The sequence below is a fragment of the Leptolyngbya sp. AN10 genome (genome assembly GCF_050565645.1).
Lineage (GTDB): Bacteria > Cyanobacteriota > Cyanobacteriia > Leptolyngbyales > Leptolyngbyaceae > Leptolyngbya.
In genome coordinates this window covers 1-57,671 of sequence record NZ_JBNXVP010000034.1, presented here as the reverse complement: position 1 = coordinate 57,671, position 57,671 = coordinate 1, and the positions used below count along the sequence as shown (strand labels likewise).

Annotated in this window: 48 protein-coding genes, 1 tRNA gene and 2 pseudogenes; 30 read left to right on the top strand and 21 right to left on the bottom strand. The window is 46.6% G+C overall.

Annotated features, from left to right (window positions below; genetic code table 11):
- The first annotated feature begins 243 nt into the window (after positions 1-243).
- From ACQ4M5_RS31920 to ACQ4M5_RS31855, 14 genes are all read left to right on the top strand, one after another.
- Entirely contained in the window at positions 244-990 is a 747-nt protein-coding gene (locus ACQ4M5_RS31920) for a hypothetical protein (RefSeq protein ID WP_430679844.1), read from the top strand.
- A gap of 104 nt (positions 991-1,094) precedes the next feature.
- Complete coding sequence (locus ACQ4M5_RS31915; protein ID WP_430679843.1) at positions 1,095-1,472, top strand: hypothetical protein; 378 nt, start codon at positions 1,095-1,097, stop codon at positions 1,470-1,472.
- Positions 1,469-4,273 carry a hypothetical protein gene (locus ACQ4M5_RS31910; protein WP_430679842.1) on the top strand — a complete coding sequence of 935 codons (2,805 nt, stop codon included), beginning with the start codon at positions 1,469-1,471 and terminating at the stop codon, positions 4,271-4,273. Before ACQ4M5_RS31915 ends, ACQ4M5_RS31910 begins: the two co-directional genes overlap by 4 nt.
- A complete protein-coding gene (locus ACQ4M5_RS31905) occupies positions 4,263-5,297 on the top strand; it encodes a hypothetical protein (protein WP_430679841.1) in 1,035 nt (344 codons plus the stop codon). The genes ACQ4M5_RS31910 and ACQ4M5_RS31905 overlap by 11 nt, the downstream gene beginning before the upstream one ends.
- On the top strand, positions 5,200-6,501 hold the full coding sequence (locus ACQ4M5_RS31900; RefSeq protein WP_430679840.1) for a hypothetical protein: 1,302 nt from the start codon (positions 5,200-5,202) through the stop codon (positions 6,499-6,501). The genes ACQ4M5_RS31905 and ACQ4M5_RS31900 overlap by 98 nt, the downstream gene beginning before the upstream one ends.
- 41 nt (positions 6,502-6,542) lie before the next feature.
- Positions 6,543-7,295 carry a hypothetical protein gene (locus tag ACQ4M5_RS31895; RefSeq protein ID WP_430679839.1) on the top strand — a complete coding sequence of 251 codons (753 nt, stop codon included), beginning with the start codon at positions 6,543-6,545 and terminating at the stop codon, positions 7,293-7,295.
- Positions 7,296-7,299: 4 nt separating this feature from the next.
- A complete protein-coding gene (locus ACQ4M5_RS31890) occupies positions 7,300-8,892 on the top strand; it encodes a TrbI/VirB10 family protein (RefSeq protein WP_430679838.1) in 1,593 nt (530 codons plus the stop codon).
- On the top strand, positions 8,889-9,611 hold the full coding sequence (locus ACQ4M5_RS31885) for a hypothetical protein (RefSeq protein WP_430679837.1): 723 nt from the start codon (positions 8,889-8,891) through the stop codon (positions 9,609-9,611). Before ACQ4M5_RS31890 ends, ACQ4M5_RS31885 begins: the two co-directional genes overlap by 4 nt.
- Before the next feature lie 2 nt (positions 9,612-9,613).
- Positions 9,614-10,876, top strand: coding sequence for a hypothetical protein (locus tag ACQ4M5_RS31880; RefSeq protein ID WP_430679836.1), 1,263 nt, complete (start codon positions 9,614-9,616; stop codon positions 10,874-10,876).
- Between the two features lie 2 nt (positions 10,877-10,878).
- Positions 10,879-12,615 (top strand): type IV secretory system conjugative DNA transfer family protein, encoded by a 1,737-nt coding sequence (locus ACQ4M5_RS31875; protein ID WP_430679835.1) that lies wholly within the window; start codon positions 10,879-10,881, stop codon positions 12,613-12,615.
- 2 nt (positions 12,616-12,617) lie between these two features.
- Positions 12,618-13,709 carry a hypothetical protein gene (locus tag ACQ4M5_RS31870; RefSeq protein ID WP_430679834.1) on the top strand — a complete coding sequence of 364 codons (1,092 nt, stop codon included), beginning with the start codon at positions 12,618-12,620 and terminating at the stop codon, positions 13,707-13,709.
- 12 nt (positions 13,710-13,721) lie between these two features.
- The gene (locus tag ACQ4M5_RS31865) at positions 13,722-14,198 is read left to right on the top strand and encodes a hypothetical protein (RefSeq protein WP_430679833.1); all 477 of its coding nucleotides are present in this window, start codon (positions 13,722-13,724) and stop codon (positions 14,196-14,198) included.
- Position 14,199: 1 nt separating this feature from the next.
- Entirely contained in the window at positions 14,200-15,870 is a 1,671-nt protein-coding gene (locus ACQ4M5_RS31860) for a hypothetical protein (RefSeq protein WP_430679832.1), read from the top strand.
- A gap of 13 nt (positions 15,871-15,883) precedes the next feature.
- Positions 15,884-21,274 carry a strawberry notch C-terminal domain-containing protein gene (locus ACQ4M5_RS31855; protein ID WP_430679831.1) on the top strand — a complete coding sequence of 1,797 codons (5,391 nt, stop codon included), beginning with the start codon at positions 15,884-15,886 and terminating at the stop codon, positions 21,272-21,274.
- Here the strand turns inward: ACQ4M5_RS31855 and ACQ4M5_RS31850 are convergent.
- Positions 21,225-22,051, bottom strand: a protein-coding gene (locus ACQ4M5_RS31850) for an IS5 family transposase (RefSeq protein WP_430674732.1) whose coding sequence is annotated in 2 segments (ribosomal slippage) — positions 21,225-21,664 and positions 21,664-22,051 — 828 coding nt in all. Because the reading frame shifts where the segments join, the coding sequence is not laid out codon by codon here. The genes ACQ4M5_RS31855 and ACQ4M5_RS31850 overlap by 50 nt on opposite strands.
- An 89-nt stretch (positions 22,052-22,140) precedes the next feature.
- Between ACQ4M5_RS31850 and ACQ4M5_RS31845 the strand changes: the two genes are divergently transcribed.
- The 10 genes from ACQ4M5_RS31845 (at position 22,141) to ACQ4M5_RS31800 (ending at position 37,020) form a co-directional block, all read left to right on the top strand.
- Entirely contained in the window at positions 22,141-24,474 is a 2,334-nt protein-coding gene (locus tag ACQ4M5_RS31845) for a toprim domain-containing protein (protein WP_430679830.1), read from the top strand.
- 88 nt (positions 24,475-24,562) lie between these two features.
- Complete coding sequence (locus ACQ4M5_RS31840; RefSeq protein ID WP_430679829.1) at positions 24,563-26,887, top strand: M23 family metallopeptidase; 2,325 nt, start codon at positions 24,563-24,565, stop codon at positions 26,885-26,887.
- 16 nt (positions 26,888-26,903) lie between these two features.
- On the top strand, positions 26,904-27,419 hold the full coding sequence (locus tag ACQ4M5_RS31835; RefSeq protein WP_430679828.1) for a hypothetical protein: 516 nt from the start codon (positions 26,904-26,906) through the stop codon (positions 27,417-27,419).
- A gap of 4 nt (positions 27,420-27,423) precedes the next feature.
- Entirely contained in the window at positions 27,424-27,972 is a 549-nt protein-coding gene (locus tag ACQ4M5_RS31830; protein WP_430679827.1) for a hypothetical protein, read from the top strand.
- Between the two features lie 73 nt (positions 27,973-28,045).
- Positions 28,046-28,309, top strand: coding sequence for a hypothetical protein (locus ACQ4M5_RS31825; protein ID WP_430679826.1), 264 nt, complete (start codon positions 28,046-28,048; stop codon positions 28,307-28,309).
- Between the two features lie 54 nt (positions 28,310-28,363).
- Positions 28,364-28,960: a hypothetical protein gene (locus ACQ4M5_RS31820; RefSeq protein WP_430679825.1), complete on the top strand. Its 597-nt coding sequence runs from the start codon at positions 28,364-28,366 to the stop codon at positions 28,958-28,960.
- A gap of 196 nt (positions 28,961-29,156) precedes the next feature.
- Positions 29,157-29,942: a hypothetical protein gene (locus ACQ4M5_RS31815; RefSeq protein WP_430679824.1), complete on the top strand. Its 786-nt coding sequence runs from the start codon at positions 29,157-29,159 to the stop codon at positions 29,940-29,942.
- A gap of 295 nt (positions 29,943-30,237) precedes the next feature.
- Positions 30,238-32,883, top strand: coding sequence for a filamentous hemagglutinin N-terminal domain-containing protein (locus ACQ4M5_RS31810; protein ID WP_430679823.1), 2,646 nt, complete (start codon positions 30,238-30,240; stop codon positions 32,881-32,883).
- A gap of 40 nt (positions 32,884-32,923) precedes the next feature.
- On the top strand, positions 32,924-34,570 hold the full coding sequence (locus ACQ4M5_RS31805) for a ShlB/FhaC/HecB family hemolysin secretion/activation protein (RefSeq protein ID WP_430679822.1): 1,647 nt from the start codon (positions 32,924-32,926) through the stop codon (positions 34,568-34,570).
- A 74-nt stretch (positions 34,571-34,644) separates the two neighbouring features.
- Positions 34,645-37,020 carry a CHAT domain-containing protein gene (locus ACQ4M5_RS31800; protein ID WP_430679821.1) on the top strand — a complete coding sequence of 792 codons (2,376 nt, stop codon included), beginning with the start codon at positions 34,645-34,647 and terminating at the stop codon, positions 37,018-37,020.
- An 87-nt stretch (positions 37,021-37,107) separates the two neighbouring features.
- Here the strand turns inward: ACQ4M5_RS31800 and ACQ4M5_RS31795 are convergent, their stop codons facing one another.
- The 6 genes from ACQ4M5_RS31795 to ACQ4M5_RS31770 all read right to left on the bottom strand — a co-directional run bounded on the left by ACQ4M5_RS31795 (position 37,108) and on the right by ACQ4M5_RS31770 (position 43,322).
- Positions 37,108-37,794, bottom strand: coding sequence for a DUF928 domain-containing protein (locus ACQ4M5_RS31795; RefSeq protein WP_430679820.1), 687 nt, complete (start codon positions 37,792-37,794; stop codon positions 37,108-37,110).
- Positions 37,794-40,085: a CHASE2 domain-containing protein gene (locus ACQ4M5_RS31790; RefSeq protein ID WP_430679819.1), complete on the bottom strand. Its 2,292-nt coding sequence runs from the start codon at positions 40,083-40,085 to the stop codon at positions 37,794-37,796. Before ACQ4M5_RS31790 ends, ACQ4M5_RS31795 begins: the two co-directional genes overlap by 1 nt.
- Before the next feature lie 2 nt (positions 40,086-40,087).
- Complete coding sequence (locus ACQ4M5_RS31785) at positions 40,088-41,014, bottom strand: DUF1822 family protein (protein ID WP_430679818.1); 927 nt, start codon at positions 41,012-41,014, stop codon at positions 40,088-40,090.
- Entirely contained in the window at positions 41,011-41,703 is a 693-nt protein-coding gene (locus ACQ4M5_RS31780; RefSeq protein ID WP_430679817.1) for a hypothetical protein, read from the bottom strand. Before ACQ4M5_RS31780 ends, ACQ4M5_RS31785 begins: the two co-directional genes overlap by 4 nt.
- 110 nt (positions 41,704-41,813) lie before the next feature.
- Positions 41,814-42,410, bottom strand: a complete 597-nt coding sequence (locus ACQ4M5_RS31775; RefSeq protein WP_430679816.1) for a hypothetical protein — start codon at positions 42,408-42,410, stop codon at positions 41,814-41,816.
- Between the two features lie 63 nt (positions 42,411-42,473).
- Positions 42,474-43,322: a CHAP domain-containing protein gene (locus ACQ4M5_RS31770; RefSeq protein WP_430679815.1), complete on the bottom strand. Its 849-nt coding sequence runs from the start codon at positions 43,320-43,322 to the stop codon at positions 42,474-42,476.
- A 40-nt stretch (positions 43,323-43,362) separates the two neighbouring features.
- Between ACQ4M5_RS31770 and ACQ4M5_RS31765 the strand changes: the two genes are divergently transcribed.
- Together ACQ4M5_RS31765 and ACQ4M5_RS31760 are read left to right on the top strand one after the other, a co-directional pair.
- Positions 43,363-43,584, top strand: a complete 222-nt coding sequence (locus ACQ4M5_RS31765; RefSeq protein ID WP_430679814.1) for a hypothetical protein — start codon at positions 43,363-43,365, stop codon at positions 43,582-43,584.
- 121 nt (positions 43,585-43,705) lie between these two features.
- A complete protein-coding gene (locus ACQ4M5_RS31760) occupies positions 43,706-43,972 on the top strand; it encodes a hypothetical protein (protein ID WP_430679813.1) in 267 nt (88 codons plus the stop codon).
- A gap of 116 nt (positions 43,973-44,088) precedes the next feature.
- Here ACQ4M5_RS31760 and ACQ4M5_RS31755 read toward each other — a convergent pair whose 3' ends face one another.
- The 4 genes from ACQ4M5_RS31755 to ACQ4M5_RS31740 all read right to left on the bottom strand — a co-directional run bounded on the left by ACQ4M5_RS31755 (position 44,089) and on the right by ACQ4M5_RS31740 (position 46,141).
- Positions 44,089-44,496 carry a type II toxin-antitoxin system VapC family toxin gene (locus ACQ4M5_RS31755; RefSeq protein WP_430679812.1) on the bottom strand — a complete coding sequence of 136 codons (408 nt, stop codon included), beginning with the start codon at positions 44,494-44,496 and terminating at the stop codon, positions 44,089-44,091.
- Positions 44,497-44,505: 9 nt separating this feature from the next.
- Positions 44,506-44,880, bottom strand: a complete 375-nt coding sequence (locus ACQ4M5_RS31750) for a hypothetical protein (protein WP_430679811.1) — start codon at positions 44,878-44,880, stop codon at positions 44,506-44,508.
- A 176-nt stretch (positions 44,881-45,056) separates the two neighbouring features.
- A complete protein-coding gene (locus ACQ4M5_RS31745) occupies positions 45,057-45,575 on the bottom strand; it encodes a hypothetical protein (RefSeq protein ID WP_430679810.1) in 519 nt (172 codons plus the stop codon).
- Between the two features lie 11 nt (positions 45,576-45,586).
- On the bottom strand, positions 45,587-46,141 hold the full coding sequence (locus tag ACQ4M5_RS31740; RefSeq protein WP_430679809.1) for a hypothetical protein: 555 nt from the start codon (positions 46,139-46,141) through the stop codon (positions 45,587-45,589).
- A gap of 243 nt (positions 46,142-46,384) precedes the next feature.
- Between ACQ4M5_RS31740 and ACQ4M5_RS31735 the strand changes: the two genes are divergently transcribed.
- Positions 46,385-46,464 (top strand) — tRNA-Thr (locus tag ACQ4M5_RS31735).
- Positions 46,465-46,586: 122 nt separating this feature from the next.
- Complete coding sequence (locus ACQ4M5_RS31730) at positions 46,587-47,741, top strand: hypothetical protein (protein ID WP_430679808.1); 1,155 nt, start codon at positions 46,587-46,589, stop codon at positions 47,739-47,741.
- Here the strand turns inward: ACQ4M5_RS31730 and ACQ4M5_RS31725 are convergent.
- Genes ACQ4M5_RS31725 through ACQ4M5_RS31715 form a run of 3 tightly spaced genes read right to left on the bottom strand, consistent with a single transcriptional unit; the run spans position 47,707 to position 50,384 of the window.
- Complete coding sequence (locus ACQ4M5_RS31725) at positions 47,707-48,048, bottom strand: hypothetical protein (RefSeq protein WP_430679807.1); 342 nt, start codon at positions 48,046-48,048, stop codon at positions 47,707-47,709. The genes ACQ4M5_RS31730 and ACQ4M5_RS31725 overlap by 35 nt on opposite strands.
- Positions 48,049-48,063: 15 nt before the next feature.
- On the bottom strand, positions 48,064-48,570 hold the full coding sequence (locus tag ACQ4M5_RS31720; RefSeq protein ID WP_430679806.1) for a hypothetical protein: 507 nt from the start codon (positions 48,568-48,570) through the stop codon (positions 48,064-48,066).
- Positions 48,571-48,581: 11 nt separating this feature from the next.
- Positions 48,582-50,384, bottom strand: a complete 1,803-nt coding sequence (locus tag ACQ4M5_RS31715; RefSeq protein ID WP_430679805.1) for a hypothetical protein — start codon at positions 50,382-50,384, stop codon at positions 48,582-48,584.
- 147 nt (positions 50,385-50,531) lie between these two features.
- On the opposite strand from ACQ4M5_RS31715, the gene ACQ4M5_RS31710 reads away from it, so the two are divergent.
- Positions 50,532-52,154 carry an ATP-binding protein gene (locus tag ACQ4M5_RS31710; protein ID WP_430679804.1) on the top strand — a complete coding sequence of 541 codons (1,623 nt, stop codon included), beginning with the start codon at positions 50,532-50,534 and terminating at the stop codon, positions 52,152-52,154.
- A gap of 70 nt (positions 52,155-52,224) precedes the next feature.
- Here ACQ4M5_RS31710 and ACQ4M5_RS31705 read toward each other — a convergent pair.
- A pseudogene (locus tag ACQ4M5_RS31705) lies at positions 52,225-52,449 on the bottom strand (DUF3370 family protein); the annotation flags it as partial.
- A gap of 187 nt (positions 52,450-52,636) precedes the next feature.
- On the opposite strand from ACQ4M5_RS31705, the gene ACQ4M5_RS31700 reads away from it, so the two are divergent.
- The gene (locus ACQ4M5_RS31700) at positions 52,637-53,215 is read left to right on the top strand and encodes a hypothetical protein (protein ID WP_430679803.1); all 579 of its coding nucleotides are present in this window, start codon (positions 52,637-52,639) and stop codon (positions 53,213-53,215) included.
- Positions 53,216-53,269: 54 nt separating this feature from the next.
- Here ACQ4M5_RS31700 and ACQ4M5_RS31695 read toward each other — a convergent pair whose 3' ends face one another.
- The 6 genes and pseudogenes from ACQ4M5_RS31695 to ACQ4M5_RS31670 all read right to left on the bottom strand — a co-directional run.
- Entirely contained in the window at positions 53,270-54,340 is a 1,071-nt protein-coding gene (locus ACQ4M5_RS31695) for a hypothetical protein (protein WP_430679802.1), read from the bottom strand.
- 17 nt (positions 54,341-54,357) lie between these two features.
- Complete coding sequence (locus ACQ4M5_RS31690) at positions 54,358-54,738, bottom strand: transposase (protein ID WP_430679801.1); 381 nt, start codon at positions 54,736-54,738, stop codon at positions 54,358-54,360.
- A gap of 584 nt (positions 54,739-55,322) precedes the next feature.
- Complete coding sequence (locus ACQ4M5_RS31685) at positions 55,323-55,604, bottom strand: putative quinol monooxygenase (protein ID WP_430679800.1); 282 nt, start codon at positions 55,602-55,604, stop codon at positions 55,323-55,325.
- Positions 55,605-55,646: 42 nt separating this feature from the next.
- Positions 55,647-56,363, bottom strand: a complete 717-nt coding sequence (locus tag ACQ4M5_RS31680) for a hypothetical protein (protein WP_430679799.1) — start codon at positions 56,361-56,363, stop codon at positions 55,647-55,649.
- Between the two features lie 41 nt (positions 56,364-56,404).
- Positions 56,405-56,716 (bottom strand): hypothetical protein, encoded by a 312-nt coding sequence (locus tag ACQ4M5_RS31675; RefSeq protein ID WP_430679798.1) that lies wholly within the window; start codon positions 56,714-56,716, stop codon positions 56,405-56,407.
- A gap of 152 nt (positions 56,717-56,868) precedes the next feature.
- Positions 56,869-57,534: pseudogene (locus ACQ4M5_RS31670) on the bottom strand (hypothetical protein); the annotation flags it as partial.
- Positions 57,535-57,671: the final 137 nt, after the last annotated feature.

Sequence of the window (57,671 nt, the reverse complement as noted above, 5' to 3'; positions counted from 1 at the left end):
GAAAAATCGGTTCATGGTTGTATGCACCCTGTAGTTCTATTGTGAGGGTTTGTAAAATGATGAGTAGTACAAATAGGTAGATTGTTTTCTTCTCAGCACTTGTTGTAAAGATCCGTAACTCAAGTCGCAATTCTTCTGCTTTACGCCATACGAGCGTCAGATCTGGCTCCTATTCTCTTCAATCAGCTTAGGGTTCTAAGCAAAAAACTGAATTTGCAATTACTGATTTTGAGAGAGTTCTTCATGACACAAGTAACTGAAACAATCTACGCTTCTGATGACGCTACGCAACTCTGTCTAGAGACAGAATTCGCTAATCGCCCCGCTCTCAAGCTGTCTCTTTCTTTACCTTTGGAAACTTCTACAGCCCCAATTGCGCCTGTAGAAGTTGCACCAAGATCTGCTGGATTGCGAGCGTTACTATCGCGCTGGTTCTCGAAAGAGTCCCGCGATCGCTTACGCAAACTAGCTCCTTGGCTCGTCTCTGGTAGTATTTTGGGCTTGAATCTGGTCATCCATGCTCCAACCTTCGTAGTCGGTGCGATGATTGCTGGATTAACGATCAGAATTCTGAAAGCCATCCTTCACAGCAATCCAATCTGTGAGAAAGCATGGCAATGGTTGCTCAAGAAAGCAAATTTGAGCGAAAAGCAGATTCCCTGGATGACGGCTGGTTTCGCTGGAGGCGCATGGCTCAGTGCTGCGATGCCTTCTAATGCTGCATTCTTTGTTCAGGCAGAAACCTATCTGAGGCAGATTCTATCGGTTGGACAGGCTTCTGGAGTCAACACATTGATTCCGTTGCTGTTTGGTACATTGCGGGTCATTTTCATCATCTACATCGGGATTGCTTTGGTGCGGGTCGTTAACTCATTCCGGAATGATGAGGATTGGGTGACTGCTGCTCGGATTCCGCTCATTGTTGTGCTGTGTGTGGTCATCGGTGATGCGCTCAGCACTCTAATCGTGCAAGGAGCAGGAGGAGCGTAGCCGAAAAGCCCTTCAGAACTTGGCGAAGCGATCGCGCTTTCACTTTCAAAGTAAATAGCAAAGGCGATGGATCGCATCGCCTTTGTTTTCCTTCGGATTTATCTATGACTACTGAACACGACAAGAAATCTGACGAGTTTATTCCAATCAATCAAATCCTCAACTCCAAGCCACAGTTAGGACCCATCCCAGGAGAGCAGGTCATTCCGTGGCTGATTATCACGATCGGTTCCTATATCATCTGCCAGTTAGTTCTAAGCCTGGATTGGTGGGCAACGGGATTGGTTGGTATTTGGGGATCAGCAACGTGGTGGATTCTGACAGGCAATGAAAGCTGGCGTTTTTTGACGAAGTTCTATCGCACTCCCAAGTGGACGCGAGGACACTTACCCTACACCAGCACATTCACGCAGGTACAGAGCTTGATCAGTTCACCTCAAACGAAACGCAAAAAACCTAGAAAGCATCGAACACGACGATGAAAACAAAAGTTGGAAAGCAACGAGTAACCCTGATTGAGAACAATCAAAAACAGTCTGTTACTCTCAGCGCATTTGAAGACTTTAATGCTTTGGCAGGACTGGCTCAAATCGAACTCAAGGGCAGAAAAGTCGGCGTGAAAATCCTGCAAAAAGACAAGAAATACTGCTTTGTCTTTGGCTTTACCTGTTCTGGCATTCATGACACGCTTCGATCTGACCAAATTCCTCCAACACTTCGCAATTTTGAGGCTGCACTCAAAGAGCTACCGATCGGCGAACGGATGACGGTGCATCTTTCTAGTTTTACCAGCGATCGCGATCGTCAAAAACAACTCGATCATCTGCTGAATAAAGCTCCCTCTTCCGAGTTGCGCCTACTGCTGATGAGCGAGAAAACCAGAGCGCAGGAACTCAAGCAATCTGGCACTCGCAAGCCAAAAACTCTCCACATCTACGTCACCTACACAGTCGAACCCAATCAAAAAGTCACGACTGATGCGGATTGGATTGAAAAGGCATTGGCAAAAGGGGTGGAACTCTGGGAGGTTTTCAAGGGGCAGGGTGATAACCTTGTGCAGCAGCATCTTGAAGCGATGTTGCGTCGTGCTTTCACTGAAGGCTATCTGCGCTGGGAGCAGTTGCTGAACATTAAAATGGGGCTGGATATCAAGCCCATGACTGTGAAGCAACACTGGCAGAAAGATTGGTATTGCTTCAACCGGATTAAAGCCCCTGCCGTTCCTCAATATCTGATTCTGACCGAGCAAGGATTGAGCGAACAGGTCAACAGCGATATTCATTGTGCTACTGTCCTGATTCAAGGAGAACATGGGCATGAGTCAGTGCCTCAAGCCGATCGCCAGTGGGTCAGAGTAAAAGGGCAATACGTTGGCGTACTGGGATTCAGTGCTAAACCAGTCGGATTTCTAAATCAGCAAACTCAACTTCGCTATCTATGGGAAGCGATTTGCCGCCCTTACATCGTAGATACCGAAATTGTCTGCCAACTTACAGCCCGTGATACAACGCTGCTCAAGACCAATATGCAGCGCATTCTGAAGCAGTCAAATGTGGCAAGCCAAGTAGCAGAGCAAGCGCGATCGATCGACGTAGCTGCACAAATCAAGGTGAAGCGTTCCGTTGATGCTCAAGCAAAGCTCTATGAAGGCTATATCCCAGTCAACATTGCCACTGTTTTCCTTGTCCACCGCGACACAAAGGCTCAGTTAGACGAAGCCTGTAAAGCCCTTTCCGAGTGCTTTCAACTGCCTGCTAAAGTCGTTCGTGAAACCGAGATCGCTTGGCGCATTTGGCTTCAAAGCTTATCTACTTCCTGGGAAAAGCTTCTGGGTGCGCCATTTAAACGGCAACTGACTTATCTCACAAATGAGGCATCTGGTCTGATTCCATTGACCGTGACAAACTCTGGCAATCAGACGGGTTTTGAATTGATCGCTGATGAAGGCGGTAGTCCTGTCTACATCGATTTCATTAACGAGCATCGAAACATCGCGGCACTCGGAACCACTCGTTCGGGCAAATCGCTTCTCATTGCTGGCATGATGACTCAGTTTCTCGCGGAAGGCTATCCGATTGTCTGTTTGGACTATCCCAAACCGGATGGAACTTCGACTTTCACAGACTATGCGGAGTTTCTTCAACCTCGTGCAGCATACTTCGATATCGGGCGAGAGAGCAACAACTTAATGGAGATGCCTGATCTGCGACACTTATCTGAGGAAGAACAGCAAGAGCGATTCGAGGACTATAAATCATTCCTTGAGGGTGCGCTAGTAACAATGGTGCTACCCACTGCCCAGCAGGATGCAATGTTGGAACAGACAGTGCGATCGCTAATCGGAAAAGCACTCAACAGCTTTTTCAAAGACGCAGAAATTTCTCGTCGCTACTCGGAGGCACAAGCTGATGGATTGGGAACTCCCGCCTGGGCATTAACGCCAACACTGAAAGATTTTCTGGAATTCTGTACCCCGGAAAAGCTGAAAATCGAAACAGATACCGGACACATTCGCAGTGCCCAATCTCAGATTCTCTTGCAGCTAGAATACTGGCTCAATTCTCGAATTGGTCGCGCAATCGGTCGTCCTTCTTCGTTCCCAACCGATGCTCAACTGCTGGTTTTTGCTCTCAGAAACCTCTCTAACGAGAATGAGGCGGCTGTTCTTTCGCTCAGTGCTTACTCTGCTGCGCTCCGTCGTGCCTTGGCATCTCCTCGATCGATCTTTTTCATTGATGAATCTCCGATTTTGTTTGCCTTCAATACGATCGCTCGTTTGATTGGTCGTTTATGTGCCAACGGTGCTAAAGCGGGAATTCGCGTGTTTCTCTCGGCGCAAGACCCCGACACGATCATGAACTCGATCGCAGGACAACAGATCATGCAGAACATGAACACGCGCTTGATTGGGCGGATTCAACCGCTTGCGATCGAGTCTTTCATCAAATGGCTGTCCTACGATCGCTCAATCATTGCCCGAAACGCCAGTGAATTCTTCTTTCCAAAACGATCTGAACTCTACTCCAATTGGTTACTCGACGTTGATGGCACGTATACCTACTGCCGCTACTACCCCAGTGCAGTCCAGCTTGCTACTGTCGCTAATAACCCAGACGAGCAAGCTGCCCGTGCGCGAGTGTTGGCACAGTATCCAGGCAACAAACTCCTAGCAATGGCAAAGTTCGCGGAACAATATGTCACTGCGATTCGGAGCGGTAGCAGTCTAGATGAGATCGCACAAGTTGAAACAATTTCTTCAGAGGTATTAACGGATGTCCCCTAACAGTTTTTCCAAAGTTTGGAACTTTCAACGCGCCACCCAAGCAAAATTCAGATTGCTTGTCTTCACGCTAACCTTCGCAGTGCTTGCTGGAAGCTTATTCCCGAAATTTGCGAAAGCTGGAGTGCTGGATGGCTTATCTAATACTATCGAACAAACGGTGAACCGAGTTACCAACGACGCGACGAATCCAGTTCGTCAAGTTGAGAATGCGATCGAGCAGGTAGAAAATACGATTCAACAGCCCCTCAACGGCATCAATAATGCTATCCAGTCGGTTCTCTCTCCTTTCGTTCAGCAGCTTCAACAGTATTTTCAAGTGTTTAATCACGTCTTTCAAGATCTGTTGGGCAGTGTTTTCGGTGGAGGTCGGTATCCTTGGGATGAGCAATGGGGCGGAGGTTTGCCTTCTGGCAGTCAAGGAAATAACGGAAATTCAGGAGATTGGTCGGAACTTCCGCCTGCCAGTAGTCCTGGGGCAATTTATGGTCCACTCCAAATTCCTGATTTTCTGAAAAGCCATAAAGCGATCGACCAGCAAGTGTTGAATGGTGCAACTGCTGGAACTCCATCGCAGACGACTCAAAAGAGCGATCGCTTTAACATCAACCCTGTGCCTTTAGCTCAGTCGCTCAAATTCCAGCAGGATCGGCTCCAAAGCTATGGCATGGCAGCGACAATTCTGAGTACCGAAGGACAGACGGCACTGAAGCAGGAAATGGAAGCGGCAACGGCAACGCTACAAACGATTCAGCAAAAATCTCAAGCGGCTCAGAGCATGGATGTAACTCAGGACGCAATCAAGAATTTGACTGCAATTCAGGCAAATCAATCCTTGCTAGTCGGTGGGAGCTACGCTCAACTCATGGCGCTTCGTGCCCAAGATGCCGCGAATGCAGTCGTTACCTCTAACATCTCTGAAACACTCGATGAAGAGAATCGTGCCCGTCATGCTGAGTCGATGGCTGCGGCTGACCACGTTCTACGAGCTTCTGCTGGAATCTATCTCCCTGGATTGGTCAAATAGCCATAAGTCATCTGCCCTACGCCATAAATCTGTCAGATGCAATCGATACGGTAGGCATAATCTCAATCGCGGCACACAGAATATGTTCAATACCTCCTCACTGGCAGTTGCAGGAGCCAGCCGAATCCTGCAAGAAGGACTGAATACGGGCACTGAAGTTGCTCAAGCCTGGAATAAGCATTGGTCAGATGTTTTTGATAGCCCGCTCTACCACACGATCGTTTACTTTTCCGGCATCTTTGCGGCTGGAGCGCTGGTCTTCTTCATGCTTCAACTGGTCAAGCGAATGTTGCATGAAGAAGAATATGGTGCTGCTCTACAAAGCGTTATTCTCGCACTCATTCTTTGTGGATTACTAGCCAGCAATGGTTTCTTTCTCTCGCGATGTGTTCTGACGCTGCGAGGTGTCGTTCATAATCTCTCGAACCAAGTTCTGGAAGTCTCGTTACTAGATACCAAAATCAAGGACGCGATCGCAGCTTCCTCTAATCAAGGTGCAATTGTTAGCGAGATCCGCGCTCAACTCAGTCAGTGTTATGGAATGGTTGGGCAAAAACAAATTACTTGCCTGGAACAAGCTAATAAGCAGGTTGAAGAAACGATCGGGGCTTATCAAAGTGAACTTCCAGTGATTGCTAATCTGCTGGGTCCGATTCGGGCAATTCAGCGCGGGATTCAGGGTGCGATCGAGTCTGGCAATTCTCAGCTACAAAATGGTGATTTAGGCAGCGTTGTAACTGCTCCTGGAGCGGCTGTTGCAGGCTTCCTCGGTGGATTTGTTGGCTCTGCCGCAGAAGAAACCGTTCGCCTGGTGCTGTGGGCATTTCAATGGGCATTTACTAACCTTCTGGAGATTGCCATGCTGCTGACCGCTCTGATTTCACCCTTTGCAGTTGCTGGAGCATTCATGCTGGATGGTAAGTCGCTGTGGGCTTGGCTCACTGGATTCTTTGCTTTAGGACTTGCCAAAGTTTCCTACAACATCATTGTGGGTCTGGCAGCAGTCGTGGTGGTCAATGCTGGAACAACGGACACAATGGGATTCTTAGTCATCATGGCAATTCTAGCTCCTGCTCTAGCTTTGGCATTAGCCGCAGGCGGTGGCATGGCAGTATTCCACACGATTAATAGCGGTGTTGCCTCAATGGGACTGATGGCAGCAGGGCACATACCCTTCGGTAATCAAATGCGCTACAGCAGATAGCTTTCTTCCAATTTCCTTTTTGTTGTTCTCAATCCAAATCTATGCAAATTCTCAAGCACAAACCACGATTTGATTCTTCTGATATTCTTCCGCTCTTTGCTCTTGGTACACTGGGTCTGCAAGTTTTGCTTCTCCTCATTAGTTTGGGCAGTGCGATTAGTTTGTGGTCGATCGCGCATAAGCCTGCTCCGGCAATGGTGCAAATGCTAGACGGTCACTCGATCGGAATGGAACCTGTAGACACAAATCAGCGCACTCCCTCCACTATCCGTCAGTTCACCAAAGACTCTCTAGGTTTAATGTTTACCTGGAACACAAAGATTCAGGCGAATAAGGATGATGCGAATTCAAGCGTAGCTGACGCAGTAAAAGATCCAGGAGTTTCAGTTGGAACTGGGCGGATTACAACTTCAAGCTGGCAGTCCTCGTTTGCACTACGAGAAGACTTCCGAAATTCCTTTCTAGAGCAGGTTTCCAAGCTGACTCCTCCAGATATTTTCAGCGGCAACGCGCAGAGCGTTTTGAGCTTTGAATCTATCTCGCAGCCCAAACTTGTCAAACCTGGAGAATGGCAGGTGGATTTGGTCGCCAATCTACTCATCTTTGATTCCGCTCATCCACAGGGCAACGCCATTCCTTTCAACAAAACAGTTTTTGTAACTGCCATTGAGCCAACGACCGATCCGCTTCCTGATCAGTCTTCTCCAATTCAGAAAGCCGTCTACCATGTTCAAGCGAATGGCTTACAGATTCGTGAAATTCGTGACTTGGACATTGAGCAACTAAATCACTAAAGCTATGCAGAATCAGTCTTCTAAACCTGAACTATCCGTACCTGAGCAATCAGTACAACCTGCCGATCCCTGGAATGAGTTAGCAGAACTCGCTGCCATGACGGGATATAAGGTTGAGCCACCCCCTGGCAAATCAAATAACACAAAAGCCGTCGAATCACTGCTGGATGATGAAGACCTTGAAGATTTTGAGGCAAATTCCAAGACAAAAATTCCATTGTGGAGTAATCCACTCGCCAAGACAGCCCTTGTATCTGCACTAATGGCAACTGGACTCGGCTCAGTTGGGCTATTCATCTGGAGCTTAAACGGCAACTGGAACAAAAATCTTGCAGACTCGAAACCTGAAGCTATCGATAGTGAAGCGACACCTAAACCGAACTCAGACCAAGCTGAAATCAGTCGCCTTAAAACAGTGACAGCCTTGGGCAGTCAGGCACAGATCATTAAGCAAGCCCCCAAGACACCTGCTCGTTTTCTACCTTCTCCAGACAAGTCCAAGCCAGCAAAACCACCTACACAAGTGGCAAGAACTCCATCCGTTAGTCCGGCTGTTGTGGAACGTAATCCAACTGTAGTCACTCCACCTGCACCGAGCTACACTCCAGTTAGACAAATGATTTCACCTGCTGAGAGACTGCCAGAGTTTGCTAGACCTGTTGCTTCTCCTGTTTCTCCCGCTCAACCCACTGATCCAGACGAAGCATGGCAAAAAGCACTTGCGGTCGGGAGTTATGGTCAAAGTAGCGATCGTACAATTGCCTCTGCTGCTCAACCAATGCCAACCCGTGACCAGTCAACGCAATTAGTTGACGATAACCCACGATCGCAAGAAGAAGCCATCCCTGTACCACAAGAACCAACAGTTGTCCGTACCGTTAGCGACAACCAGCAGTTGCGCTATGAAACTGATGAACAAGCACTTCTGTCTGGCATTCCTCGCCATACTGTTTCCATTACTCCAGGTGCGATCGCAACCGCGAGATTGATGACTCCGATAGTTTGGGCGCAGGACTTGAAAGCAGAGCAACAACCCCAACGATTTGTACTGCAATCCTCCCAACCAATTTACGGGACAGATGGTTCTGTAGCGTTGCCTGTCGGGTCGCAAATAGTCGCGAAAGTTGATGCTGTCTCTAATAGTGGCATGATGCAACTCTCAATCGTTCAGGCAGTTGTTCCAACCAGCAATGGCAATCAAGTGATCGAAATTCCTGCTGGAACGATGTTTATTGCTGGAGAAGGCGGTCAACCTCTAGTCGCGAAGAATCACAGTCCTCAAGGTGGTGAAGTTGCTAAAAGAGATATCGCGATCGCATTAATGGGTGCATTAGGGCAGGTCGGTAGCCTACTGAATCGCCCTTCTAACCAAACAACTACAACCAGCCCCTATCTCTCCACAACTTCAATTAGTAATGGGCAATCCAATCTTTTAGGTGGGATTTTGGAAGGTGGCTTTGGCAAGTTAGCAGACCGGATTTCTCAACGTCAACAACAACAAGTTGAAGAAATTCTTCAGCGCCCGAATTTTTGGTACGTTCCAGCAGGTCAATCGCTTCAAATATTTATAGCCGCGCCTGTGGAGGTGACTCGATGAAAACTCTACTTCGCTCTTTATTGTGTTTACCGTTTGCGATCGCGGTTTTTCACTCTAATCCAGTTTTAGCAATTCCGATTGTTCAGAAAGTTTCTCAGTCGCAAGCTCAGGGGCTGATTGGCAACGGCGCAACGGTCACAGTTTGGTTAGGTAATGGCACTAACATTGATTTCACTCGTACTGGAGAAACGATCCAACGTGCCTGGTTAGATGATGCCCATGCAGTCACAATTGATTTTGATGCAGCCCTGGATAAGGATGGAAGTGCCAGCATTGTTCACCTCAAACGAGTCACTGGAATTCACTTTCCCAACCTGCCCGAAACTCGTTCAACTTTGCTCACAGTCGTTACGCGATCGCCCTACGGCAAAAAGACCTATCTGTTTGATGTTCGTTACGGCTCTGGCACTCCAAAGTACGCAACGCTGGCGATTGTCCCTGATACACAACCAATTACAGGGGGTGTCGCTCTTGGTGACAAAACTGCAAATTGGAATGATGTTGAACGGGGCTTACAACGTGCGATCGCTCAACGGTTGATTTCAATTCAAAGCCCAGTTAATCAGCGAGTACAGGCTTTTCTAGCAAATGTGCGGAACGGAATGCCCATGCAGCAAGCCGCCGCACAAGCGAAAGTCTCCCTAGCAGTTGTTTCTAAACTCGCACAAATCGGAACTGCTTCTGTTTCACATCCTGCCTCAATCCTGCCCTTGAGATAGTTATGTTACCTTTCCTGTTGTCGGTAGTCCCAGAGATGAATTTATCGAGCAATATTCCTGATCAAAATTCGTCAATTCCAACTGTCGTAATTGAGCGTGATCAGGTTCGCACCCTTACTCCAGACTGGACACGCTTAACCTTTGCTAAATTGCCTACATTGGCGCAACCTGGTTCACTCTGGGGGCGAAATTGGTCAGTTGGGCAAAAACTAGAGGATGTTCTGACGTTAGGGGATTTTCAGAACAGTCTTAAGTTGCAGGATTTGAATCTGTACGCGATCTCGCTTGCTACGCAAACATCCCCGAAAGCGGTTCTGTTGAGTCACTTCCATCTGCTAGAACAACAAACGCTAACTTCCCTAGCAAATGCAATTCCCGCCCTGGATCAATATCCTATTAACGAGATCAAACCACTGGTAGCTCTATTGCACTCTGCGAAATCAGGATACCGATTGATGGAAGAAACACTCCCAGAATTGCTTCGACAAGATCCTTCACTGGGTGCATTGAATTTCCAGATCACTGATTCCAAATACACGCTAGAAGATATTCCTGGGCTACTTGAAGTTCCACTACAAGCCTTTGAGCATTGGCAGGAAGCAAAAATCTCGGATATTCCTGGGCTACCTCAAACGCCTTGGAAGTTCTTCCCTGACCCACCTAATGATGATGGTGTAAGCGGATTGGTACAGATTCCGAGTCAATCCGCGAAGTCAGCAAATATCAAGGCGGAGGCAATATCGGGCAGTGATGTTGTTGGCTATCAGATGGCTTGTCAAACCTGTGCTGGAATCAGTTTTTCTAGTCCACCTTTGCTCCAAGGTAAACGCTGGATTTCTGGTTCTACTCAATGGATACAGGGCGGAACAGGAGAATCTACTTCAACTGAGAACAGCTATGAGCCAACTGGACGAAATGTATTTGGAAAAGCATTTAAGGTTGTGATTACTGAATTCACACCAAAAGAGGTACAGACTGCGTTGTACTTCCGATTCTGTCAAGCTGAACCAAATCGTAATCAAGTGAATTGCTCTCCCTATGCAGTGGGTGCTGTGCCTTTCCTGCTTTATCACTCAGGAGATGCAATGTTAGTTGGAAACATGGATGTGAAAACGGCTGCAACTCCTCAAATTCTGCCTGTTCCTCAACCTATACAAGCAGAAGCGTCTAATCCGTCTAGCTCTTTTCAAACCTCAATGTTGAAATTTCTGACACAAGCGATCGACAAAATCAAAGCCATCCTCCGATTTTCACCTACTGTTTGATCATGACCAAAATCCATCAAACGATTTCAGTTGCCCCGTCAACGAATCCAGTTAGCAATCAGTTAAGCGACCTCTTAACCATTTTTAAGAGTGAGAACGGCTTGATTCTGCTGCTTGCGATCGCAGGATGCCTTGCGCTTGCCTGGTTTGGTGAGCGCGGAATCGGCAAAAAGAACCGTTTAGCAACTGCGCGATTTGCAAGCGGGAAAGAACGTGCAGTTGCCAAGCGAAAAGCAATTCGGCAGATGAAAGCAAGAAAGCATAATGTTGTGGCTTTCAAAATTTACAACTCGCTCTATCTGCCGGATGCTCAGCGTGGAATCGCAATTTCCGGTGGTGCAGGTTCGGGTAAGACTGCGAGTATGGTGTTACCGATTGCTCAGTCCGCGATCGCGCAAGAATTTCCAATGTACCTTTATGACTTCAAATACACTGAACCAAACGATAGCCTGGTTTCCGCCGTTTTACCAATGGCAGTCAAAGCAGGCTACAAGGTTCATATCTTTGCGCCCGGAATGAGCGAATCCGAGATTTGCAATCCGCTAGACTTTTTGCTGGATGATATGGACGGGATGGCAGCACGACAACTTGCTTCGGTTATGCACAAGTGTATGCGGTCTGAACATAAGGATGCTTCGGATGATCCGTTCTTCTCGATCGCAGGAGATTTGCTGATTCAAGCTGTGCTACTCCTCGCGAAGCAGACAAAGTTTCCTGACATGATGATGTGCCAGGTGATTTTGGCAATGACCGACTTACCGAAGCGGATTCAGAACTCCAAATTGAGTAAGTTGACCAAAAATACGTTCTCTCAATATCTCTCTGTGTCAGGCTCAGAGAAGACGGCAGACAGCATTCGAGGAACAGCACAGAACCTATTTGTTCCTTTCACTACACCAGGACTCGCAAATGCCTTTTGTGACAAAACAACAGTGCCGTTAACGATAACAGGCAAAACACTGGTCGTAGTTGGAATGGATAAATCGATCAAAACAGCGATCGCTCCGTTTCTGACAGGAATTATGCAGATGGTTTTGGATCGTAACGTTGCGATCGCTCGCAAAGACCCTTTCGTTTTCATCCTCGATGAAGCTCCAACCGTTGGAATCGATTTAGCAACTGCTTTCGCGACTCAACGTTCAGCCGGAGCCGTCACGATTATGGGCTATCAAGACTTTGGGCAATTGGAGCAACGGTATGGCGAGTCTCTCGCTCGTACTATTCTGTCCAACTGCGCCACGAAAGCTTGGTTCAACCCGCAGGAACTCAAAACGGCTCAATGGTGCAGTGATTACATTGGTGAAGAGCAATTAAATCTGAAGCAAAAATCAAGAGGGCATAGTGGCGGTAAAGCCAGCACAAATGTTTCTGACAATGAGCGAACTCGTAAACTTTATAGCCCTGATCAGTTTCTTCGATTGCCTTCCGGGAAATGTATCTTGATCAATCCAGCGATCGCGGGACAAGGCGAAGTCGGTATTCCCATGTCTCAGAAGATAAAAATTCCAGAGTCAGTCGAACAACAGCAAGATTGGTCAAAACGAATTTGGAACGCAAAAATCCGCGATCGTATGAGTCAGCATAGTCCACAACCCAAATTAACCCGCGATGAATTGCGAGTCTACACTGAGCGCATGATCGAAGAACGAGAGCAAGAAGCGGAACGCATTTTGCCTCTTGCCGAAGACCCTAAGAAAGTTGATAAATCGCAAATTAGCAAAATTCAAGCAGCGTTTTAATTATGGCTTTTCCTGTTCAACCTCATAGCGCAGAGAAGGTGCAACATGATATCAACACGATTCTTGAGGCAATTATTCGGTTCTTATCTAAAATTAGCTCCTCTGAACCTTCCAAAAAATTGCAAGAGCCGATTCAAATAACCGCTGAACTTGAACCAGAGGAGCAGCTTGTGATAGATGCAGAAATTATTCCAGAAGTCGAGGCGCTCCCGTATCGCAATCCAGAATTGCTGGAAGGTGGTAGAGCTTATCCTCAGTTAACACCAGAAGTACGACTGCAACTGAATAGTCTTTACATGGCAGTTCCGCTTCCTGAACTTCAACAAAGCTTGGAGCAATTGTCCCCGCAGCGACTCGCGACTTTGGCAGGAGCGATTTCGTCTCCAGCATTACCGCCAGCAACAGAAAATCAGGATGTGATTGACATTGAAGTAGACGGGGTGCAATGCTTTCGCCAAGAAAAAGGTCAGGTAATCGTCAATGATCTGCTACCTTCTAACTCTTTAGAAGCTGTTCAAAGTGCTAGTGAAATTCAGCAGAACCGCGATACTGAGATGACAACCGAGATTGGTGAATTAGAACCAAGCCAGCCGACGACGGAACTGCGTCCAGTTGGCGAAGCCGAATCATTGATCGGGCAACAATTAGGCGATCTCAGTACAGTTCATAACGAAGTGCTGCATCAAGCTCCGTCGATTCGAGTAGAGCGGGATCAGTATGGAGCGATTAAAGGAGGTGCAGCGATTCGAGCAGTTGTCGAGCCGACTGAAGTAGAAGCAGATGCAGAATATCGGTCAGAGCATCCACTTACGCCAGAAGCTAAGGCGATCGTAACTCAACTACACGATTACTTCGATCAGAGCGGGGAGCAGGAATTAACTGGCAAGCGAGATTACAACATTCAGGCAGACGGCGATCGCATTCTCTTTATCCCCAGAGACAATTCAGCAGAAGTCATAACAGTACAGGGTGATCAGGCAGTATCTATTTCTTCAGAGCGAATTGAACACCTAATGGTCAGATTTGCTGCTGCGTATGAGAGCATTCGCACAACTGAGCAGGTTAGCGATCGCAATACTGAACTAACTCGTTAGAGAGGCAAAGTGATGAATAAGAGCTTTCAAAACTGGCAGGAACTTCAAGCAGGCTATGACGCTGAAGACACTCCTTTAGTGACGCGCGAGAAAGATCCAGACCTTGAGGCAAACTTGGATCATATTTTTGGGAGCGATTTGAATCCAGTTCTTTTACTTTCACAGTGGGGATTGTCGTTTAATGCGATCGCAGTTCTATCACAACATTCAGAACTGCTAGATGAATTGGCAAGAGAGCGGAATAAATCCTGTTTTCCCCCAGGCTATACACCCTCGCTGATTGAGATTTTCTTTGATGACATTCTCTGTATGCGCTACCAGCAAGGTCAAATCTCTTATCCAAACCCATCTCCTGAACATCCACCATTTATGGAAGTTCGGTTTGATGATCAGATGGCGCTATTTGTAATCAACGATGAGGTCGTTGTTAATCGTGTAGTTGCGATCGCGCAATTGGATCAGGTACTTGGACGATTGAAGCAGGTGTGAAATGAACCAACATCAGACCTACTCCCAGCAAGTTCTAGATGCGATCGCGACTCGACAAGGCGTAGATATGCTTGACTTGGATGTCCGCATTCAATACGGCAAGAATGGTCGCATTATTTTAGGTGAACTAGCTTCGGGAGAGCAGCGCAACGAAATCAATCAGGATCGAGCAGAATTAATTTTATCTGCATTGGAAAAGCCTGCTGTAGGTGGAGTTGATTTGTCTCCCTACAGTGGGCGAAAGCCTATGCTGGAAATTACCAACAAAGGGGAAACGCTATTTCGGCAGGAGCGCGACGGAACTATTTCGATCAATACTTTATGCCATGCACTTTCTCAAAAGGTTGCCCCAGAATCTACTCTTCCCAACTCAGTGCCAGCCGAAATTTCTAACAGCGACATTGTAATGGCAGCGCGAAGAGTTGCTCAGGCAGCAGAAGGACTGATGAATCCAATATGGCAGGAAAAACCTGCTACAACTGTAGCCGAGATTGGCTCTTACAAACTGCATCTCGATCGCGATACGCTCACTGTTTCTAAAGATGAGAATGTTCTGGTTCAAATTGTGGATGGGCAAATCCAGCCGTCTCAAGAAGTGACATCAGAAGATGCTCAAGCTTTTGAAGGATGGGCGAGAAATGGCGAGGGTGTTTGGGAAGATCAGAAAGTTCTCTTGGAAGATATGCCTCGCTTTATGTGGCAAACTAACTCTCAGGTATCAGAAACCTCTGAGTCTCATCATACAAATGCTTTAGAGGTAGCAAGACAGCAAATTGCTCAGCTTCGGGAGTCAAACAGTAAAGCCTTCTTTCAGAACTTATTTGAGGATTTGAGCAAGCAGGCTACTCAAGCGGTTCAACAGAACTTGAGCAGCGATCAGTTCAAAACTGCTCAGAAAATGGTGGTAGAAGGAGCGAAGACTGCTTTCCAGACCGTCAAACAAGGCTTAGAAAGTGACCAATTCAAGGCTTTTCAGAAGCAAACTGCACAAGCAGTACAAGACAGAGCCGAAAAAGCGATCGAGACAGCCGGACACGGTGTAGAACGAGCAGGGCAGTGGTTAGCCTCACGTCCAGAAGCAATTCGCGAACATCGAGCCGCGAGAACTGCCTATGAATTCTTTGAGCAGGGTTTTGCTCGAACCCAAGAGCATCGCTACGAACTCAATGGCTTCAAAGTAGAGCTTCAGGGGCGAAATAATTTCATGCTGCGAGACGCAACGACGAATCAGGAATTATTGCGCTTCAAAGCAGAAAAATTGCTATTTGGGGAGCCAAGAATCACGGTTCTCTCAAAAGCTGAGACTGGGATTTCTCACGAGCAGTATCAAGCGATCGATCAAGCACGTCAAGGCATTGAGAGTGTACGAGGTAGTCAGATCGCTGAGACACGACACGCTGAAAAGAGTGCTGCTTTCGGGTCTGCTGCTCGGATGGTGGCGGAGTTTAATGAGACAAACGACTACAACGGCAAGCATTATCGAATTCAAATCAGTCAAGATTCACTTACTATCACAGCAAAAGATGGGCGCGGAACGATATATCAACAACAGGATGATCAGGTGCAATCCAGGTTAGAGCAACAGGATTTTGGGCGATTTGCTCAAGCAATCAAAACGATCGAGCAACAACAGCCCAATCTATCTGAACAACGTCAAGTAGAGATTGGTTAACTAAAACTAACTTATGTCCGCAGAACACAAGGAAGCTCTGATTAGAGCGTTCCACAGTTCCCTATTGGAAGGAGAAAACTATGACCGGATTAATCAGGCACGAAAGCAGGCTGAAGCAATTTTGGGGCAATCCATTTTTCCTGGTAGTCCCCTGACAAAAGTAGTAGATGAGGCAATGGAAGCAGCAGTTGTGCGAGTTGCACCATTGCTCATTCAGCAATGTACGACGACTCATCAAGCTTACGATCGCTTAGTTGAGCTACTGAATCGACAACCAACGTTAGGCGTTCGCTCTTCGACCTCAGTTCTTCAGCAAGCCTACAGTACACCTATCCCGATCGCTTATCTTGCTTCGACCCTAGCAGGCATTACTCCAGAAACCACTGTCTACGAACCTACGGCTGGGAATGGGGCACTGTTGATTGGGGTCAGTTCAGCTAGAGCGATCGCGAATGAATTGAACCCGGATCGTTTTACTGAATTGCAGCACCGAGGCTATGCCCAACTTACGCAACAGGATGCCACTAACTATCGCCCGAAAGAGCAAGTTGATGTCTTAATCTGTAATCCACCGTTTGGTCCCGTCCAGGATGGAAACGGTAAGATTCGACGATTTGAGCTTCCAGGCAATCGACGGGGAACGCGCCAGGTGGATCATGCGATCGCATTCAAAGCCTTGGAAGCGATCAAGGATCAGGGTCGAGCCGTTTTGATTCTAGGTGGAAAGCTGGGCGACGATGAAGATCTCCGATCAAATCGCTACAACAGCATTGAGAGCCGAGGCTTCTTTTTTGCTCTCTATCAGCACTACAACGTCACTCAGCATTTTTCAATCTGGGGCAATCTGTACCGCAAGCAGGGAGCAGGATTCCCGATCGATATCATTCTAATCGAGGGGCGAGGGCAATCCCAACGAGATTTACCTGCGGCAGATGTTCCGATCATCTACAAATCATTCGATGTACTCAAGGAGCGATTACCCGATGAACTCATTCAGCACCGAGGACTACAACCACTTTCCAGTGATTTGGAAGCCTCAAGAAACGGGAGATCAATCTTTGTTTCTGGTCAGGCTCCCGATCGCGATTCAGGAATTGACGTGGCGCGATTATCAGCGCTTGATGATGCTCAGAATTCAGTGGATGCTAGATCGCTGGTTGGAGGAGAGTGGCGAGAATCAGATCCAAACGCATCGACGACTCAGCCAAGCTCTCAAAGTGTTATCGATGCAAGAACCTCCGACGCTGTACGAAGACGTTCAGACGAAGGAACTAGAGCCGATTTGGTGGTGGACGCAGGAATGGGCAGAAACCTTCGTCGATCGCAACGACACCTTAGCAACCAAGTTTCAACTGATCAATGGACTGATGTTCCCCACATCGATCGCGATCGCTCCTCCAGAGACCCAAGAGGTGTGGATGCAGGAACACAACGAAATCACGCTGGAGAACTGGCTATCCCAGTTGACTTACGGAATGTCCGAGTAACCTCCCAACCAACGCAAGAGACTCAAATCATGGCGAATCCAGAAGTTGAGCATCCAGTGACACCAGATGCTCCGTTGAATGTTGCTTATTTGCCTCGCAGCCAAGGTAAATCACCTGGCACTCTCATTCCTTCCAACATGGCAACGGCGGCTCAAACTGCTCTTGATAAGTTAGAACGCGCAGTCGGTGATGTGGATGAATATGTTCGACAGCGTATGGGGTATGACTCCAAGGAGAAACTGTGGGAGTACCTTTATGCCGAGCAAATCGATGCAAATGCTTTGGCATTTTGGCAGCGCGATCGCGACAAAGTATTTCTCAATGGCGACCAAACCGGAAACGGCAAAGGGCGATTTTGTGCCAGTCAGATTGTTGATGCGATCAATCAAGGCTACATTCCCGTTTTCATCACTCAGAAATCAACGCTCTACGTTTCGATGCTGGCTGACCTGCAAGACATTGGCAAGTCTGGAGTCAACATCTTTGCAACCGATAACAATCTTCGACTTGCTTTGCCCAATGGCAGCCAACTGAGAACAAGTAACCCTGCTCAACAAGAAGCAGAGATGCAGCGTATCATGCGGCAAGGCATCGGCGTGTACAATGCGATCTTCACAACTTATAGCCAACTTCAAACGATCGACAGTGGTAAAGAACCTTTCCGACGAGACTTTCTCCGCCAGATTGCGCCGAATGCGATCTTTATCTTTGATGAGGCGCATGAAGCGGGTGGAAGCACTGGAGAGAAAGGTTGGACAAGCAACAGTGCCGCACCCAATCGAGCAGAATTTGCCAGAGAATTGATCGATTTGAGTGTTGGAGCCGTATTCGCAAGTGCAACAGCAATCAAAGATCCAGCCGTGATGGATTTGTATGCGCGTCGCTCGGATGCAGCAGAAGCAGTTGCTAGCATTGAATCGCTACAACGAACGCTGAAAGCTGGCGGTGTTCCACTTCAGCAGATGATGGCGACGAAATTTGTAGCATCGGGTCAAATGCTACGACGAGAGAGATCGTTTGAAAATGTCGCTTTTCAAGCAAAGGTCGTTCCAGTTGATCGGGATGTAGCCGATAACATTTCTGCGATCATGCGAGCAATCAGTCAGTTTGACCTTGTTAAAGAGAAAGCTGTCGCCAAACTGAGTAAAGAACTGAAGAAAGAAGCGAAAGCTGCTAGTGAGGATAGTTCGATTGGGCAGGCAGGGGCACGATCGACAAACTTCACTTCGCTGATGAATAATGCGATCGATCAAGGCTTACTTTGCCAAAAAGCAGAGGCAGCGGTTCAAGAGGCGATCGCTGCGATCGGATGTGGACAGAAGCCTGTGATTGCGGTTGCGAATACGATGGATGCTTTTATCGGGCAGTACGCCGAAGATAGCGGACTTGAGCCAGGGGATGCGATCAATATTTCGTTTGGTGATGTGTTAAGTCGGTATCTGGAGCGATCGCGCGATGTCACGATCAAAGACCACGAAGGCAACATGACTCGGCGACGCATGACCGATGAAGAGCTAACCGATGCAGCATTAGCAGCTTATGACACTGCAAGAGAAATTATTGATACGACTGACCTCTCGACGATTCCGCTCAGTTCGATCGACTATATCAAGTGGCGCTTAACTCAAGCAGGCTTTCGAGTCGATGAGATTACTGGACGGCACAACATCATCGACTATACCCCAACGGGAGAGCAAGGCTATGCTCATCGCTCTGCGAATGAAACGAAGCCTCAAGCGCGAGTTGAAATCGTTGATCAGTTCAATGCAGGTAGCATTGATGTTCTGATTCTCAATCGTGCCGGGGCAACCGGAATTAACCTTCACTCCTCCGAGAAGTTTGCGGATCAGCGGCAACGACATCTGATCATGGCGCAGGCAGAACGCGATATCAATCAAGTGATGCAGATGTTAGGTCGAGTGAATCGATTTGGGCAAGTGTCGGAGCCGGAAATTACTTTGCTCATGAGTGATATTCCAGCCGAGAAGCGCTTGGGAGCTTTGCTATCTCACAAGATGGCAACACTCAATGCAAATACAACCGCCGATCGTGATTCAGCTTTGTCAATCGCGAATGTCGTAGACTTTCTCACGCCCTATGGTGAAGAAGTGATTCACGAGATTCTCGACGACAATCCAGAACTAGAAGCAAAGTTGGCTTATCCCAGAAATAACCTGCAAGGCGATTCAGACATTGAGGCGATCAGCCGAATCACCGGACGCATTCCCCTACTATCGGTAAAAGAGCAAGAAGACCTCTATGCGTTGATTGAATCAGAAACCCTCGATCTTGTGGCTCAGAAGCAGGCAATGGGTGAGAGCGTGTTGGAGGCACAGCAGCTTGACCTCGATGCTCGAACAATTGGACGGATGGAAGTTATTCCGGATGAAGGTCAAGTACGGAATGAATTTACGGGTTCGGTTTATCTGGACGTAGTGGATGCCAAAATCCCGGTGAAGCCGTTCAATCAACTCGAAGTGATTAACTTGGTGCGGGAGCATTTGGGATTAGAAGCTGTCCAACGAGTTGCTGACCATAACTTTGACCAGGTAGAGCAATCGGCAAAGGATGACGTAAAACTGACGATCGCTAAACTGCGGCAAGCAACACGAGACTATCGAACTGAGCTTCTACCGAGCAAACTCGACAGCTACAGTAGAAATAAATTAACCGAACGGCTGAACACACAGTTCAATCATATTCGTGACGTTTTACGGCAGTTTCCATCCGGTCAAACCGTTCGAGTTGTTTCACCCGAAGGCAACGTAACGTATGGAGTCGTCGCACGAACCTGGCAGAAGGGGCACAACGGTAGCCCGACTGCGCCATCGAACTGGAAAGCGCAAATTCTGACCGACAATCAAGCTCGAATGCTTACGATTCCCCTGACCCGCTTCAACCGAGGAAAAACAGATTCGCTAATCACGATTTCTGCCCAAGATAAAAACTGGGATGGTCATGATATCTACGAAGCCTTCGATCTTAGACAAGCGGCAGACCGCACTGAGCGGCAAATTTTCCAAGGTAACTTGCTGAAAGCCTATGAGAAATATCCAACTGGAAAATTTCTGAACTACACCGATTATCAGGGCAATGTGCGGCAAGGGTTAGTCATGCCTGCCAGCTTTGATATTCAGGAATCACTTCGAGAGCAGCCCGTCTCTTTTTCCGAACCACACCAAGTCAAGGCGTTCATGACTGAATTGACTGCCTACCAAGGGTCAGTCAAAACGCTAGATGAGGTGCTGACCATCAAAAGTCAAGCATCTGCTCGATTCGGGAGTACTGCGGCAGGCTTTGTGCTGCAAACGCCTAAAAGTGCGATCGGCGATCGCTTCTCACTTGATCAATCGCTGATTGCGGCTGCGGGAAATGAGTTCTACTCGATTAGCGATCGCATGGAACTGATTGTTCCAGCAGAAAACATCGATCGTGTCCTGACCATTCTGATGAAAGAGCAGGAACAGACTCTAGCAGCATTTGATTTCAAGGATAAAGCGCGTGAGTTTTTGGGCGTAAGGCTACCAGAACTTGAAGTGGTCAGTGATCAATCTTTGGTAGAGAAATCAGTACCACAAGCACCGCTAATTGGGGCAGCTTCGGAAATATTTGAGCAGGTGGAAGTACCTCGGCAGCAGGCTATTAACAACACTACGAACCAGCCAACGGGCAGCGCAGAAAGGAATGTGACGACATTCCTACATGAAGCAGGTTTATGGACAGCCGTAGTAAATGCAGAAGACTATCACCTGAGAATTGAACACGCACCCTACATTCCGCTTGTGATTGAACGGCATGGCAATCAGCTTTACCTGACGCATTACTTAGAACAAAACGGAGACACCTTCATTAGACCTCCTGCACGAATCAAATTGGATGAGCAAGCTCATAGTTCAGCAAGCCTGCGATCAAGTTGAACCGTAGCCCAAATCGCCTGCGACGGTTACGGTAGCGCTCCGATAAGATGCGAAAAATCTTCAACTTGCGAAAGGTATGCTCCACCGTGATACGAACTTGCGCTAATTGTCGATTAAACTGACGTTCTTGCTTGGAGAGCGGACGCTTGCGCGATTTTTTGTAGGGCGTACAACTGTAAGCATGAAGTCTGGCGATGCCTTGATAGCCTCGGTCTGCCACCCAGAGTTGCTCAAGTTGGGTCGGCAACTGCGAGTCCTTGAACAAGCGGAAATCATGCTTGCGCCCTTTGCCAAATGCGGTGCAGACAATTTGACCGCTGAAATAGTCTACGACGACTTGCGCTTTTAGTGTGTGCCATTTTTGCTTACCACTGTAGTAAGGTCGCTGTTTTTTTTTGGACGTTCAATCGGACTTTCGCTGACATCAACTAACAGGAGGTTCCACCCTGCATCAGGCGAGTGCAGCGCCTTCTTGCCCGGAAGCCGAAATTCGCCCGACCGAATCAAACTGTTCTCAACTTTCCGCACAATGCGCCCCACGGTCGTTTCATGAATCCCCCAACTTTGTCCGATGTGGAACTGAGTCCGATACTCGCGCCAATATTCCATCGCAATCAAGAGTTGATCTTCGACTCCAAACTTGCCTTGTCCGCCTCGTTTGCCTTTTCGGATCAGCTTGGGTTTGAGAATTTCAACCATTTTCTCGAAGGTTTCACGCTTCACTCCGCACTTGCGTTTGAACGATTTTGGTGGCAGGTGTTGAATGCGATCGTACATTTGATCAGTCTCCTGAGTGGCATCTAGTCCTCTTTTCAGGAGTTCAAATCTGTGATCAGGATTCGTGCAGGAGGTCTATTGATACAGAGATGGTCTTTCGCATTCGCGAGAACCAAACGCTTCAGCTTGAAGAAACAGCCGTACAAGACCCATTACGTGGTGGAGAGCGTCGAGGGTGCGATCGCAGCTTTGCCAAACTATTCTCCCAAAACATTCTCGATCAAGGATTTGCTCAAGCAGTTAGAACCCTTCAGCCCAATATGACTTCACAGCTACCTGAAGAAGAATTGGAGCAATCAGAACTCTTTGCTCTCAATCAGTACGAATCTACGACTTCTAGAACTGACACCCTGCAATCCGACCCAACTTGGTCAACATGGGATCAATCGCGCCAACAGCAACAGCAATCTCACCAAGACCCCCAGCAAATTCAATCTATCGCTCTTCCTGTTGAAATGACAGTTAATTCATCCTGGAAAACCTTGGCTGATAGCGTTCGAGATCTTGCATTGCTCGATTTAGCCGTTCAGTTTGGACTCGAACAAGATCGCTCCGATAAAGCAAAATGGCGATCGCAAAGTTTCTGTATCAGCATCAATGACAATAAGTTCTTCGACCATTACGCAGGTAAAGGTGGCATTGGCGCGATCGACTTTACGATGCACATTCAGAACTGCTCATTCCAAGAAGCGGTCGAGAAGCTAGCAAATGAACGTCCTTCGACTAACGTTCAAACTCCCATTCAAGAGAAACGACCGAAGTGCAACATTCGAGATGAAACCAAGTGGGAGGCAGTCCGAAATTATCTAGTGAATGAGCGCAGGCTGCCTGCGGATCAAGTCGATAGACTACACAATGAAGGATTACTCGCGGCTGATTCTCGCCAAAATATAATGGTTTTTCGCCATCAACTGAATGAGAACTTTGAACGTGGTAAAGCGATCGGAGCCAACCTACGAGGAACGATTCCGAATGCTGCAACTGGAGAAATCTTCAAAGGTCTGACACCCGGAACAGCGCGTGAAGATGGCTATTTCTGGTTCCAGCAAGGCGAAGGGCAGATTGATCGAGTCGTGATCACAGAATCCGCGATCGATGCCATCTCCTACTCTGCTCTGAACGAATTTGCAACTGCTACCGTTTTTCTGTCAACCGATGGTCAGGGCGCGATTCCAGTTGAGGCACTTCGCCAAGTCTTCGATCGAGATGGGGAAATCGTTTTGGCTCACGATCGCGATCGTCAAGGTGAGCATCTCGCATGGCAGATTGCCCAGCAGTTTTCTGATGTAGTGCTAGAGCGAGAAACGCCAACAGTCGGAAAAGACTGGAATGATCAGCTTCTTGGTAAGGAGCAGGAAGATTCTCGATCGAAGATTTCAACAGGGCTTTGGGCGTGTTATCAATTAGCAACGATTGAGAAACGACAAGAAATTATCCAGCTTGGGCTTGAAGTCAATGCGGCGAACAGTCCTCGCACTCTAATGAGCGAAGAATTGCAGGAAATGCAGGATTCGATTACCTCAGAGTGGGGGCAGGAAATTGTCTTGATTGCCCAACGCGCCTATGCTTATGCGGAAACGATGGGCGTTGTGAAGCCTGATGAAAGTGGGGAATCTTGGACTGCGATCGGGAACGGCTATGATCTCAGCTATAGCCCAGCTAGCTGTCACTTTCTGGTCGTGAGCAAGGAAAGTGAGCCGATGGAGATCCTCAGTATCAACGGTGTTATTCAACCCGAAACTACACGAGGGATTCGAGAAACGAATCTGATCGATTTCCGCGAAACTAACAAATATCTGAATGAGGTGAAATTTCAGACCAATCCAACTCCGGCTCAAACACAAGAAATTGCTCAGAGCAAACGAGAGCAATCCCAAGAGCCTCAAACTTTGAGTCCGTCTCAGCAACAACCCCCTCTGAAAGACCTCCGCAATTGGTATCGCCGAGCGCGAGACATCGGGCGCTCCGATCAACACTTGAAGCAAATTGAGTTGGTGGGGAAAGCCTTCGTGGGAGGACAGTCACTTTCTGAGCGGGATTTGCAGATGATGGCAAAGGATATGGCGACTTGGGAGAAGCAAGCGCACTCGATCGCAGAACAAGCACGATTTATTCTGTCAGAGCTTGGGCAACCGCTAGCAGCAGGAACAGTATTTCCAGGCAAAACTTATTTGTTGTACGCGCAGGAATCATCGCTTTACGCTCTCGCTCCAGAACGCGGAAAGAAGCCTCAAGCAGCAGATCAACAAATCCTACCAGAATCGGTGTTGAGATCAGGGCATGGCATCATTCTCAAACTGGAACACGATGAAATTTCCTCAATAACGCAGCTAACTTCTGCGGATGCTCAACGGTTTGGGAAATTCGTCGAACAGATTCAGCAAAGGACAAACCAGACGGAAATGATTGGGCGCGATCGCTGAGGCAGATTGTCAGAATTTATCAATTGTCTGCCTTATTTGTGTCAGATCGAATCCCTAACCTTACAGCATTCAGCTTCTCAAACAAGCGATGCGTTGGTTTAGATTTCTCACACTAATCGTTCTGACTGTTGTTCTAGTCGTTGCTGGAGCCGTTATCTTTCCGCAGCGATCCGATGCGGCGGAGAGTTACTTTCCAACAACGCTCTACAACAGTGCGCCCGTGCCTGACTTGAGCCAAACTACTTTTTCTTCTTTGCCTGCAATTGAGCAGGCTGGAGCAGTTCAGGTTCCCAGTCAGACGATCGAGCAATTAGGTTACGACCCGTCTCGAAGTTGGCAATCAGGAACTTCGATTGGAGATGTCCTCATGTTAGGCGATACACAAGACACCTTTGGACTTCAAACATTCAGTCTAGATAATGTAGCTCAGTTGGGTCAGTTGAACCTGAGCGATCTCAGTCTCAGCAACTTTCCGCTGATTAGACGGCAGACGATCTCAACACTCATGGATGCCGTGCCAATGCTGGGAGATTTTCAGCTTGGGCAGGTCAAGCCTCTGTCAGATTTGGTCAATCAAAACCTTGCCCGTTTTGCACTCAAAGACCTGAATCTCAATGATTGGGGTTCTACTTCACTCTCTGCGATCGCATCTCATGAAGTACTTGGGCAACTGCCGCTGAGTGAACTATCGCTCGATCGCTATAGCTTCAGCCAAATTCCAGGATTGGATCAAGTACCGCTTTCTAACTTCAAAGCGTGGCAAACAGCATTGATCAATGGCATACCAGGCTTATCGCAAGTTGCCTTCTCCCAGTTTCCGATTAATCCTTTTCAGATGCTTGGAACTGTTGCAATTCATGACGTGACGTATGGTGGGGAGCGATCGCACAAGGAATCCACCCAAAATCCAACAAAGTTTTCAATCACTGGAAGCGACAAAGTTGGGTTTCACTACAACTGCGCTCAGGCAAAAGGCTGTGATTATATCGAACTTAATTCACCAGGCTATTCTGGCTCAGGAACATTGAGCGATCCGGGACAGCTTCATGGAGCGAGATGGATTCGAGGTGGAAAAGAAGCAGGTGAGCAAATGGTTCCTGGAGGTCGTGGCGTTTTAGGACGACTCAACGACGGTATGGAGCCAACGGGTAGACTCGCATTCGGCAAAGCGTTCAAAGTCGTTCTGACGGACACTGACGAAGCGACAGGAACAGGTAGATTTGGGCTATTTTTTCGTGTTTGCATCAAAAAGGCATTCGTCGATCTCGGCTGTACGCCCTATTTCATTGGTCCGGTTCCGTGGCTTTCGACCCAGGAAGAAGGCTTCGTGTTCGTGGGTCTAGCAGACGGCAACGGAGGTATGGATGAGCTACCGCCTGGAACTGAACTTCCCCCAGAGGTGCAGCAACAGATCGATCAAATCAAAGGGGAGAATTCACCCGAAGCAAATTTAGACGGGTCTGGGTTATGCGGTTCTGGTCCTGGCGGAGTCGATTTCAAAGCTTTGGCAGATGCAACGAGTGGCATTGAGGGAAATTACGAGAGTGTCGGACAGTGGGGCTGTGATGGCGACGGAAACTGTGGGCGCGGACTTGGACGCTATCAGTTCATGACTTACCGCGAGGATGTCAAACAGGCAATTTTGCGGCAACCTGGAGGTGGTGCTTTCTACGGGCGACTGGCGGCGGGACACGAACCTAGTTCGGCTGAATTGTTGCAATACTTTCCGACTTCGGTACAGGACTCGTTATTTGTCAATGCCGAGACTCAAAACATCAAGTACCTTCAGAGCCGAGGAAAATCTGGGAATGAACTCATCGCCTGCTTGGGAGAGATGTGGTATTCCGGTGAATGTAGTCATTCCGGTGGCAGGGATTACACCGGAGGACCAACGATCAGTGAGTACGGGCAAATTCTAGTTAGCAATTACCAGAAAGCTTTGAAGAGATCGGGAGCAAAATCCTGCTCCATCAACGCGAAAGGCAGCGGAAAATCTACCGGGAAGTTGAGCAGCCCGGTTTCTAATGCTCCTGTAACCAGCGAGTTTGGTGCGCGATCGCGACCTTGTTCAGGGTGCAGTGCCTATCACTTAGGACTCGATTTCGGCGTACCCGATGGAACGCCCGTAAAGGCGGCAGATGGCGGCAAGATTATTTACTCCGGTTGGATGCAAGGGTATGGCAATACGGTTGTCGTTGATCACGGCAATGGACTGATGACCCTGTACGCACACAATTCCCAACTGCGGGTCAAAGTCGGAGACACGGTATCTCAAGGACAAATCATTACAGAGAGCGGTCATTCGGGAGTGGGAACAGGAGCGCACCTTCATTTCACGGTGATTGAAGGCGCAACTCCCGGTGATGTTTACAGTGGTCATGAAGTAGACCCCAGAAGGTATCTCAGATTGTAAATGTAAGGAGAACATTATGCCTCAACGCATTCGTCCGATTCGCTTTGGAATCAGCAGCATCGTGTTACTAATGACGCTGTTGGGATCAGTTCAACTGGTTCAGGCTCAGACCCCTAAAATTCCTGATGTGATCAAAAGTTGTTTACCAACCCAAACTCGTCCCGTGATCGTGCGCTCAGAACTGATCGCCCAAACGCGATCGCAAAGCAAAATCTACTATTTACTGAGTGCATTCCCAGCTTCTGGCAATGGCATTGATTTGGTCATCTCGGTGAATGGAAATCGCTGTACCCAAGAGTTTTTTAATGCTCCTGGAGATACCGTATCGCTGACAAGTGTGATTGGTCAGGAGGCAGCAAGAAAACTAGCATTAGGACGCTACCGGCACGAAATTAAACGGTTTGGTAGACCAAAGTTACAGCAGCAAGTGAACCAAGCAGCAGCATCCAACGGTGTGTTTTATCCAGAGGATGTCTGGGCACTGAAACAGCTTGGATTTTCGATTCCGACAGCAGTTCACGTAACGGAGTAAAAGAATGTCGATCAAACGATTGGTTTATGGAGCGATCGTAGTAACACTATCAGGTGTTCTCATCTGGCAAATCGCTCCCAGTTTCTCCGGTGAGTCAAGTTGGCAACCTGTTTCTCAAATCGCGCCGCCAAGACTCTTACAACGGTTACGGCAAGACTATGCGCCTCATATTCCTTCCAATACGACTGTGGATATCGGGCAAATGCGGATGCTTAAGCTGCAACAATCAGGATCGCTACCGCTGTATTTAGTCAACACAAGAGTTCATACAAGTGGGAATCAGAAGAAGCCTCTAACTTGTGGCTTTGGTGGCTGTCTATTTCTTGGCTACATCCCGGATAACAGTGGTTTTAAGCAAGTGTTCAACGGATTAATTAATGATTTTCAGGTGCAAGGAAAACCACCTGTAATCAAGCCGATTTCACAAGTGGTGAACAGAGTTCCTTGCTTTCAATTAACCACGTATAGCCCAAGAACAGGAAAGATGAATCCAACTCAAACACTGTGCTTCAACGGTGGAGATTTTGCGCCAGTTGGAGAGAAGGCGAAGTAGCAGCTATCGCAAACTAACTGCAAAACTATACCATCTATCAATTTTTTAGTTTCTACCATGCGAGACTCTGAGAATGGTTCAATTTGTTGATAAACAGCAAGCTACCAAAACGCTCAGTTTGAGCGGCGAAACCTTGAAGAAATATCGACTTCAAGGAGAATGGATCGAAGGGATTCATTGGGTACGGATCAATAGCCGATGTGTTCGGTACAATTTGGAACTGATCCAAGACTGGTTCCATAATCGGCATGATCCTGCGGCTCATTGGCGAGCGATCGAGGTTTACCAATCCACTCTGTTGAGTAATCAGAAGAAATCGACGAAAAAAGCCAAGTAAAGCAGGCATCATTTCAATTCTCTAGAGCATTCGTTCTTTCACAAAATACGGAATATGCAACAAGAGCCTTTTGCTGAAATCTTCCCAGAATCCCCTGAATTGCCTCGTTTAGAACATGGACAATACACCATGCTGCTTCACAACGAATTGTCAGCAGCAACCGAGGCAAGCATTTACTTTAGCCTGCCGGATCAAGATAGCTATCTTTTCGAGTATGACGGTGATCTGGATGAGGCATTGGATAATCTGCCTGAGATTTATAGCGCGATTAGCGCAGAGCGCAACTCTGAAGGAACCGCTTCCAAAGATGAAGTACAGCGATCTCCAATCTTGACTCCTGAAGCTGCGGTCGTAATCGAGCGCCTCTGGAACCACTTCGAGCAAACTGGAACTCAAGAACTGGAAGGCAAACAGGATTACAACTTTCGGATTGAGGATGGCTGGCTTCTGGTTGTGCCAAAGGAGCCTTCTGAGGAAGTCGTGGCGATCAGCCGAGACGGGCAGGTGCAGTCAACTTTTGAGCCAGGGCGGTATGGGCATCTGATGGAGCGATGTGAGATCGCATATGACAATGGCATCGCTCCTGCTTCTGAGCAGATGAGGGTAGAAGAATTAAATCAACTCACAGATTCAGATCGAGAGCTAGGATGACAATGTTCGCAGTTGCAAGACCTACAAAATTACAATGTTGTTTTCAACTTCTGATCTGGATACAACATCAACTCGATGACAAATCTTTTGCCGGATCCTGCATAAATTTTTTCAACTGCCTGAGATATAGGGGAAGGCTCATTGAACTTACTCACTAACCTTCAAAACCTAATTATTCTCAAGTGAGTCAATATATATGAAACGTTCTTCTTCTGCTTTGGCTGCAATGGTCATGATCACCTTGGGTGGAATTGGCATGACCGCTGCTCAAATGCTCTCGCCGATCGTACCGCAAGCTCAAGCGGCTTACTGCCAGAATCGAAGCTTCACGGCTCAGATTAAGTTCTCTCCAACGCGAGTGAGATCGCAGCCCAACACACAGTCACCAGTGACGAAGCAGTTTCAGGCTGGAGCAGTGGTACAGTTTTCAACCTTTGTATATGGGGAAACGATCGCCGATGCGTGGACGGGGCAGCCTGACAATATGTGGTTCAAGCTAGCAGATGGGAGTGGCTATATTGCGAGTGCTGTCATTGCGGGTTATCCCCCAGATTGTGGCACTGTTGTTGAAGCTAGTAACTCTATCTTAGCCCATGCAAAAACTTGGGTGGATCGGAGAGTACCTTACAATCAAGGTGCTTATTACCAAGGATATCGCCAAGACTGTTCAGGTTTTGTCAGTATGGCTTGGCAGTTACCAGTGAGCGCCGTGACTAGCACCTTGCCTCAATTCTCAAGAACACTGAGTAGCCGAGATGAACTACAAGCTGGAGATGCTATTAATAATCGAAAGATTGGCAATGAGGGACATGTCGTTTTGTTCGTTCAATGGAAAGACAAGAATCAAGGGAAGTTCATCGCTTATGAAGAAAATGGTAGTCTTGGGACTGCTCAAACTGAACTGACCTTGGAATGGAAAAACAACGGCTGGAATATCAAGGAATATGGACGTGCGCCTTGGTATTTAGAGCGTAAGCGTTAAACCTAAGCGGTGGAAATATCATCGGTAGTGGAGCATTATTTCTGCTCCATTACCTGTAAAAAATTTTTGGTGGGTATTGTTGACCTGAGAAATATCGGGCGATCGTAGTTTCACTCTTGTGTCATTTCTAATTACACAGTGCGTGTTGAAATTGAAGTACGCAAGAACTATAAGCGATTTGGCTGAATTTCTTCGGAAAAAGCGAAAAATTATAGATTCTACTCCAGTTGCCCAGTATTTTCCCGGTACTCTGGAAATGGAATTGTTTTTCTCTTGATAAAAACTCCGTTTCTATATGATGAATATTTTGCGACGGTATCCCTGTAGTTGGGGAGCCTTTGGTCTATGTCAAGGGTTTGGAATCTTGCTGTTTAGCTTACCAGTTCAGGCGCAGATCGTACCTGATCAAACTCTAGGCAAAGATTCTTCGACTGTTGATACCAGCAACTTAATTCGAGGCGGTGCGGCAAGGGGAATTAATTTATTCCATAGTTTTTCAGAGTTTAATGTTAGAGAAAATCAGCGTGTAGATTTTGAGAACCTTGGGTTTGCAAACATCTTGGCTCGTGTTTCTGGGAAATCACCCTCCAATATTCTTGGAACGCTTGGTGTACAAGGAAAGGCAAATCTTTTTCTCATCAATCCCAACGGAATTTATTTTGGTTCTGGTGCTCGCTTGTCACTCGGTGGCTCATTTCTGGCAAGCACAGCATCTAGTATTCGTTTTCGCCAGAATGAATTATTTAGTTCTGTCAACACAGCTAACTCGTCCTTACCAACTGAATCAGCTCAAGCGCCTACCGCTTTGATATTTGCAAGTCAGTCTGCACCTATTAAGATCGAAGGATCTTCTCTTAATGTAGGTTCTGGTCAAACCTTAGCGATCGTGGGAGGAACGGTAGATCTCAACGGAGGAAGGTTGCAGTCAGAAGGGGCAAGGATCGACATCGCTGCAATTTCTAGTAATGGGCAAGCTGAGATTGATTCTCAGTCTAACACTAACTTCAAACTAAGAATTTCACGAGATACGAGTCGTTCTGATATCGCTCTTAATAACACGATAATAGATGTTACGCAGCGAGGCAGTGGAGCTATTCAGATTACTGGTAGGAACATTGACTTGAGCGGTGAAAGTAGAATTAGTTCAGGAATAAAAGATTCCCTATCTCTTGAAAATGTTCCAGGAAACGTCTCATTCAATGCTTCTGGTAAGGTTACGCTTCGAGGAAGTACCTATATTACTAATGATGTAGGATATCAAGCTACTGGTAATGGTGGAGATATAACAATTCAAGCAGATAGTTTCTTCCTGACTGAAGACTCCCGAATCACTGCAACAATGTCTGGTAAGGGCAATGCAGGCAATATTTCAATTCAGACTATTGGTGTGACTACTCTCAAAACTGGGGCACTTTTTGGAAATGTTGAATCTGGTGGTGAAGGTCAAGGGGGAGATATCACTATTCAAGCAGGTTCACTTTCGCTTTCTGATGGAGGAGCGTTTCAAACTGTTCTAAGAGAAGCAGCTAATGGTCGTCCTGCTGCTATTGGCAAGGCTGGAAACGTTGTTATCGAAGTTAAAGAAGACGCAAGTGTGTCTGGCGTGAATGTTCGAGGGTTTCTTAGTGCAATCTTTAGCGAAGCTAATCCAGGAACAACGGGCAATGCTGGTGATATTCACATTACTGCTCAGTCTTTCTCTCTCACAGACGGTGGCAGACTAACTTCCCAGACAAGAGGAAATGGAGATGCAGGCAGTATTACGATTCGAGCTACAGACCAAGTAAAAATTACTAGCGAGACTGGGCAAACTAGCCAAATTCTGACTGACACAAGTACAGGAGGTAGAGGTGGTGATATCACAATTTTCACAAGAGCCTTGCAAGTTTCTGATCAGTCGATTCTGAGTACTAGTACAGGGAAGAATGGAGATGGAGGTAATATTATTGTAAATGCGTCAAATTTTGAGGTTGCTAAAGGCGGACAGCTTCTTACAACGACATCTGGTACAAAGAGAGCTGGAAATATCCGAATCGATGCAACAGAAGCAGTATTGAAAGATCGAAGAAGTGGCTTGTTTGCTAATACGGCGGAAACTGCCTCTGGTGATGGAGGTAATATCACAGTTAACGCTCGGAATTTTATGATAAGCAACAATGCCGAAATGAATGTTGATAGCAAGGGTAGTGGGCAAGGTGGAGATATTCAGTCTACTGTTAGAAGACTTACGCTTGATAATGGTTCAATTACATCAGGAACTCAAGCAAGTGATGGAGGAAATATTCAACTCACAATACAAGAACTCTTACTGATGCGAAATGGTAGTAGAGTCTCTGCAACTGCTGGAATTGCTCAAGCGAAAGGAAATGGCGGAAATGTAGAAATACATGCTGAAGAAGGCTTAATCGTTGCCGTTCCCCAAGAAAATAATGATATTACTGCCAATGCTTTCAAAGGGAACGGAGGAACAGTCCGGATTGATGCTCAAGGAGTCTTCGGATTAGCGGCAAGACCCCGCCTCTCTCCCCTAACAAGTGATATCACTGCTAGTTCAGAACAAGGGGTAGCGGGACGTACTGACATCGTTACTCTGGGAGTTGATCCCAATCAAGGTCTACAGCCCGAATCTATTCCTCCAGGCTCACCGAATCTGTCACAAGCTTGTCAATCTGAAGGGGCACAGCAAGCAGGTCGATTTGTAAACAGCGGACGTGGTGGGCTGACCTCAAATCCAGGTGAAGCCTTGCGTAGTAGTGAAATCTGGGAAGACATGCGAAGTTCTACATCTGCGATCATTCTTCCTCAAAACAATTCAAGGCTGAACGAAGATGCACAAGGCTGGATTGATGGTGCGAATGGCACTGTGATTTTAACAACGCAGCCAAAACAATCACAACCACTTCAAGCACAAGTTTCTAATCATCCCTGTCATGTCAGATAAATCTCTAATCATTCCGATACTCATTGTTACTTGCACTTCGATGCCATCAGTGGTAGCGCAATCACAACCTGTTCCACCACTCAAACCGATCGAGCAGTTACCAAAAAGTAATCCAACACCTCTACCGACGCAATCTCCACCTACTATCTCACCTCCCTCTCGAATAGAACCAGAGGTACTTCCTGAAATACCAAAAAAGATTCGAGTCTTACGCTACGAAGTGCAGGGAAGTACAGTTTTTGCCGCTAAAGAGTTAGAGGCTGTCACTGAGAAGTTTAAGGGGCTAGTAACATTTGAACAAATTCGCGATGCAAAAGCTGCTATTGAAGCTTTATATCGCAATCGCAAATTTCTCACGACTACAGTAATCATTCCAACTAATCAGCCTCCTCTATCTGTGAATGGCGCAGTCGTCAGAGTTCAAGTCAAAGAGGGCGTATTAGAAGACATTAAAGTAATTGGTACAAGGCGGCTAAATCCAAGCTATGTCAGAAGTCGTCTAGCGATCGCCGCCCAAAAACCATTGAATAACGATCGCTTGATTGAAGCTCTCCGATTGTTGCAGCAAGATCCGTTAATTGAGACTGTCTCAGCTGAGCTATCAAACGGAATTCAACCTAACACTAGCTTATTGGAAGTCACTATTCGAGAGCGTCAATCTTTTAATGCTCAACTCGCTCTCGATAACAATAGATCTCCAAGTATTGGCAGCAATCAGCGCCGAGTTCAATTGACAGAAGGAAATCTACTGGGATTGGGGGATAACATCACACTGGCATACACAAACACACAAGGGAGCAATACGATCGATGCAAGTTACTCAATTCCGCTTAGCCCTCGCAATACTTCATTAAGCTTTAATTTTGGGAGTACTTCCAGCCGTGTTGTCGAAGAGCCATTCAACATCCTAGACATCAACTCCAAATCGCGCTATTACGAAGTTAGTTTGAGACACCCATTAATCCTGCGAGCAAGAGAAGATTCGACCCAGGAATTAGCAATTGGTCTGACTGGATCGCAACTAAACAGTGAGACAACTCTCCTCGGAATCCCTTATCAACTTTCAACGGGATCTGACGAAATGGGGCGAACCCGAATCTCAGCCCTACGCTTTTTTCAAGAGTACATTCAACGCAGCAATCGCTCTGTATTGGTTGCCCGATCGCAATTTAATCTTGGATTGAGTATTCTGAATTCGACCATCAATACTAATGCCCCAGATAGCAGATTTTTTTATTGGCAAGGTCAAGCTCGATGGTTTCAGCAACTTGCGCCTGAAACAAATCTAATCCTTCAAACCAAGGCTCAACTCAGCACTCGGAGCCTAGTTCCGCTAGAACAACTGGCAATTGGAGGACAGGCAACGGTTCGTGGATATCGGCAAGATCTATTGCTTACAGACAATGGTGTGCTGGCATCCGTCGAACTTCAACTTCCCCTATTGAAGTCGCCGACAAACGTAGTTCATATTGCGCCTTTTTTTGATTTTGGTAGCGTATGGAACTACGACGCGGAGACAACCCCAAATCCAAGCGTTCTTTTCTCAACTGGATTGGGGGTGCAGTGGCGATCCCGAAACCTTATTGCTCGATTAGATTGGGGAATTCCGCTCGTTAATGTTTCAAATCGGAGGAACACATGGCAAGAGAAGGGTATTTACTTTTCCGTTCGATATTTTCCGTTCTAAAGAAGCGCTGGGTCAGTTTTAGCTTAATCATCTGCTTTACTGCTACAGTCTGCATTGTTGCTCCACTAAAGGCAATGATTCCTTCTGAAATAGTTCAGCAAGGAAAGCAACTTTATCAAAATGGACAATTTGAAACTGCTTTTCAAACCTGGCAACAAGCTGAAATAGCTTACTCGCGTTCTGGAGATCGGATTGGGATTCTGGGAAGCCGGATTAACCAAGCTGAAGCCCTTGTCGCAATGGGATTGTATCGAAGAAGCTGTAAAACATTAGTAGAAACTCTACATTTTAAGGATTCGATCTGTGAATCTGAAGTTCCTAAAGTAGCAGAGCTAAGAGCTTTTCTGAAAGCAGAATTTGCCCCTAAACCCCTTCAAGCAACAGGACTTAAAATACTCGGTGAAACATTGAGGCTTGTTGGCAACTTAGAGGGATCTCAGGCTGTCTTGCAATTTAGCTTAGAGAAAGCTGAGGATCAAGCATTAGAAACCAAAGCACAAATAAAACTGAGTTTGGGAAATACGTCACGAGATTTAGGCAATCGCGATCGCGATCGAACTGGGTGCATCACAACTCAGACCTCTGATACTCCTAACATCTGCTCTGAGGACACCAAAGCAGGAAAATACTATCGTCAAGCTTTTCTTCAATATGACGAAGCTTTTGTAGGATTATCAAGTACTTTCTTTACGGTGCAAGCGCAGATCAATCAGTTAAATTTGTATGCAGACATTCTAAATTGGTCAATCCAGAATGAACAAGAATCTGGATTAGATGCTATTAAGTTCAACACCACTCAGGTCGTTTCTAATATTCAAAAAAAGTTAGCTCACTTAGACCCAAATTTTGACAATATCTCCGCACGGATCAACTTCGCACGTAGCCTAATCCTTCTCTCAAACCAATCCAGCATTGCACAACAGCAGCTAGAGATTGCACTCTCTCATGCTAGACAAATCCGCTCTCGTAAAGCAGAAGCGTATGCCCTTGGAACATTAGGTTTTCTACATGAGCAATCTCAAACCTATCAACAAGCGATCTCCTACACGCAGGAAGCTTCAAACATTGCTGGTTCACTCCGAGCATATGATATTTACTATCAATGGCAATGGCAATTAGGGCGTATTTTGAAAAAGAAACAAAACCCTGATGTCAAAGGAGCGATCGTAGCTTATCAAAATGCGATAACTGCATTGCAATCGATTCGAGAAAACCTTGCCGCAATCAATCCTGATGCTCAATTTTCGCTAAGAGATAATGTGGAACCAGTCTACCGTGAATTAGTTGATTTGGTTTTGGACAACAACCCGACTCAAGCAGACCTCGAACGCTCATTGTCATACATAGATGCACTTCAACTGACTGAACTTGAGAATTTTGTTCGATGCAGCTTGCTGCTCCCTAAAGCTAAGTCGGTAAAGCAGGTTGATCCATCGGCTGCCATTTTTTACCCAATTATTCTAAAAGATCGATTAGAAGTTCTTCTACAACTTCCAAATCAACCCGAAATCGTCCGCCGCACCTCAGAAATAAAACGTTCCGAGCTAGAGCAAACTCTCGCGCTGTTGAGAAATCAGCTTGAGTCTGCGGATTCGGGAGCAGACATGAAGAGAACGTCCAAGAAAATTTACGACCTTCTGTTAGGTAAATTTGAATCTGTGCTAAAAGCACATCACGTTAAAACATTAGTCATGATTGCAGACGGGAATCTCAGAAATATTCCGATCGCGGCTTTATACGATGGTAAGAAGTATGTTGTTCAAAATTATGCTGTTGCTTCCACACCTGGGCTAAACATATTAGGATTGAACCGCTCCAGCCAGAAAAGGCAACAGAGTTTAGTCGTAGCTCTGTCAATGGAACGCATTATCGATCGAGCAGGAGAGAAGCTATCCTATCCAAAACTTCTCACCGTTGGGGAAGAAGCTCTAAATATCCAGCGGTTTCTCCCAAATTCGGAATCGCTTATCGATCAACAATTCACAACTGAAGCCTTCCGCAAGAAAATTAACTCATCAGTTTATTCCACTGTTCATGTTGCAACTCATGGGCAATTTAGCTCGAATCCTAGCGACACATTCATTGTGACAGCAGATGGAACATTTGATATCAATCAACTACAATCTTGGCTACAGCAACGTAGCCGCACTGAACAAATTGAGCTTCTAGTATTCAGTGCCTGTGACACAGCTAAAGGCGATCGACGAGCAGCACTAGGACTAGCAGGAGTCACATTACGCGCTGGAGCATCTAGCACACTAGCATCGCTATGGTCAGCAAACGATAAGGCAACCACAAAATTGATGACACGATTTTATGAGATTCTTCATAATCAGCCAGTGACGAAAGCAGAAGCTCTCAGGCAAGCACAACTCGAAGTCCTTAACGACCCTTTATCTGACCATCCTCGTTACTGGTCTCCATTCGTACTTGTTGGAGATTGGCTGTAGGTTCTCAATCAGAACTAGACCATCTGGTAAGTACCTTCACTCAGGTAGAGCAATCATTGCTGCGCTTGAACGAAGGTACACAACATCCTATCTAACAGGGGCAATTGGTTTATTAGCCAATCCTTCGAGTTGCTCGGAACGCAAAAGTTCAGTCCAAACCTTCATCGTGTTACCTTGTATTTTTCCTGATGATGCAAGGACCGTAATCGCATCATTCCATAACCCAGATTTGGCATAGATCATCGCGATTTGTTCTGACGGCAATCCAGGTTTAATCTGAGTTAATGATGAAGACCTTGCATCAACCCGACGAATCGGACCACTTACCATCGGATTTTTCGATGGTTGAGTCCGTGAGCAGATAATTGAGAAATACCACTGGTAGGATTGCTGTTTCCCAAGAGTTGGCAATTTGACTCCAGCAATACCAGGCGTTGTAGGTAATGTGACTTCTATAGGCTTACCCACGATTTCTGCTTTTTCGTCTCGCAATGTCAACTTAGCCTTGAGGGGTTGATCTGAGGTGTAGGGATTATAAACCCATAGCATACCAGGCTCTTTATAAATAATCGCTTCTTTTTGTGCAGGAACCAGAGCAAACAATTGCTCAGAAGCATTTCTTCTCAAAATGTTGCATCCACGATCTCCTCCATCAGCACGATTAATGGGTCGCCCTCCACCTGCTGGAGATTTGCTTTGTGCAGATACGCTACCAGGCAATCCCGAACTTAATACAACCCACAGACTAGTTTGTAGTAGTATAAGCCAACGCATTAATTCAACTCCTTATTTTTTCTATGTCCTAAAGCAAAATATAGCACTACGACGCAAGCCACACTGTACCCAAGAAAAGCTGGCAAAAAGGGAAACCAGGCTCCCTGAGTCAAGCCAAACCAATGAATACATATCATAAGCAGCACACCCAGAACTATCACATAACTGAGTGATCGAAGTCGCCAGCGCTGATTTGCCAACACTCCACCTAAAACTGTCCACATCCCAACCCAAAGCGCAAGATTCGGATTGAATTGCCCTAAGACTGATCCTCGCCCTTCAACAGCATCTAGTAATTGACTGAGTGCTTGTGCATGGATTCTGACACCATACTGCTTGCCAACTGGGGTTGGATGAACGTCTTTTGTATTGACCGTCGCGTATCCGATTAGGACAATGCGATCGCGAATTTGCTGCCTCATATACCAGTCCGATCGACTTAGCAGAGCGTTTAGAGAAATTTCTTCAAAACGACCACTGGGTTGATACCGTAGTAGGATTTGTGATCCTCTCAAATCTTCAGTTGCATATACACCAGTGCTACTGTTAACCATCGGAATCTTACTGCCTCCTATCTGCACGAACTTTCCGAAAGCATAATTAAGCTTTTTAGCTGGATCAATCGATCTCAATAGAAGCTGAAATGCAAACGAATACTGAGTTCTACACTTAATATTTTCCCTCTGCTCCATTGCAAGAATATAACGACGAATAACTTCGTCAGAATCTATTAGCAAAGCATCAGCAAATCCTTGTTGATTTTGTGGGACTCCCGGAGGTGGCTTAATCTCTGCTAGTCCAGTTTCTTCTCCGACTCGACATAAAGCGACAATGCCTGAATTAGTCTTCAAGACTTCTACCAGTTCCTTTTGACCTTCGCCTGATGGTGGATCGCGATATACATCTAATCCAATCGCACGAGGTTGCAACGCTGTTAGCTTTGAAAGCGCTTGAGCGATTATGAGATCGCTGATTGGTTTCCCAAACTTTTGCACATCTTCATCATTGATCGTTACTAGTAGCATCCTTGAATCTAATGCTGCACCAGGTTGCGGAATTTGCATTAATCGATCGTACAACCACAGTTCTGCACTTCCAAGTATGCCAATCGATCGAATTCCAACGACACAAACCATAATCAGCATTGAAAGCGCAGCTACTTTCCGCAGTTTCAAGGGTTTTCTACGAGTTGGAATCGGATGAGCATCTTCGCCTCGTAACGTCTGCCAAGTCGGGATTGTCTCAGCAGGATTGCGAAAAATTGTAGGTAGCCAAGTTGCACATGGGAAGTCCTGTTCAATGCCTTGAAGTTGTTCCCGCGCCTTTCTTACAGATAAGTGCAGCGATTGCCCAGATACAAAATTCTCTAAAAAGTACTTCAGAAAATCTTGAGCAACTCGATTTGGAACCGCTTCACGCATGACAATTGCGATCGACAGATTCAAATCTGCGAGATCTTGTGCTAAACCCAATCCATCGCAAGAGTTAAAAATCGCTAGTTTTAATCCCTGCTCGATCGCCTTTCTCAGCCCATACTTTAGCTCTGAGACAGCTACAGATTGCGTCATACTTAATTCTATTTGTCCACCTTGACGCGATGAGCTATGCCCTGCAAAAAACAAGATATCCCAACCCTTTGTATCGTGCAGCGCATCTGTTAATTCAGGAACAGAAGGTTCAACCAAGAATGTCGGTTCAATGTTTAACTTCTTCAATAATTCAATATCTTCATTCAGATTCAGATCATGAGAATTGCCGAAGATTGCTAAAATCCGAAGTTGACTATGATGCCGATGGAGAATAACCTGCGTGAACTGAGGGCGACTGAAGGCAATTTCAGCATTTGGGTAGTCTTCGACAAATCTCCAGAAATGCCAGGGTAAGCGAGGTAAACGATCATTTTGGGTTTCGAGAATAATCTCAATCGTATCTGATCGGTTCAACATTGTCCGAAGTTGCCGTTCAATGTTCATAAACGGCTCAGAGCTTAGCCAGCGCTGCATCACTGTTCGTACCTGTTCGCTAACTTGACGAAAATTTGCCTCTGAAAATCCAGTGATTCCAGTTGCTTCTATTTCAATTGCCGATCTCCCACGTACATGACGCTGCTCGTAAAAAGCTTCATGCAGGAATCGCCAGTTTTCATAGAGTTGGTGAAGTTCAGGCTGGGGAGGCAAGCTACCAGACTCTTGCGCTACAAGCATTTTGTTAACTTCTAGACGCATCCAAACTTCTGCAAAGCCCTGAGTAAAGTCCCCTTGCCCAATCCGAAGATAAACAATGTTGCTCATAGCTAGACCACAAAGGTTTCCCGAACTCGTGCATCTGAGAGTGCTACTTCTACATCGAAGCGACTGTCACGCGGCAGCCTGAATGTTGGAAGTTGAATAAATTCCATTGGATTCGGGTATTGCACTTGATGCAGTACTGCTCCTTGATCATCAATAAGCAGTAACTGAAGATATGCTGGTAATAAAGCTTCGCCTTGAGTTGGGCAAACTCGGATTCGAGTCCGAATTCGCTCGTCTGATTCGATCGCTACGCCAACCAGCAACAACACTACCAACTCACGCAATTGCACATTGAGGTTGATTATTTTTCCTGCATTAAAGTCGCTAACGCCCGATGAAGTTGTTGTTCTCAGAGCGTAAGCCAAATTCTCCTCAGTGCTGAAAAGACTCTGAATCGTCTGCCAACCCGATTCAAGCCTGCCTTGCAAAATCTGTGCTAGATCAGTAATGGGATTTGGAGCAGCGATCGCAATATCGACTAGAGCCTCGATCGGACGTAGCGTACTTAGTTCAATCACTTCACCCACATCACCTGATGCAAATCCTAGTAAGTCAACTTGATCTAGGCGATCGTGAAATTGAACTGCAACATATCCAATTCGATCGTCAACGACTTCTGGGGGTAGAACAATCCGAGTCTCTCCTGGCAGCACCGCACGGCATTCTAAGCGTCCGACAGCAGGAATCACAAGGTCTGCCACATCCAGGATCGTCGTTAGTCCGGAATCGCAGCACTCACTCTGAGTTAGGTCAATATCCAGTCTGCCAATATAGTGCAAATAAGCCTGCACTGCACACACTGCTAGAGTATTTAGATAAACTCGCTTCCCTCTTGTGATCGAGGATTGCTCAGATGAAAATCTTTGAGCTAAGCGATGAGCCTCATCAGTTAGAGGAACCGTAAATGTTAGGGGTTCAATGTTGTTCATAGTTCTCCTTGGTCATTATTTTGCTTTTCAGCAAAATCGCGAAGTAGAACTAGGCATTTGCGTTTCCAATGGCTAATTAGCGACTGATAAGGAATGCCTAGCTCCTTTGATAAAACAGTAAAAGAGTCTGGTGGATCATTAACTAACACTCGCAAACTCAAGATGTGACAATTACAGTCTGAGTTAGACTTTGGAAAGCAAGAGCGTAAGACTTGCTCAGGGTCAGCTTTGATGTAATCTTCAACCTTCAATCCAAGACTTTGACGCTTCTGCTTCTGAAGATCTTCAATGAGCTTATCTAGTCCGGATAGACTGGGCATCATCGATCCAGTTTCGTCCAAACGATCTAGCAAGGTTTGCCCATCTCCACGAACAACTTGATCTAAACTTTTGACATCATCAGAACGTGCAGAATACAGATCTCGAACCCGCCAGTTCAGATATCCATTAATCCATCGGGTAAAATCCGCTTCAAGAGAGTCTGAGCTAGGCTGAAATTGCTCGATGTTCTCACTCACCCATTCCCAAGTGCGGCTCAATGCAGAGGAATAATCTAGATGAGAAGCCTTTCTTAGATTAGGAAGCCGTTGTAATCGAGACAGAAGCCGACTCATCGATCGCGCTCGATCTCGACTTTTTTGTGGTGCTTTTAACGTCTCTTGCCAAAGGAATCGAAGCTGTTCGTCCATACCTATTATTTGAGGGCTACTCAGGGGAGAAGCATGATCTGTAATTTTTTACAACACAAACTCTATGCTCTCATATTTTTCGACTCATCAGGAAAAACTTTAGAAAGCATTTAGAAGCGTTTTGTTCTAATTTGCTCCATCAATTTCTGATAATCGGTGTACCCCAATCGCTGCGACAAAATCATCGCAAAAATATTTGCCCGCTCCATCTTGCCAGATTCTAAAGCTTCTGCTAACTTCTCTGCTAATGTTGCTGTTGTTTCCTGCTGCAAGTGATCGGCTTGTGCCTGTGCTGTCAGTTTAAATGCATCAGCCTGAGTGTTTTCTGGTGAACGGAACTGAAAAACAACGCCTGCGACTGCTTCCATTCCGCTTGTTCCATTGCTATTGGAGATGACACGCCCAATTGCAAAAGCACATGAGCCTCCACAGTTCGGATATGTCAAATTGCTAAGTCCAGAATTTGTGACCTGAATAACACCATTCTGCTGATTAATCGGTTGATTGATCGATTGGCTATTCGTAGAAGCATTTACAGTACTAGAGGTTGGGGCTGAGGTCGTTGAGCTTGTAGTTGCACCAGTTGCAGCTTCGGAACTTTCTACTGTTGGAACACCGCTCTCACTTCCAGCCAGAGCTAGTCTACTTTCGCTCATGAAGATAGAAAGTGTTGCTACGATCGTCAAAGGAAGATAAAAGATACGCATTGCCAATTCTCCAAAGATTTGGGCGACCTAATTTAGTCGCCCATAGATTGTGCTAAGAAACTTCTAGAATTTTGGGTTTGTCCATCCTACAGTTCCACCTGCATAGCTATCGAGATTCACCCATCGCGCTTGAACTTTAGTGTTCGGGGCATTGCCATCTGCGTTAGATTCAAGGATTAATGCTTGGCGACCTGCGTTGTTGTTGGCATCAAGGACGATCGCAACGTGTCCCCACTGAGCATAATAAGGTGTTGCACCTCGGAAGGACACGATCGCACCCCGTTTTGGTAAGCCATTGAGAGTAACGGGTTCAAAGTAGTTGCCAACTTTGTTCGCAACGCCATTTGCCACATCTTTTCCATGACCGTAAGCTACAGATGCAGAGCTTTGATTGAAAAAGACATCTTGCAAGTAGCGAACGACTAGAGAAACACATTGACCATTTAAGCCACTGGTATTGGGATCGCGTCGTGAAATTGACCATTGACCATTCGCCCAGTTGAAGAATTGATCAGCTTTAGTTCTGACTTCTCCACCGCCACCACCGTCAGTGCATGTATTGGGCGGATAACCCGCGACGACCGCACTCGCCACATACCCACTCCCATCTGCTAGCTTGAACCACTTGTTGTCAGGCTGCCCCGTCCACGCATCGGCAATCGTCTCGCCATACACAAAGGTCGAAAACTGTACTGTCCCAGGTTGCAACTGCTTCACAACTCCTGATTGCGTGTTCGGTTGGGATCTTACCCGCGTTGGAGAGAACACGATCCGAGCGGTGAAGCTTTGATTTTGGCAGTAAGCCGCTTGAGCTTGCGGTACGATCGGCGAGAGCATTTGAGCAGCGGTCATGCCAATTCCACCTAAGGTGATCATGATTGTTGCAGCCAAAGCAGAAGAAGAACGTTTCATAGTAGTAACTCACTTGAGAATGATTAGGTTTTGAAGGTCGGTGAGCAGCACCAATGAGCCTTCACCTGTATCTCAGGCAGTTGAAAAATATTATGCAGAATCGTCATTTAATATTTTTGCTGCTTTCAAGCAACGTCAGTTGCCAAGCTTACTGATCGCGAGTGACTCAGAAGCTAATATAGAAAAAACTTTCAACTTCAGGTCTGGAACCTCTTTACTTCTCGCCATAAAAGCGGCAGAAAGATCGGCAAAAATAAGTTAATGAGAACTTATAAGGTAGAGTAAAAGGGCGTTCTGGAAACTTTTTTATCGGCAATAGTATTGCCGATTCAGCAGTCCCTTATCGGCAGTATGAATCAAGCCTTCTCGAACTTGCATATCACTTGGAAGACTTAGTGATCGGGCTTGCCTCAAAAGCAGGTCAACTGACCCAGGGATTCCATCTAATTGTCTTGCGATCACTAAGGGAATTAGTTCGATCGATGAATTGCTACTACAGCAATCTGATTGAAGGACATTGTACTCGCCTGATCGATATCGAACGCGCTCTATTACAAGACTTCTCCAGCGACCCAGAGCAGCGAAATTTACAGTTTGAAGCCAAAGCCCATATCCAAGTTCAAACCCTATTAGATCTTGATCCGACTTGACAATCACTCGATTTCGTCAGCCCAGAATTTATCCAACGGTTGCATCGCGAGTTTTATCAGCGTTTGCCTGAAGCCTTTTGGCATCCAATACGTCCGTTTCTTAGAGACTCCAATCCTCAATCTTCAGCCCTGGCACTTGCTCGAAGTCTCGAAGATTCTGGGTGACAACTTGTAGCATTGCGAGAAAGTACAATTGCAGCAATCCGCATATCCTTCTGAATCCGATTTTTCCGCAAGTTGGGGTAGTCCGTTAGCATTTGGCGAAAACAGCGATCGGCGACATCATCTAGCTCTAAAACCTTAACCTCTTGCAAATACGCCACGATTCTCGACAATTTTGCATAAAGTCGAACTTGATGATTTGCCTGAGCAGGGTTATTGAGGCGACCCACCCAACCATTAAACAGTTCTTGAACGGTCACGATCGTAATTGCAAGATCTGCCTCAAATTCGGCTGCTTTGTTCCTAACGGTTGGATGATCCTCTAGCCAAAGCGAGACATGATCGGTATCGAGAATGTACAAGTTCTGTCCTCAACCTTCTAACGAATAAACGGAAGGATCGACCTCTGTCTCGTCCTCAACTTCCCGTTCTGCTCGAATCGCCGCTGCAATTTCTGCAAAGTCTGGATCATCTTTGAACATCCCGGCATACTTAATCCACGGGCTTTCTACTCTCCGTTCAGAACCATTCAAATCTTGATTTGGCAAAGGCACATCCCACGAAATCGTCTCACTACGGGCAAGTTGTTCCAAAAAAGCAGCCTGGACTTTTGAGATCGCTGCCTCCCGCGTTGCTGCCTCTACTCGACAATCAGGAAATTCAATGACTGAAGCCGCAACTCTGCCGGAAGCCTGCGCTTCTAACCGAAGCGTGACTCGGAGTGTGTTCGATGAGTGTTGATTCATAGGGTTTCCTTGAACAACATCTTTCATTATAGTCGAGGCATCACTTGAACCTTACGCCTCATTCTCCAGCCACGCACCTCATTGCGTTATGTCAAACGCAATGCCAACCTGTAGTAAATCTTGCGATCGCGCTATTTCAACCGAATTGTAAAGAGCGGTTGTGCGATTATCTCGACTCAGGCAGTTTTAGAGCTTTGAATGAACTCGTCCCAATGGTTTTGAATGGCTTGCGTTGCAGCTTGTCCAATCGCATTCCAATCTGAAGGCGAGAGTAACGAATGGACTACTGACTTCAGTTGGGCACGAAGCGGTTTGTCTGGGGGCTGAAGCTGATCCTCGTCAATCAAAGCATCGAAATAGGCTTGCTGTTCATCCGTGAGATGAGCTAAATGCTGACGAATACGCCGTCTCCCTTCTGTGATCGCTGCTTCAATTCCCGCACCTAAATTGACAGACTGAATCAGTTCTGCTAGGTCGCTCAACACCATTGACTGCAATCTCACCTTTCGCATGACTGCCTTCGCTTGAGCAGGTGTAACAGGCTTCGGATTCCTGGAATACGCAGGGAACCCAGCCCCAATCTCATCGAATTCTGATTCGAGGCGAACGACTTCTTCCAGAACCGTGGGGTTGTCTAGAATGTCCAACAAATCGCCAGTTTGTTCGTATTGTTTCCGCAGCATCTCATCATTCATGATTCAGCCTCTCAATCCTCTAGCGGTTGCAGCAATCGCCCATACTCAAAATATCTCAAATCTTCCTTATCTGGGTCTTGCCCATAATCCGTCATATTGCGACGTTCATAAAACCCTTCTGATGTCGATAAAGCGTGGAGTCCAACGCGCCCTTCATATCCTAAAGCGACACTTCGCCGTCGAGCAAATAGGAGCAGTGCCGTTCCAACTCCATCAAGATAGGGTGGATCTTCAAGACGACGGCGATTCCAAGGGGCAGATGCCAAGGCTTCAATATACACAATGCGGTAGACAGAATTTACCCATGATCGATGCCATTGCGTTTCAATCCACATTAATCCTTGGGTCAATCCTTCAAATTCGAGTGCATAAGCTTCAAAGCGATCGTCAGAAGCAGTTAATCGTTTTTTCATCGCCCAACCCCAAAATTCATCATCCTGCCCTAACTCATGTAGGATGCTTCGCCAAAAGCCCTCAAAGTCTTTCACATGACGCTGCTGCATTAAATAAAGTTGGGCTTGAACAGTCTGCCCCAGTCCTGTTTTTAGACTAATAAGTCGCAGCATGAGCTTCGTAGTTTACAGGTCTTCAATCCTACAACATCTGGGAAATCATCAGATTTTTTCTGAATTGAATGGTGGAAGGCTATGACGCTATAAAACTTAATACGTCTCTAATTTTAGAAAAACAGAGGTGAGACTTCTAAATTCACCCAAAATCACTCAATTGTCTCCAATGACACCTAACTTTTAACGATTGTGATCCAGATTGTGATCCAATAATTGGAAGCTAAATTTTCACAAGCTGAAACGCTCAATATGGTTGACTTTTGAAATACTAGAGGCGCTGATTTGTAATCAGCCGGTCGCAAGTTCGAGTCTTGTCACCAGCTTTCAATAAAATCAAGCATTTTCAAGGCTTTCAGGCTTCGCTAGATATATAATCTGTATGCCAATAAGTGCGTTTGTGCTAGGGTATATGCGCCCAATTTAATGCAGCATTAATGCAGTTATGCCGAAGCTCAAACTCACGATCGAGGCGATTAATGCAAGGCTTAAAGCTGCCAAAGTCGGCGTTTCCGTGCTTCCACGAGGCGACCGTCTTTACCTCCAAGCCACCTTGCCGCCCAAGCCTGGAAAGAAAAAGACTCAGCCTTATCAGCAACAGATTTCATTAAAAATCTACGCCAGTCAAGACGGACTCGCCCAAGCAGAAGCGAAAGCGCTCGAACTGGGTGCATTAATCGCTCGTGAAAAATTTGATTGGAAGACCTATGAAGGGTTGGAAGACGAACCCGTTGCAACCGAAACCTGTGGCAATTGGGTCGAACGCTACCGATTGCATTTAATGCAGACGGTAATCGATGAAGCAACGCCCGAAATCGCCCACTCTGTCTGGAAACAGCGGTTCTGGAATCCTGCATTAAAATGGCTGCCCGTCGATGGACCATTGAATGAGGCAACGATTCTAACGGCGGTGCAGCATTACCGTCAGAACACACGATCGCGGCAGTTGATCTGCCAAGTGCTGCAAGCCTTCGCTGCTTGGTGTGGACTCAACATCGACCTTTCTTCCTACAGCGGAAACTATTCCGTCAAAGATGCAGTACGGGTGATTCCGCCTGATCTCGAAATCGCGAAAGCCATTGAAAAAATTAAGCATCCAGGTTGGCGATGGATTTACGGCATGATGGCAGCTTACGGACTGCGGGATCATGAGTGCTGGTTCACAGAATTAGAGTGGGTCGAAGATCCTGAACTTGGGCTGATTCTGGTCGCCAATGTGAGAGATGGGAAGACGGGTGAGCATCAAGCGATGCCGTTTTATCCCGAATGGGTGCATGAATGGAAATTGTGGGAAGTGTGTAAGCCGCAACTCAAGGTTAAATTGCACAAAGATTATGGCGATCGCACCTCGAAAGCGTTCAAGCGAGCGGGAGTTGGATTCACGCCTTATTCTCTACGCCACGCTTATGCAATTCGGGGTGGGGTTGTGTTCAGAATGCCGATTCCCGTGATGGCAGCGATGATGGGTCACAGTCCAGAAGTTCACTTGAAAACATATCAACGTTGGATTTCTAAGGAACAACATCAGCAGTCTTATCTTTCTGCAATTCGTTACGAGAATCGTCCTAAGCCTCCGATCGTCGCGGCTTCATCCACTTAGCGGGATCTTCTGCAAGGCGCTCTTGGCAGCGCGGAACGTGGAACTCCCATCGCGGCATGGTTGCACCAGGGTCTTCATTGCCTTTGCGGTAGTGATAGCCCAGTTTGAAAAAGCCATTGCGCCGTTTGCGTCTCAGATCCTCAGCGTTCTTGAGGTCGAGTAAGCTCCAAGCATCGTTGGTTTCAAACCACTCTTGCCGCGATCGCTGCTGCGTGACCCCAAGCATCTCAGCTAAGATTTGCTTTACTTTCTCTTCGACGACTGCTTCCAATTGGCTTTCAGGAATTAACCGTTCATTGGGGTGCATCTACCTGCTCCTGAATTAGGGATTGAGAAGAATTCGCTCAGGGTGATACTGGCTGCCATCCCAAGCGTAAAGAATTTGCTGAATTTGCTGACCGTTTAATTGATTGAGAACGAAAGCGGGAATGTCTTGCTGGTTATGCTGCAAAATGGCAGGAATTCCTTTCGGTAAATTTGGGTTCCAGTAAGCATTCCAAATTGGATGTGGATTCTGTTCTGGGAAAGCAACGCTTAAACATCCCAATTGCCCACAGATTTGAGGAAAGCTGAGAAGAACTATAGAGTGCTGACCGTGCATTTTTGTGGCTCGAACGGGGACAGATGCCCACTGATTGGCTGGAATGGATGTGGTTTGCTGAAGGATAGATTGAATGACTTCAGGAGACACAACCTCTGTCGCATTTTTCCATTCCAGAGGTTTGCCTGTCAGGGCTAATTTTGGGTTTGTGCATCCAGAAAATCCGAGCATTGTGATCAAGATTGCGATCGCAACACCAACCTTGAATAGCAAAAGAAATTTCTTCATCGAACCTCCAATTAACAGCGACTTTGACGATTTGCGTTGTAGAAGTCTCTGGTTTTAATGCCGTAAGTTAGGAGCGATAGTTCACCCAGGGCATCACTGCTCTGACTGTCGATCGCGGCAGCATCACCGCCGAAATGTTTTTGGGCAGCACGTTCGAGTAAGCGATCGCCCGTGAAGCGTTGCCCTGTTTTCGGATCAACTTCCTCAGCACTGGCATTGATTTTTTGGACAATGGAATTCTGAAAAGCTTGATCTTGATCCGCAGGCGGGAAGAATTGCATCAAGTCGCGCTCACTGGGTAAGTCACCGTTTTGAACACGCTTTAGGAATTCAGTTCCACCCGGTTTGGCTTGAATCAGTGCTGTAGCAAACTCGTTGTACGGCATGAATTGATATTTGCTCAATGCTCGACCGCAGTTCTTTCCGCCATCAGCACAGGTGTACACTCCAACTGCCATGTAGTCTTGCTGGCTCTCCAGTGCGGCTAACGCTTGAGCAAATCGATCTAAATGGATGCTTTGTACGGTTTGATCTGAGCAACGGCTAGGAATTCGTCGCGAGGAGTCGGTAGACTCAGGGGATGCTTGCTCTGCGGAACGGACAGCTTGACTGGAAGTGGATCGTCCGGTTAAGCCTGCTTGCCAATCCGATGCACCAATGAACATGAGGGAGTTCGTGGAATACCGGAAGAAGGGAACAGGTCCCAGAATGTAGGGTGATGAACCACAGACGCTACTGAATCGAAAATACAAAGCGGTATCGACTTGATCGCTCTCCTCACTCGGTTCCATGACGACCACTTTGAACAGTGAGCCAAAGGGATGTCGCCCTGTCGGTTCTTTGCCGCCATTGATTCCTGCTAAACAGCCTTCTCCACCGTCTACGGTTTGATACTTGCCTGAAATCCATTGCAATCCTTCTGAACGATTTCGCTGATTGCGTCCTATATTCTCCAAATCATCCAGTTCGACGTAGGCGCAATTGTCAGTACAAGCAACACTGAATCCTTGTTGGTAAGAACCGGAAATCGTGCGATTCCGCTCTGCCTCCTTTGCCCCATAAATCATGTCAATTCGAGCAATCGTGCCGCCTACTGAATTTAGTGGTTGAGAAAAAGCATTGAGCGGAAGTTGGCTCAACCCAGGAACCTGACTGACGATCGCAGTCTGCCAATTTTGGAAATCTTTCAGAGGAACTGCATCGAGATTAGGAATGGCAGAAAGTTCATAGGGAGTGAGATTAATGGACTTGAGTTGACGAGATGCGATCGCAGGCTCACTGGCTAACAATTGCGCGATCGTTTGCCCTGTGTTGCGATCATTCACTAATGCGCGAATGGGAGACACTTCGCTAATTTTGCGTTCAGCCAGATTGGGGACGATCGCAGCCAGATGCCCAATCGTCTGTTGAGTCGCTAGCTCAAACTGACTCAACGCAGAATCCTGGGTTGCGATGTCACTTCGTTCGGTAATGAGGCTCAGCGTTAACTCCTCAGCATGGAGGGCTTGTGCTAAGTCGCCCAATCTTAAGACTTCACTGATCGGTTGTCCTGCCTTCCAGCGAATCGAACGATCCGGCAGATTGGCTTGCCCATCTATCTGAAACGGTGGCAGCATCGATAAACTGATCACGCTCCAATCCGGCAGTAGCAGTGACTGTCCGGTTTGAGTGGTTTCGATTTGCGTGGGTAGGGTAGCCTCGGTTGTTTGCCCAGGGTTGATCGTGCTGATCATCCAAAGAATGCAAACAAGACAAACTAGAATGACCTGAACCCAGAGCAAGGGGCGGCGCAAGATCCTTCGAGGTCGCAACATAGCCAGTCCTCTCAAAACACTCCCTTTTGTTGTAAGGAGAGACAGCGATCGCTTGCCTCTGGAAAATGGCACTTTTTAAGCTGCAATGGATTGCGACTCTGCGATTTGGCAGAGGTTTGACCCCCAATGTGGAGAGGACAATCATCGATGATTCTGATTCACTCAATCATTGTTCTTGCTTTCATGACAATGATGTCTTCCTTGATGAACGATCTGATTCAACTATTGCAATCAAAAGCTCAGATTGTGGCAATCCAAGCACCAGCGACAGAACGACATATTTTGCTGGAGCAGTCCTTACAATCTGCCAAAAATGGGCTTTGCTTCTGGAGCAGTGGCACTCAACACCTGCAAAAGGTTGAAGTGCTGAACGGTCGCCTTCAGTTTTCGACGGAATACTACGATGCCATTTCTGATATTTTGCGGTTTATCTTGTCTCACTACGAGAAGGGTGTGTTTATTGTTGAAGGTCTGCTCACGCTCAATCAAGCAGGCGAACCAGATCCAGCAACCATAGCGAAATTGATTGACACATTTTATGAATTACGATTTCAGCCTAATCTTAAACTCATTTTGATGGACGATGTGAGTCATCTGCCAACATCGTTGATTCCGCTCATTCCGACTCTTCGTTACCCGCTCCCCAATCCTCAAGTCGTCAATGATCTCATCCAATCGGTTTGCTCTATTCTGAACGATTCAGAAGCCTTTCATCGCATCAGTCAGGCTTGTCTAGGGTTGCCGCTAGGGGAATTGAAGATTGTTTTAGAGCTATACAAAGGAACTTGCTGTACTGTCGAAGATTGGGTGAGATCTCTGCTCACCTACAAAGTCTCAAAGCTCAAACAGCGCGGTCTAGAATTCATGGCACAGCCTGATGTGCAACCAATGGGGCTGAATTTACTAGAAGCCATCTTAGATCGAGATTGTGCTTTGCTTTCTCCAGATGCTCAAAAATATGGACTATCGTTACCCAAAGGAATTCTGCTGTGGGGACCACCCGGAACGGGCAAAAGCCTGTCTGCAAAGTATGCAGCGAACAAAATGGGCGTGCCCTTACTCGCAGCAAATTGGGGCAGTTTGAGATCGGCGAAACCTGGACAGTCTGAACGGAATCTGGATTTCTTGCTAGAGCAGTGTTGCATCAATGCACCGATCGTTCTGTTTTTCGATGACTTTGATAAAGGCTTTGCAGGCTGGAATTCGGATGCAGACGGCGGAATTGAGGGGCGACTCGCCAATAAGCTACTCACTTGGATGCAGGAGCGAACCGAGCCAGTGTACGTGGTTGCGACCTGCAATCGTTTGGAGAAGCTGCCACCGGAATTGATTCGCCGCTTTGATACGATCGTGTTTGTCGATCTCCCTCATGCGAGCGCGAGAAAGGACATTTTTGAAGTTCATCTCGCTAAGTACTTCCCGGAACTGCACTTTACAGATTCAGAATGGCGAAAGCTGCTGAAGGCGACACATCTCTGTACCCCTGCTGAGATTGCGTTGATCGTGCGAAAGACGGCGCAGGAGGTGTTTTATCAAGGTAGACCGGGGCAGTGTGAGATCGCGGATCTGTTGGAACAGCGATCGCTAATCGTGCCTGCGATGATTCGAGAAGAGGAGGCAATTTTGGCGATTCGGAACCGAGCATCTTTTGCTCGTCCGGCGGCTTCTCCCGATCGCAGTCAGTGGGCAGCACCAGAGCAAAAACTTTTTCAAACAAATGAAGATAACAGTTCAGATGCTCAAGCTTTCATGTCAAAGATAGTAGAGTGAGTGGATCACGGATGAGGGTTAGAGCCAGTCGCCGATCGAGATTCGCTTTTTCAACTCAAGTTACCTTTGGCTAAGGGTTCGACAGGTCTGTTGTGACTGAGACGACTTGCGGCGGGGCGGCATCAGGCGGGTAATGGAAATCAACCTGGAGCGCTCTCGTTTCGACCGATTTGAGATCGACCTTGATCAATAGAGCGACAACTTGCCCAAGCCGATACCAGAGATGCAGATAATGCGTTTGTCGTTGCTGTTGCTCATCCCTGTAGCGCAGTCGCACAGTGCCGCGAAAGAACGGAGAATCCTGTGGTAAGAGTGTCCCTCAGAATGGACCTCTGCTTGCTAGGAGCGAATTAGGGGCGCGTTCTGCTCGCACAAACTTCATATTCTAATTAGACTATTCGTATTACAGTTTATATGTACTATCTAATTTCTTAAGTGGCACAGTTAGCGGTACAGCTTTTTTGTAACAAGGAGAATACCGTATGAATAAGCGGATGCCGAACAATTCGCTCCGGCAACAACTTGCTCAGATTGAGAATTTGACGGAGGAGCAGTTGAACAAACTTCTACAAAGACTAGAAAGCCAAAAAGGAAGACTTTCCTCAGAGGATCGCTCGATCATTGACTGGGGGATTAGTGTCATACGAGCCAAAATTCGCGAAGAGGAGCAGTTGCAGCAAGAAATGTGCAAAGAATTAGAAGGCAAGTATCTTAGCTATGAGACTTTCTTAGAACAATCTAGATGGGAATCATTTGACGTAAGTTGCGTAACCCCAAGTAAATGGCTGCAATCAGTTCAGGAAAATTTAAATGAGATAGCTAGTGCTACCTACTCATGTGGACATCCTGAGCGCGCGGCAGGGTATGCGACAAGACTAAAGAGTTATTTGGGCACTTTCTGTGATGATCCAGAAGTCAGGATATCTGAACAAGAAATAGTTGGGAGATGTATTACATTCTGTGAAAGAATGGCTACCGCCTTTGGAGATCCTAAACAAGGCAAATATAATTCAACTTTTGCCGAGTGCTACAGACAAATTTTAAAGGGACTGCAAAGCTAGGGCGTAGTGGTACTTCATAGTCTCAATACTTTGAGAGGATTCTTCTAATGCATCCTAGAGTTGAATTTCATTTGCAACTTCGTCTTGAAGCTTCTTGGCTTCTGCCTTCTTTTCTTTAGCCTTGCGAACAAGATCTTTAGAATTGCGGTTAATGAGTGTAATTAAGCGTTCGAGATCAGCTTGTTGAGATTCATCACTTTGCTCGTATAGCTTGTAGAGTTTGTCTATGAAAAGGCTCTTCTGTAATTGAAAGATATCCTCCATGCGCGTGTATCTACCATCCAGCAATAACTCATCTTCGTTAGAATCTGTGAGAGCTTCATTTAATTTTGAGAGTAGTTTGTTCTCTAGCGACATTTCCAGCTTAAGGCTTCTGATTTTTGCAGCAAAGAATTCATGCTTAACCTGTTTTAGTAGCTTAAACTGATCTAGCTCAAATTCGCCAGAAATTCTGTCAAGCGCAATATTTGACCTACTGTAGAGTCTTTCGATCGCTATCAAACTACTTTTCTCCCTCTCGGTTGGTCTAGCTTTTAGAGGAAGCTGAAACTCATCAATTGCATGAGCTATCATTATCTGCAATAACTCATGCTCTAACCAGATTGCGTACACCTCAATCGCGTCTACGCGATCATTGAGTTCTTGTCGGTTAGTTTTAATGGCTTTCGGTACTATTTCTGCTCTCAACTTTAATTCTAGTTCTTGCTGTATCTTTTCCTTTTCCTGGTCTTTGAGAATTTCTGTGAGGATATCCTTCACGGCAAAAGCAGCAAAAATTGATGCGATTGCGAATAGTACAGGGAAAGATATTTGACTGAATAAGTCTCCTTTGACTTTATTTTCTTGATTCTCTATTTCTTCTTTAGCTACCTTCTGCACTTCATCGGAGATTTGCTTCTGAAGTTCTCCTTGAGGTACCGATCTCCGAAGAGCAAGTTGCTTTTTCACTTCTGCTTCTACTTGCTTTTCCAGATTGGCTGCTTTAGGTACTTGAGGATTTATAGTTGCAGGTCTAAAGACACTAAAACTCAACCATACAAGTAGAAAAGCTGGAAGATAAGACAATACAGGAACCACAAGAACTTTTATAAATTGATAAAGCTCTTTCTTGTTTGAGTTTTTCATTCGTACCTTTTCGCACCTCAATTTATCTTCTCAAAAACACATACGATTTGTCTTAACATTTCTGTTTGCTCACTGGGAATATTCCGAATTCGATCTACAATTAGAGACGCTGTTGTTCTACTGACTTGAATTTCCTCGGCAAGCTTCCGAATACTGATATCACGGTTCAGCTTACAAAGCAGAAAGATCGCCTGAAACCACTTTCGTAAATCCACATGGGTTTTATGAAAAAGAGTGCCAACTGTCACACTATAGGAAGTGAAACAACTATTGCAACGGTATCGATGTTCGTTTTTATACGCTGTTGCTTTAACTGATCCGCAGTAAGGACAAGTTGGAGTTCCATTCCATCGGATTGTTTCTAAGCAGGTAAGACACTCCTCATGAGTCTCAAGCATGGGGGCAATACTCCAGCAATTGGGCAATTAGGGGACAATTGCTCAAGCCGTGTGTACCGATGGCTAACCGGAGACCCTATGCAAACCATACAAAACGCTAAAAGCGATCATAGGCGGTCTTAATCTGATGTACTATGCTACGTACTGAAAGCGAATGCAAAAAGCACTTTTATCAGAGTATGGTGAATGTTTCTGCTGAGTTGTTTGTCTAAATTGTCATTAGTACATTTTGTGAAGTTGAATAATTATAATTATGCGGCGTGAGTCCGAGTCGAGGGGGTATCACCGCTGCGTCAGCCACAGCGGTGATACCCCCTCGACTCAACGGCATTGCATCTTCTGCTTCCTCACCTACCGATCATCATCCTGGAGCAATGGCGCGAATCACACTCAACTAGTGCTTGCAATTTTGGAATTGCTGCTTCGATACGAATTGCCCCAATTGCGAAACAAGCCCAAAATCTCACTTTGGTTTTTGTCGCATAAGGCTTCCATCACCACCCTGACGGTTCATTGATTATGCTCATCGTGGCTGGAACAGATTGGGCTGAAAGGGGGAATTGGTTCACAACAGTCTCCTATGACTACAAAACACCGGACTCTAGCTGATCGAAGTAGATAAACTCTGGGGACTTCACGCCTGCTTGTTCTCGAATTGCGACTAATTCGGGCGACTCAAAAAAGTCTCTGACATTTTGTGTGGAAGTCCAGGCTGAGAAATGCACAATCTTATTCGGATCATGCTCGTCCCGCAAAACCTGATAGGAAAGCTCACCCGCTTGCTTACGCATCATTGCGGCTTGATCAAAGATCTGTTTCCAGGATGGGTAATCTTCAACTTCGTGAATAATCAGGGTGTAGTGCATGAGCGTAACAGGATGAGAAACGATGGAATTCAGTCATCTGAGCTACCAGCACAGCTTGAGCGGCAACTCAGGACAAAAATCCAGATGTTGACCTTGTGATTCTCCATCAAAGCCAAGCTCAATGCAGTATTCTGTTCCAACTCTTAACCTAACGATCTGTGCATCCAGTAGTGTTTGTAGTTCTGGTGATGGTTCCGTGACCACTGGACTCACTAGCTCGACACGAGTGATCTCCTGCCAGCCTGTCCCATGCTCTAAAGGTTGTGCTTTCTCGGCAGGTACTCGATCTGGACGTTGACCAAACGGAATCTGGAAGAGCATCGGCTCGGTTAACCGATCGCTATTGGTGGCAATTGCAATGCTGACAGATTCAGGCAAGTAAGGTGGCTTGTAAGCCCAACTCGAAAAAGTGCTAGCTTCGCTCCCCGCAGGGTTCGCGTCACTTGAACGGTCTACTGGACGAACACAGATTCCAAAGGGACAACTGCGATCGACTCCACTCTCAGTTGAAAGATTGCGCCCCTGCCAACGCTCCCAAAGTCGAGTGGGACGAATCAGGTGAGATTGAGCTTCAGTAGGATCATGCACCCATAGCAACTCCAGCATGGCATTGTGAAAAAAGAAGCATCGATTTGTAGTGCTTTGCCCAGTGTGAGTTCTCGATCCGCCTTCCACCAAACCAAACTCAACTAATCGATCGGCAATGGCAGCACCGGTGTCAGTACAGATGAACAAATGGTCAAATTCAAAAGTCATCATTCTCACCCACGTAGCTATCAACGCCGTAAGTGTGTTCAATTTTAGCTCTCTTTCCTGAGTCCTTTGAGGTAGTAGCTGCGGTACTTCTTGCCTTCTCGGAATCGCAAATAGGGATAAGGACCGCATCCATTGATCTGCTTCCAAGCAATATGGGCTGATTTACCATTCGGATTGCGATCGCTAGTTTTACTAGCTGTAGTGGCACGGACTTCTTGGTCTTGTATGATTGCCTCTTTTAATGCTGACAGGGCTGCAATCAATTCGCCAAGTTCCGAGGGCGAAAGTTGACAGGCAAGTTGAAGCAATTCTTCAACGGTAATGGGATGCCGGAGACAAGGACACTTTCGAGGCATAATTCAGCAGGATTTAGGGTGCAACGATTCACTGCAATGCCTGGTCAATCAGCAAAGTTATGCACCCTAAACTTGAAGGATGAAGTCAGGCGAACTTAATTTAGGGTGCAAGATCGTTGCAATGGCATGACCAATAGAGGTTTTGCTGCACCCTAAAACTCATCAAGCATTAACTGTGGATCGCTTTGATTGAACGGTAGCGTTTCATCAGGCACGAAGCCCCTGCCAAATTGGAGGTTCAGTTCAACAGATCGAAATGGCGGTGCGACCTTATTTTTGACCGCTTTCACCTTGACGACGATGCCATATTCGTCTGTGCCTCGTTTCAGCGTTTGAATCCGCCGCACCTCCAGACGTAGAGAAGCGTAGAACCGCAGTGCGCGACCTCCCGTAGTCGTTTCCGGTGAACCATAGACGACACCTTGCAGGTAGCGAAGTTGATTGGTAAAGATGACGATGCAGTGGGATTGGGTCGCGTTGAACCGAGCTACAATGCGGCGCAGTGCTTTGCTCATCAATCGAGAGTGAATGCCGACAAGGTAATCGCCAATCTCGGCATCCCGCTCTGCTTCAGGAATCAAGGCAGCGACAGAATCAATCACAATCACGGAGATCGCTTTCGACTCAATCAAGGTTTCAACGAGTGCCAGTGCCATTTCAGCAGAATCGGGTTGCGAAATCAGCAAGTTATCTGTGTCAACTCCCAATTGACGGGCATACTCCGGATCAAGCGCGTGTTCTGCATCAATGAACGCGGCAGTTCCGCCATACTGCTGGGCTTGCAGGATGGCATGGAGGGCAAGTGTGGTTTTGCCTGAGCCTTCGGGACCTTAGTGATGTAGAAAAGTCTTGAAAAGGTTGATACAGCGGCAGTCTCAATGAGACAGAAGGGAACTTGAGCGGGGCAAATTGTGAGATGCTCAAGTTTCCACACAAAAAGCAATCCTATGCAACT

Excerpts from the sequence above, each read along its gene's own strand:
- ACQ4M5_RS31920 (WP_430679844.1), top strand. The coding sequence starts at position 244 with ATGACACAAGTAACTGAAACAATCTACGCTTCTGATGACGCTACGCAA.
- ACQ4M5_RS31915 (WP_430679843.1), top strand. The coding sequence starts at position 1,095 with ATGACTACTGAACACGACAAGAAATCTGACGAGTTTATTCCAATCAAT.
- ACQ4M5_RS31910 (WP_430679842.1), top strand. The coding sequence starts at position 1,469 with ATGAAAACAAAAGTTGGAAAGCAACGAGTAACCCTGATTGAGAACAAT.
- ACQ4M5_RS31905 (WP_430679841.1), top strand. The coding sequence starts at position 4,263 with ATGTCCCCTAACAGTTTTTCCAAAGTTTGGAACTTTCAACGCGCCACC.
- ACQ4M5_RS31900 (WP_430679840.1), top strand. The coding sequence starts at position 5,200 with ATGAAGAGAATCGTGCCCGTCATGCTGAGTCGATGGCTGCGGCTGACC.
- ACQ4M5_RS31895 (WP_430679839.1), top strand. The coding sequence starts at position 6,543 with ATGCAAATTCTCAAGCACAAACCACGATTTGATTCTTCTGATATTCTT.
- ACQ4M5_RS31890 (WP_430679838.1), top strand. The coding sequence starts at position 7,300 with ATGCAGAATCAGTCTTCTAAACCTGAACTATCCGTACCTGAGCAATCA.
- ACQ4M5_RS31885 (WP_430679837.1), top strand. The coding sequence starts at position 8,889 with ATGAAAACTCTACTTCGCTCTTTATTGTGTTTACCGTTTGCGATCGCG.
- ACQ4M5_RS31880 (WP_430679836.1), top strand. The coding sequence starts at position 9,614 with ATGTTACCTTTCCTGTTGTCGGTAGTCCCAGAGATGAATTTATCGAGC.
- ACQ4M5_RS31875 (WP_430679835.1), top strand. The coding sequence starts at position 10,879 with ATGACCAAAATCCATCAAACGATTTCAGTTGCCCCGTCAACGAATCCA.
- ACQ4M5_RS31870 (WP_430679834.1), top strand. The coding sequence starts at position 12,618 with ATGGCTTTTCCTGTTCAACCTCATAGCGCAGAGAAGGTGCAACATGAT.
- ACQ4M5_RS31865 (WP_430679833.1), top strand. The coding sequence starts at position 13,722 with ATGAATAAGAGCTTTCAAAACTGGCAGGAACTTCAAGCAGGCTATGAC.
- ACQ4M5_RS31860 (WP_430679832.1), top strand. The coding sequence starts at position 14,200 with ATGAACCAACATCAGACCTACTCCCAGCAAGTTCTAGATGCGATCGCG.
- ACQ4M5_RS31855 (WP_430679831.1), top strand. The coding sequence starts at position 15,884 with ATGTCCGCAGAACACAAGGAAGCTCTGATTAGAGCGTTCCACAGTTCC.
- ACQ4M5_RS31845 (WP_430679830.1), top strand. The coding sequence starts at position 22,141 with ATGGTCTTTCGCATTCGCGAGAACCAAACGCTTCAGCTTGAAGAAACA.
- ACQ4M5_RS31840 (WP_430679829.1), top strand. The coding sequence starts at position 24,563 with ATGCGTTGGTTTAGATTTCTCACACTAATCGTTCTGACTGTTGTTCTA.
- ACQ4M5_RS31835 (WP_430679828.1), top strand. The coding sequence starts at position 26,904 with ATGCCTCAACGCATTCGTCCGATTCGCTTTGGAATCAGCAGCATCGTG.
- ACQ4M5_RS31830 (WP_430679827.1), top strand. The coding sequence starts at position 27,424 with ATGTCGATCAAACGATTGGTTTATGGAGCGATCGTAGTAACACTATCA.
- ACQ4M5_RS31825 (WP_430679826.1), top strand. The coding sequence starts at position 28,046 with ATGGTTCAATTTGTTGATAAACAGCAAGCTACCAAAACGCTCAGTTTG.
- ACQ4M5_RS31820 (WP_430679825.1), top strand. The coding sequence starts at position 28,364 with ATGCAACAAGAGCCTTTTGCTGAAATCTTCCCAGAATCCCCTGAATTG.
- ACQ4M5_RS31815 (WP_430679824.1), top strand. The coding sequence starts at position 29,157 with ATGAAACGTTCTTCTTCTGCTTTGGCTGCAATGGTCATGATCACCTTG.
- ACQ4M5_RS31810 (WP_430679823.1), top strand. The coding sequence starts at position 30,238 with ATGATGAATATTTTGCGACGGTATCCCTGTAGTTGGGGAGCCTTTGGT.
- ACQ4M5_RS31805 (WP_430679822.1), top strand. The coding sequence starts at position 32,924 with ATGCCATCAGTGGTAGCGCAATCACAACCTGTTCCACCACTCAAACCG.
- ACQ4M5_RS31800 (WP_430679821.1), top strand. The coding sequence starts at position 34,645 with ATGATTCCTTCTGAAATAGTTCAGCAAGGAAAGCAACTTTATCAAAAT.
- ACQ4M5_RS31795 (WP_430679820.1), bottom strand. The coding sequence starts at position 37,794 with ATGCGTTGGCTTATACTACTACAAACTAGTCTGTGGGTTGTATTAAGT.
- ACQ4M5_RS31790 (WP_430679819.1), bottom strand. The coding sequence starts at position 40,085 with ATGAGCAACATTGTTTATCTTCGGATTGGGCAAGGGGACTTTACTCAG.
- ACQ4M5_RS31785 (WP_430679818.1), bottom strand. The coding sequence starts at position 41,014 with ATGAACAACATTGAACCCCTAACATTTACGGTTCCTCTAACTGATGAG.
- ACQ4M5_RS31780 (WP_430679817.1), bottom strand. The coding sequence starts at position 41,703 with ATGGACGAACAGCTTCGATTCCTTTGGCAAGAGACGTTAAAAGCACCA.
- ACQ4M5_RS31775 (WP_430679816.1), bottom strand. The coding sequence starts at position 42,410 with ATGCGTATCTTTTATCTTCCTTTGACGATCGTAGCAACACTTTCTATC.
- ACQ4M5_RS31770 (WP_430679815.1), bottom strand. The coding sequence starts at position 43,322 with ATGAAACGTTCTTCTTCTGCTTTGGCTGCAACAATCATGATCACCTTA.
- ACQ4M5_RS31750 (WP_430679811.1), bottom strand. The coding sequence starts at position 44,880 with ATGAATCAACACTCATCGAACACACTCCGAGTCACGCTTCGGTTAGAA.
- ACQ4M5_RS31745 (WP_430679810.1), bottom strand. The coding sequence starts at position 45,575 with ATGAATGATGAGATGCTGCGGAAACAATACGAACAAACTGGCGATTTG.
- ACQ4M5_RS31740 (WP_430679809.1), bottom strand. The coding sequence starts at position 46,141 with ATGCTGCGACTTATTAGTCTAAAAACAGGACTGGGGCAGACTGTTCAA.
- ACQ4M5_RS31730 (WP_430679808.1), top strand. The coding sequence starts at position 46,587 with ATGCCGAAGCTCAAACTCACGATCGAGGCGATTAATGCAAGGCTTAAA.
- ACQ4M5_RS31725 (WP_430679807.1), bottom strand. The coding sequence starts at position 48,048 with ATGCACCCCAATGAACGGTTAATTCCTGAAAGCCAATTGGAAGCAGTC.
- ACQ4M5_RS31720 (WP_430679806.1), bottom strand. The coding sequence starts at position 48,570 with ATGAAGAAATTTCTTTTGCTATTCAAGGTTGGTGTTGCGATCGCAATC.
- ACQ4M5_RS31715 (WP_430679805.1), bottom strand. The coding sequence starts at position 50,384 with ATGTTGCGACCTCGAAGGATCTTGCGCCGCCCCTTGCTCTGGGTTCAG.
- ACQ4M5_RS31710 (WP_430679804.1), top strand. The coding sequence starts at position 50,532 with ATGATTCTGATTCACTCAATCATTGTTCTTGCTTTCATGACAATGATG.
- ACQ4M5_RS31700 (WP_430679803.1), top strand. The coding sequence starts at position 52,637 with ATGAATAAGCGGATGCCGAACAATTCGCTCCGGCAACAACTTGCTCAG.
- ACQ4M5_RS31695 (WP_430679802.1), bottom strand. The coding sequence starts at position 54,340 with ATGAAAAACTCAAACAAGAAAGAGCTTTATCAATTTATAAAAGTTCTT.
- ACQ4M5_RS31690 (WP_430679801.1), bottom strand. The coding sequence starts at position 54,738 with ATGCTTGAGACTCATGAGGAGTGTCTTACCTGCTTAGAAACAATCCGA.
- ACQ4M5_RS31685 (WP_430679800.1), bottom strand. The coding sequence starts at position 55,604 with ATGCACTACACCCTGATTATTCACGAAGTTGAAGATTACCCATCCTGG.
- ACQ4M5_RS31680 (WP_430679799.1), bottom strand. The coding sequence starts at position 56,363 with ATGATGACTTTTGAATTTGACCATTTGTTCATCTGTACTGACACCGGT.
- ACQ4M5_RS31675 (WP_430679798.1), bottom strand. The coding sequence starts at position 56,716 with ATGCCTCGAAAGTGTCCTTGTCTCCGGCATCCCATTACCGTTGAAGAA.